This window comes from Streptomyces sp. NPDC006365, from assembly GCF_042870755.1.
GTDB classification, from domain to species: domain Bacteria; phylum Actinomycetota; class Actinomycetes; order Streptomycetales; family Streptomycetaceae; genus Streptomyces; species Streptomyces xiangluensis.
Genome location: NZ_JBIAHS010000022.1, coordinates 1 through 56,742 on the forward strand (window position 1 = coordinate 1; position 56,742 = coordinate 56,742).

Consider the following 56,742-nt stretch of genomic DNA (forward strand, 5'->3'; position numbering starts at 1 on the left):
ACCCCGTCGAACTCATCGGCGGCGTCCGCTTCCCCGCCATCGGCGACCTGCCCTACCTCCTCACCCTCGCGGGCCACGGCTTCTACTGGTTCCGCTTGCGCAAGGACATGGCGTAGAAACAGATGGCGTAGATAGTTGCCTCGCGCCCCGCAAGGACCCCGCCGACGGAGTCCGCGAGGGGCGCGGGGAACTGCGCAAAAGCGCAAAAACGACAGGCGGGGGCGGTTTTCACCGCCCCGCCCTGGGCACGCATCAGTAACACCCCGCCCACCCGCGTGAGCCGGAGCGCCCCGAAGGCGAACCGAAAAAGGGGAAAGGACGCGACGCCATGTCGGAAGCCGTCACCAGCCCCGCCACCACGAGCCCGGGCCTCCTGGCGTCCCTCGATCCACTGTTGCGTGAGTGGCTGCCGAGGCAGCGGTGGTTCGCGGGGAAAGGGCGCCCAGTGAGCGGTTTCTCGCTGGTCGCGGCGGTCGAGCTGCTGCCGTGGAACGCGAAGCTGGGGCTGCTGCATCTGCTCGTACGGGCCCATCAGCCGCTCACCGCCGCGCACGGCGCGCTGCCGCATCCCGGCGACTGCTACCAGCTCCTGATCGGTGTGCGCGAGGCGCTCCCGCCACGGCTGGCGCCCGCGCTGATCGGCCATCCCGAAGAGGGGCCACTGGCCGGGCAGACCGTGTACGAGGCGCTGCACGACCCACGCGCCGCCGATCTGCTCCTCGAGGCGCTGCGGACGAGGACGCAGGTCGGCGCGCTGCGCTTCGAGCGCGACACCCGGCAGGAGCTCCGGGACGATCTGGTGCCACGGGTGGTGACGGCCGAGCAGTCCAACTCGTCCATCGTCTACGGAGATACGTTCATCCTGAAGCTGCTGCGCCGGATACTGCCGGGCGTCAACCCCGATCTGGAGCTGCCGCTGGCGCTGGCCCGCGAGCACTGCCCGCGGGTGCCCGCGCCGGCCGGCTGGATGGTCGGGGACCTGGACGGCGATACGTACGTCCTGGGTGTGCTGCAGCGCTTTGTGCGCGGGGCCACGGACGGCTGGGACCTGGCGCTGCGCGAGCTGGCCAAGGGCGAGGATTTCACCGGGGAAGCGCGGGCGCTGGGGCAGGCCACCGCCGAGGTGCACACGGCGCTGGCCCGTGCGCTGCCGACGGTCACGCTGGGCCACCACCAGATGGACACGCTCGTCGACGGCATGATCGAGCGTCTGGAGGCGGCGGTCCAGGCGGTGCCCGCGCTGCGTCCGTACGCGCCCGGCTTGCGGTCCGCCTTCGACGCGCTCTCCGAGCTGGCGGCGGAGGGCGAGACCTGGACCGCGCAGCGGATACACGGCGATCTGCACCTCGGGCAGTGCCTGCGGGCCCCGGCCGGAGACTGGTCGCTGATCGACTTCGAGGGCGAGCCGTCGAAGCCGCTCGCCGAGCGCCGGCTGCCCCAGCCGACCGCGCGGGACATCGCGGGCATGCTGCGGTCCTTCGACTACGCGGCGCACTCCCTCCCCCACTCTCGGCTTCGCTCGAGCGGGGGGACCCCCATGCCGCTCGTGTCCGACTGGGCCGATCGCTGCCGGTCCGCGTACTGCACGGGATACGCCGAGGTCAGTGGCCGTGACCCGCGCTCCGAGCCGGTACTGCTGCGGGCGTACGAGACGGACAAGGCGATCTACGAGGTCGTGTACGAGGCCCGGCACCGGCCCGACTGGCTGCCCGTACCGCTGACCGCGGTCCACCGACTGGCCGGCGGCCCCGCGGCACCCTGATCCGCCCCACCTCACCCCGCCGAGGAGACCTCACCTGTGACATCCCGCCCGAATCCAGCCGCCCAGCAGCCGAAGAGTGCGAAGGCCAAGGCCATGAACGAGGTACCCAAGCCAGGTGTCGGTCCGGAGTCCCAGCCGGTGGAGGACGCGCGGCCCGCGGGGGCCGCGACAGAGCCGTCCGAGGCGGCGGCAGCGGCGTCGCCCGGTGCAGCGGCCGAGGTGCCGCCCAGTGCCGAAGTGCGCCCCCTGGCCGTACTCGATCGCGGTGACCGGGAGCGCCTCCTGGGCGGGGCGCATCATGATCCGCATTCCGTACTCGGGGCGCATCCGGTGCCGGGCGGTGTGGTCTTCCGGACGCTGCGGCCGTACGCGCGGGCCGTCACCGTGGTCACGGAGGAGCTGCGGGCCGAGCTGCACGACGACGGGGAGGGATACTTCTCCGCCGTGCTGCCGCTGCGGGAGGTGCCGGCGTACCGACTGGTGGTGGAGTACGAGGAGACCGTCCAGGACGTCGAGGACGCGTACCGTTTCCTGCCCGCCATCGGCGACCTTGATCTGCATCTGTTCGGTGAGGGGCGCCATGAGCAGTTGTGGAAGGCGCTCGGTGCGGAGCCGATGGAGCACCAAGGGGTGGCCGGCACCCGCTTCACGGTCTGGGCGCCCAACGCACGCGGGGTGCGGCTGGCCGGCTCGTTCAACTTCTGGGACGGCACCGCTTACCCCATGCGGTCGCTGGGCTCCTCCGGGGTGTGGGAGCTGTTCGTTCCCGGGCTCGGCGAGGGCGAGCTCTACAAGTTCGAGATCACGCGGCCCGACGGTTCCAAGACCATGCGTGCCGATCCGATGGCGCGGCGTACCGAGGAACCGCCCAAGACGTCCTCCATCGTGACCGCATCGCACCACGAGTGGCAGGACGAGGAGTGGCTGTCCCGCCGGGCGGTCAGGCCCGCCCATGAGGCGCCGATGTCGGTGTACGAGGTCCATCTCGCGTCCTGGCGCCCCGGGCTGACGTACCGCCAGCTCGCCGAACAACTCCCCACCTACGTCTCCGACCTGGGCTTCACCCACGTCGAGCTGATGCCGGTCGCCGAGCATCCCTTCGGCGGCTCCTGGGGCTACCAGGTCACCGGCTTCTACGCACCCACCGCCCGCCTCGGCACCCCCGACGACTTCAAGCACCTCGTCGACGCCCTCCACCAGGCCGGCATCGGCGTGATCATGGACTGGGTGCCCGCCCACTTCCCGCGCGACGACTGGGCACTGGCCGAATTCGACGGCCGCCCGCTGTACGAGCACGAGGACCCGCTCCGCGCCGCACACCCCGACTGGGGCACCCTGGAGTTCGACTACGGCCGCCGCGAGGTACGCAACTTCCTGGTCGCCAACGCCGTGTACTGGTGCGAGGAGTTCCACATCGACGGGCTGCGGGTCGATGCCGTGGCATCGATGCTGTACCTCGACTACTCACGCGAACACGGCCAGTGGACGCCCAACGTCCACGGCGGACGCGAGAACCTCGACGCCGTCGCCTTCCTCCAGGAGATGAACGCCACGGTGTACCGGCGTGTGCCGGGCGTCGTCACGATCGCCGAGGAGTCCACGGCCTGGGACGGAGTCACACGCGCCACCGACCACATCGGGCCCGGAGGCTTCGGTGGTCTCGGCTTCGGGCTGAAGTGGAACATGGGCTGGATGCACGATTCGCTCGGCTATGTCTCGAAGGAACCCGTGCACCGGAAGTACCACCACAACGAGATGACGTTCTCGATGGTGTACGCCTACAGCGAGAACTACGTCCTTCCGATCTCGCACGACGAAGTCGTCCACGGCAAGCGGTCGTTGGTGTCGAAGATGCCGGGTGACTGGTGGCAGCAGCGAGCGAATCTCCGGGCATATCTGGGCTTCATGTGGGCGCATCCCGGTAAGCAGCTCCTCTTCATGGGCCAGGAGTTCGCGCAAGGAGCGGAATGGTCGGAGAGTCACGGGCCGGACTGGTGGCTGCTCGATCCGGCCTACGGCGCGGAGGCGGATCACCGGGGTGTACGCGACCTGGTCGGCGACCTGAACTCCGTCTACCGCCGGGCTCCGGCGCTCTGGGAGCGCGATACGGATCCCTCCGGGTTCTCCTGGGTCACCGGCGACGCGGCGGAGGACAACGTCTTCGCGTTCCTGCGCTTCGACGCGGCGGGCTCGCCGCTGCTGGTGGTGTCCCACTTCTCGCCGGTGGTCCGGCACGAATACCGGGTCGGGGTCCCGGCCGACATCCCCGCCTGGCACGAGGTCCTGAACACCGACTCCGCCCAGTACGGCGGCAGCGACGTGACAAGTCCCGACCCGCTCAAGCCGGACGCCCAGGGCTGGCACGGCCGCCCGGCGAGCATTCGGCTCACGTTGCCGCCGCTTTCCACGGTGTGGCTGCGGCCGGCGTAGGGCGGGGTCGAAACCAACCCCTCAATCCCCCTTTCGCGTGCCCCACATCAAATGCCGCAGCGCCGCCAGCAACCCCCTCGCATGATGCCTGGACACGTGCGAGGAATCCGGCGCCCCGTTCGCGGCGGCGCGCGGCGGCGGCCCCTGGCCGAGGACGGGATGGCCCGCGCCGAGTTCGTAGCGGACGGGGAGCAGCCGTAGCCCCCGTACGACCGGCCCCGAGCGCCAGGGCAACTGGTCGGCGGGAAGCGTGAGTTCCACCTTCTTGAAGTGGTCGAAGACTCGGCCCACAGCCGTGGCCACCACCGCGCCCGCCAGTTCGCGGGCAGCGGTGGGGCACTGGTGCGGCCCCGCCCCCCACCCCAGATGCGCCCGCGTACTCACCGTGGAGTCCACGAGGTGGGACCCGATCGCCATCAGATCCTGATGGGCCGCCGCCGCGGACGGCGAGACCACATCGCCCGCCCGGATCCAGAAGTTGCCGAGCCGCACATCACGCGCCGCGAAGCGGAAGCACATGTTGGCGACCGGCGCGTTGGCCAGCGCGGCCCGGTTGACGGTCTCGCCGATCAGGCCGGCCGACAGGCTCCGCCGGACGGTGGCGTTGCCGCGCAGCACCTCCAGCAGCGTGTTGCACACCATGTTGCCGGTGATGTCGTTGAGATACACCGCGTTCATGAACAGCTCCCGGCCCAGCTGCTCGTCGGACAGGGACGGATCGGCGAGGAGCAGGTAGGACGTGAGGTCGTCGCCGGGCACGGCCCGCCGATGCGCGGCCAGTCGTGTCATGGCCGCGAGCGCCCGCCCGGTGGCGGGCCCCGCGTCGGGTCCGCCGTCGAGCATCCGCCACAGGTCCATGACCATCTCGTCGCCGAGTTCGACGGGACAGCCGAACAGCCGGGTCGTGACCATCAGCAGCAGGGGTCTGGTGTACTGCGCGGCCAGGTCCATGAACCCCGCGGTACCGGACTCAGCGGCCAGCATGGCGACGAGCTCGTCCGCGTACGACACGACGGCCGAGCGAAGTTCCCAGCCCTGCGGCGTACGAGCGTCCTGGAACGGATGGAGCGCCGAGTGGTACGTCTGCCGGGCGGCCAGATGCTCCTCGTCGTCCATGAACATCGTCTGCCGGACCTCGTACCCGGCGAGCAGCGGCCAGTCCTGCGGCAGCCGCCCCTCCGCCCGCGCCCGCCAGTACCGGATGTCCCGCCGCCACACGCTCTCCTTGCGGAGCACCTCCAGGACCTCGCGGTAGTCGAGGACCAGCCACACCGGTACACCCATGAGCCCGACCGGCGCCACCGGACCGTACATACGTCGCAGTTGCGCGTACACGCCCGCCGGGTCCGTGTCGAACGCCGACGTCAGCAGTGGCTCGACGCGCAACGACTCGAGCGGGGGCGCCTCGGCCGGAGCCATGGCGAACGGTTGAGGGTCCATGCGAACACGCTTACAGCACCGGACGTGCACAAGCTGTGACCATGACGCCAACTGTTACGACTTGGTGATGGATGCGGGAGATGTCGGGATCCACCCGCAAAGCCGGGCCGCTCAGAAGGCCGCCGCCAGCGCCTGAGGCAGTTCCCCCGTGTGTACGACGCCCAGCGTCTGCGTGGCGCGCGTCAGCGCCACGTACAGATCGCTCGTGCCGTACCGCGACGGCTCCACCACCAGCACCGAGTCGAACTCCAGGCCCTTGGCCTGCCGGGGGTCGAGGAGTACGACGGACCGCGTCAGGTCGGGTTCCTCGCCCGCGGTGACGCCGTCAAGACGTGCGGCCAGCGCCCGGTGCAGATCGCGGGGCGCGATCACCGCCAACCGCCCCTCCTCCGGAGTCAGTTCCGCGACCGCCTTCGCCACGGCTCCCGGCAGGTCGTCGGTGGCCCGCGCCCAGGGCCGTACGCCCGTCGACCGCACCGAACTCGGCGGCTCGAAGCCGGGATCCTCGGCGCGCACCACGGCCGCGGCGACATCCATGACCTCGGACGGAGTGCGGTAGTTGACGGCGAGGCGGGTGTGCTCCCAGCGGTCCTGGACGTACGAGTGGAGGATGCCGGACCAGGAGCCGACGCCCGCCGCGTCGGCCGTCTGTGCCGGATCCCCGACCAGCGTCATCGAACGCGTCGGACTGCGCCGCATCAGCAGCCGCCACGCCATCGGCGACAACTCCTGCGCCTCGTCCACGATGATGTGCCCGAACGCCCAGGTACGGTCGGCCGCGGCACGCTCGGCGGCGCTGCGGTGGTCGTCCTCCTCGTGCCGCTCGGCCATCCGCTCGGCGTCGATGATGTCGTGCGCGGAGAGGACCTCGGCCCCCTCGGGATCGTCCTCCTCCTTGTCCTCGAACTCGTAGGTCCGTGAGGCGTACGAGATGTCCAGCACGCTCTGCGCGTACGCCACTTGCTGCTCGCGTTCCCTCTCGGCCGCGGCCCGCGCCGGCCGGTCGTCCTCGCCGAGGAGTTCGGCGGCCTCGTCGAGGAGGGGGACGTCGGCGGTGGTCCAGGCGCGCGTCACCGGGCGCCGGATGGCGTCGGCGTCCGCCTCGGGGACATAGCCGTCGGGCTCGGCGAGGAAGTCCGAGACGAGCCGCCGCGGGGTGATGCGCGGCCACAACTGGTCGATGGCCGACCAGACTTCGGGATTCTCGGCCAGTTCGTCGCGGATCTGCGTGATGTCGCTGGCGTCGAGCAGGTTCGAGCCGTCGTACGGATCCGTGCCGATCCGCTCGGCGACCATGTCGGTGAGGATGTTGAGGATGTGGCCCTCGAAGATCTCGCGGGCGGCGTTGTGCGGCAGCCGGGCCTCACGGGTGCGCCCACGGGCGACGCGTACCAGATCGTCGTCGAGCAGCAGGATTTCCCGGTCGTGCTCGATGCCGATCACCGGGTCGGGCAGGGCCTCACGGTCTCGCACGACGGCGGCCAGGACGTCCGCCATGTCGGCGCGGCCCTTCACGGCGGCGGCCTCGGGGGTGTCGGTCGCGGTCGCGTGCACGCCGGGGAACAGCTCGCCGACTGTCGCGAGCAGCACGCCCGTCTCGCCGAGTGAGGGCAGGACCTCGCCGATGTAGCCGAGGAACGCCGGGTTCGGGCCCACGATCAGGACGGCCCGCTTGGCGAGCAACTCCCGGTGTTCGTACAGGAGATACGCGGCGCGGTGCAGGGCCACGGCCGTCTTGCCGGTGCCGGGGCCACCCTCCACGACCAGTACGCCACGGTGCGGGGCGCGGATGATGCGGTCCTGCTCGGCCTGGATGGTCCGCACGATGTCGCCCATACGGCCGGTGCGCGCGGAGTTGAGGGCGGCGAGCAGCACGGCGTCGCCGCTGGGGTCCTCATGGCCGGTGCGTTCCTGGTCGCCCAGGTCGAGGATCTCGTCGTGCAGGGCGGTGACGGCGCGGCCCTCGGTGGTGATGTGCCGGCGGCGGCGCAGATCCATGGGCGTATGGCCGGTGGCGAGATAGAACGGGCGGGCGACCGGGGCCCGCCAGTCGATCAGGATCGGGGTGTGCTCGGTGTTGTCGGCGCGGATTCCGATACGGCCGATGTGGTGGGTGGTTCCGTTGGTGAGGTCGATCCGGCCGAAGCAGAGGGAACCGTCCACCGCGTTCAGCGCGGCGAGCAGCCCCGAGCGCTCGGCGACGAGGATGTCCCGCTCCAGTCGGGCCTGCTGCGGCGTGTGGCCCTGCGCGAGCGCGTCCGTCACGGAGACCTCGGTGCCGCCGCGCAGGGCGTCGACGCGCGCGTACAACCCGTCGATGAATTCCTGCTCCCGGCGGAATTCATCGTCCGGAAAATCGCTGTTTGACAATTCCACTCCCGGCCCGATATACTGTGCCTACTGAACTTTTCCGCGACCCAATTTACGTGAAGTCGCGAACCATTAAATATACGCAAAGAAATCCCCCGCAGGCAATTACCTGCGGGGGATTTCTTTGTACGTGAGGTCAGTGACGTCGCGAGGTCAGAGCACGTCGGACAGCTCCTCCAGCAGCCGCCGCTTCGACCTGGCTCCCACCATGGACTTCACCGGCTCGCCGCCCCGGAACACCATGAGCGTGGGCATCGACAGCACCCCGTACGCGTTCGTGATCTCCGGATTCGTGTCCACGTCCAGCTGGACCACCTTGAGCCGGTCGCGCTCCTCGGAGGCGACGGCGCTCAGCACCGGCGCGATCTGCCGGCACGGCGGGCACCAGTCGGCCGTGAACTCCACCAGCACGGGCAGCTCCGCCCCGATCACCTCCTCCTCGAAGTCCGCCTCCGTCACCTCGGCCACGCCCTCTGCCTTGATCACCGCGTCCGCCCTCCCCACTCGCATACGGGTTCCGGGCCGCCCGGAACCTCCGCCCCGGCCGCCAGCTCGTCGCGTGCCGCCTCGGCCTTCGCCAGCTGCTCGCCGACCTGTGCGCGTACGGCCTCCAACTCGCCGATCAGCGCGTCCAGTTCACCGAGCTTGCGCCGGTACACGGCGAGCGACGCAGGGCACGAGTCGCCCTCTGGGTGCCCGGCCCGCAGACACTCCACGAAGGGCCGCGTCTCCTCCAGCTCGAAGCCGAAGTCCTGCAACGTCCTGATCTGCTCCAGCAGCCGCAGATCGTGCTCGTCGTAGGTCCGGTATCCGTTGGAACCGCGTCGCGCGGGCAGCAGTCCCCGCGACTCGTAGTACCGGAGGGTCCGCGTGGTGGTCCCGGCCCGCGCCGCCAGCTCGCCGATTCGCATGCTGCGACGGTAATCCTTGACGCCGACGTCAAGGCAAAGGTCCATGCGACGGCACCGCTCTAGGCCCCGTGGTCGTCCTCGTTCTCCTCGATCAGCCAGTCTTCGTCAGCCGCGTCAACGTCGTCGTCCGGGTGCTTCACGCCCAGAAGCCGGCGGGTCAGGCGGTCGCGGTCCGACAGCAACTCGTCGACCGCTGCCCGGAGGTCGGCCGTTTCCGTGCGGTCCGCCTCGCGTTCGGCGGAGATCAGTACGGCCCGGCGTACCAGCTCCTTGGTGAAGGAGGCCGTCACGCCCTCGGTGCGGGTGACGATCTCCTCGGTGATGTCCTTGCCGAGGTCGAGGCCGGCTCCGTACAGGCCGAGGAGGCGGGCGCGGCCGTCGGCGTCCGGGAGCGGGATCTCGACGGCGAGGTCGACGCGGCCGGGGCGCTGGACGAGGGCCGGTTCGAGGAGGTCGGCCCGGTTGGTGGTGAGGAGGAAGGCCACGTCGGCGTCGTCGCCGAGGCCGTCCATCTCGTTCAGCACCTGGAAGAGCAGGGGCTGTGCGCCGCCGTCGGAGTCGCGGGCCTCGGCGACCAGGTCGACGTCCTCGAGGACCACGAGCGCGGGCTGGAGCATACGGGCGAGCCGGCACGCGGGGCCGATCGCGCCCATGCTCGTACCGGAGAGGATTACGACCGTGAACTCCGGGAGGTGCGAGAGCAAGTAGCGGACGGTGTGGGTCTTGCCGGTACCCGGCGGCCCGTACAGGAGCAGTCCACGGCGCAGATGCTGGCCCGCGGCACGCAGCCGCTCGCGGCGCCGGGCCACCCCGACGACCTGCCGCTCCACCCGCTCCAGAAGACCGGGCGGCAGCACGATCTCCTCGCGCGTCAGCGCCGGCCGGCGGTGGAAGCGGAACGGTCCGAGGCCCTCGTCGAACTCCGAGCCGTCGAAGGAGAGGATCTGCCCGCGGAAGATGTTGTGCTCGAGCATCAGCGCGTCGATGTCGGCGAGCAGCCGGTCCGCGAACGCCTTGTCGGGAGCGAGGACTTCGAGCTCGACCTTGTTGCGCCCGTACTCGTCCGCCGGTCCGCGCAGCAGCAGCGCGAACCGCTCCTCGCCCTCCTGCCCGAGGTAGAACCCGGCCGAGACACAGGCGAGTTCGTCGTCCGGGGAGACCGGCAGATGCGCGTAGTCGACGGCTCCGAGCACGAACCGGTCGTACAGGTTGGCCGATTCGAGGATCTCGCCCAGCGTGAGGTCGCCGCGGCTCTCCGCGCCGGTCATCCCTATCAGCTCGTGCGTCCGCCCCTCGACGGCGAACCAGCGTTCCAGGGCGAGGTGGACATTCGGCAGGTCGTACGGGGGGTACGCGGCCTTGACCACCGGCTGGTCCCGAGGCGCCGTACCCAGATGCGCACGAAGCCGCTCGGTGAGATCACGGCTGCCGTCCCTGCGCCCCGGCCGAGCGACCGCCAGGAGGAACTCGTGGAAGAGACCGCCGACCTCGTCCAACGAGAACGGCTTCCCGTCGGTCTGTGGCGCCCCGTCGGCCGGCGCAGTGCCCCGGCCCACGTAGTCCGCCGACATCTCCTCCGTGCCCGTGACCACCGAGTCGTCCCCCATGCGCACCTCCGTACCGTTCCGTACCACTTACGGCTCCCCAGCCTGGGGCCTGCATGCGGACCGGTCAAAGGCTTTTCGGGCGGCGGGAGTTGGGGGGAGGTGGCAGCAAAGGCTCAGCCCGGCCACCGAGCTGGTGACCGAGCTGAGCAACTGAAACCGGGCGGCTGAGCGACGGGGGATGCGCCCAGCCGCCCGGAGTTCGGGGGTCCCTATGCGTTTTCGGAGGCGCCCCGCGCCCTTGAGGGGCGCGGGGAACTGCGCGACCAGCCACAACCAACCCGCAGCCGCAGAACCGCGCTACCTGCGGAGCACTACGCCTTGGCGAGTTCCTTGTCCTCGCCCTCGCGAGAAGAGGCCGCGCCATCCCCGGCGGGAGCCGCATCGTCGTCAAGAAGCGTCTTCTCGTCGAACGGCAGCTGCCCCGCCAGCACCTGATCGACCCGCTCACGGTCGATCTCCTTCGTCCACGTACCGATGAGCACCGTGGCGACCGCGTTGCCCGCGAAGTTCGTCAGGGCGCGCGCCTCGCTCATGAAGCGGTCGATGCCGACGATCAGACCGATGCCGTCGACCAGCGCGGGCTTGTGCGACTGGAGGCCACCCGCCAGGGTGGCGAGACCCGCACCGGTGACACCCGCCGCACCCTTCGAGGCGACCAGCAGGAACAGCAGCAGCGGAATCTGCTCGCCCACCGACATCGGCGTACCCATGGCATCGGCGATGAAGAGGGACGCCATGGTCATGTAGATCATGGTGCCGTCGAGGTTGAAGGAGTAGCCGGTCGGGACGGTGATGCCGACCACGGGCTTGCTGACGCCCATGTGCTCCATCTTCGCGATGAGCCGCGGCAGCGCGGACTCGGAGGAGGAGGTGGACAGGATCAGCAGGAACTCACGGCCCAGGTACTTGAAGAGCTTGAGGATGTTCAGGCCTGCGACGACCCGCAGCAGCCCGGCGAGCACGATGAAGATGAAGAGGAAGCAGGTGACGTAGAACCCGAGCATCAGCACGGCGAGGCTCTTGAGCGCGTCAAGGCCGGCGGAGCCGGTGACGGCTGCGATGGCACCGAAAGCACCGATCGGGGCGGCCCACATCACCATGGCGAGGATGCGGAAGACGAGGCGCTGGATGTGCTCGACACCGCGCAGGATCGGCTGGCCGGCGTCACCCATCGCCTGGAGTGCGAAGCCGGCGAGCAGGGCAACGAGGAGGGTCTGCAGGACCTCACCGCCGGTGAACGCGGAGACGATCGTGGTCGGGATGATGCCGAGCAGGAACTCCTCGGTGTTCTTGGCCTCGGTGACCTGTGCCTGACCGGTCTCCTTGACCGCGTCGGTGACCGCGAGGCCCGTACCCGGGTCGACGATGTTGCCGACGAGCAGGCCGATACCGAGCGCGACCAGCGACATCACCGTGAAGTAGCCGAGTGCGATGCCACCCACCGCGCCGACCTTCGCGGCCTTCCGTACCGAGCCGATGCCCAGCACGATGGTGCAGAAGATGATCGGCGAGATCATCATCTTGATCAGGTTCACGAAGCCGGTGCCGATGGGCTTCAGCTCGACCGCGAAGTCGGGGGCGACCAGACCGACGGTGATGCCGAGCACCACCGCGATGATCACCGCGATGTAGAGGTAGTGGGTGCGGTCCCGCTTGCCGGCGGGATTGGTAGCTGCCGTTTTGGACGTACTCGTCACGGCTGCCTCCTTGACGTCATCGTCGCATCACCGGCGTGCGGCTCACGTCCGGGGGTTGCGGTGACTATCCCGTGGGCTGTGAGGCCGGTCACCCTTCCGTTCATTTAGTTCACGTGGACGCAACGATGCAGACTGATTTCATGCGTATCCCCCGGCCCCGCAGCCTGGCGGGCCAGCTCTTTGCCATGCAGGCAGTTCTCGTCGCCGTCGTGGTGGCCGGTTGCGCCCTGTTCACCTACGTCAGCGACCGCAGCCAGACCGAGGACGCGGCGGGCCGTCAGGCCAGGGGCGTGGCCAGTTCCGTAGCGGACTCCCCTTCCGTACGGGAGGCCATACGGACCTCCGATCCGTCGGCGCTCCTCCAGCCGTATGCGAACGAGGTGCGGCGCCACGCACAGGTCGACTTCGTCACGATCATGAACACGAAGGCCATCCGCTGGACACACCCCGACAAGAACCAGATCGGCCGGCCCTTCCTCGGGCACACGGAGCGTGCCCTCAGGGGCGAGACGTTCACGGAGGTGTACACGGGCACGCTCGGCCCGTCCGTACGAGCCGTCACGCCGATCTACGACAACGGCCGCATCGTCGGCCTGGTCAGCGCGGGCATCCGGGTCGAGGCCATAAGCGAGCGGGTGCAGGACCAGGTGACGGGGCTGTTCGGCGTCGCGGTGGGCGCGCTGGCGCTGGGCGCCGTCGGTACGTACGTGATCAACGCCCGGCTGCGGCGCTCCACCCACGGGATGAACGCGGGCGAGCTCAGCCGGATGCACGACTATCACCAGGCCGCGCTGCATGCCGTGCGCGAGGGGCTGCTGATGCTGGACGGGCAGTTCAAGGTGGCGTTGATCAACGACGGCGGGCGCGAACTGCTCGGGGTGAACGGCGATGTGGTCGGCCGCTCGGTGGCGGACCTCGGGCTGCCCGCACCGCTGACGGGGGCACTGCTGTCGGCGGAACCGCGCGTGGACGACCTGCATCTCACCTCCTCCCGGGTGCTCGTGGTGAACACCTCGCCGGTGTCGGGCGGCGAACGCCGGGGCACGGTCGTGACCCTGCGCGATGTGACCGAACTCCAGTCCTTGATGGGCGAGTTGGACTCGGAGCGCGGCTTCACACAGGCGCTCCGCTCGCAGGCGCACGAGGCCGCGAACCGCCTTCACACGGTGGTCTCACTGATCGAGCTGGGCCGCGCGGACGAGGCCGTCGACTTCGCCACGGCCGAGCTGGAACTGGCCCAGGCGCTGACGGACCAGGTGGTCGCGGCGGTGAGCGAGCCGGTGCTCGCGGCCTTGCTGCTGGGCAAGGCGGCCCAGGCGAACGAGCGGGGCGTCGAGCTGGTCGTCTCCGGGGACAGCAGCATCGACGACGGCCTGCTCCCGGACTCGCTCCCCGCACGCGACCTGGTGACCGTGCTCGGCAACCTGATCGACAACGCGGTGGACGCGGCCCAGGGTTCGGTCGGCGCCCGCGTCACGGTCACCGCACTCGCCGACGAGTCGGGCCTGGTCCTGCGGGTCAGCGACACCGGGGACGGCGTGGACCCGGCCCACACGGAGGCGGTTTTCGAGCGCGGCTGGTCGACCAAGCCGGCGGGTCCGGGAGGCCGGGGGCTCGGACTGGCGCTCGTACGGCAGGCCGTCAGCCGTCACGACGGGACGCTGACCGTGGCGGATGCCGCAGGCGGCGGGGCGTCGTTCGAGGCGCGGTTGCCGCTGCCGGGGACGGGGCGGGCGACTTCGGAGGAAGCTTCGACGGGGCGGTTTTCGGCCAAGGGGACTAAGGTCCACGCCGAGCCCGAGTCCGAGTTCGAGCCGACTCCGCAGCCCACCCCGCACGGAGGCACCGCATGAGCACGCCCTCCAAGGACATCCGCGTCCTGGTCGTCGAGGACGATCCCGTCGCGGCGGACGCGCATGTCATGTACGTCGGGCGCGTGCCCGGTTTCACGGCGGTGGGCAAGGCGCACACCGGGGCGGAGGCACGGCGGGCGCTGGACCGGATGCCGGTGGATCTGCTGCTCCTCGACCTCCATCTCCCGGACGGCCACGGCCTGCAGCTCGCGCGCTCGCTCCGCGCCGCCGGCTATCACGCGGACGTCATCGCGGTCACCTCCGCGCGGGACCTCACGGTCGTACGGGAGGGGGTCTCTCTGGGCGTCGTGCAGTACGTCCTGAAGCCGTTCACCTTCGCAACCCTGCGGGACCGCCTCGTTCGGTACGCGGAGTTCCACGCGGCGGCCGGCGAGGCCAGCGGCCAGGACGAGGTGGACAGGGCGCTGGCGACCTTGCGCGCACCGGGGCCCGCGGAGCTGCCCAAAGGGCTGAGCGGGCCGACGCTGGAGCGGGTGACCCGGGCGCTGCGGGACTCCGCGGAGGGACTGACCGCGGCGGGGGTGGCGGAGGCGGTCGGGATATCCCGGATCACTGCCCGGCGGTATCTGGAACACCTGGTGGATGCGGGGCGGGCGGGGCGGAATCCTCAGTACGGGCAGGTGGGGAGGCCGGAGTTGCAGTATCGATGGGTGACGGGGCCATAACGGGAACTCCGTGCAAGGTCATTGACCCGAAATAGTCCGCCCTCTTACGTTCACCGGGCAGCAACCAAAACTCGGCCCACAACGACGTCGGCCAGTAGGAGGTCCTGCCCGTGCGCCCCACCGCCGCTCCCCTCCGCACTCGTACCCGAACCCGCCGAACTGCCCCCGCCCGCCTGCTTCTTGCCGGAACGCTCGTCGTCACCGCCGCCGGAGCCGTCACCGCCTGCGGCGGCGGCTCCGGGAGTGATCCGGACACGGTCGAAGTCTCTTTCAAACAGTCCACGGACAACAACATCCGCGTCCTGGACAACTTCCTCGCCGACATCAAGAAGCAGTTCGAGAAGGAGAATCCGGGCAAGAAGGTCAAACTCGTTCCGATCAAGGCCCCGGATTCCGAGTACTACACAAAGGTGCAGCAAATGCTGCGCTCGCCGAAGACCGCGCCCGATCTGGTCTACGAGGACACGTTCCTCATCAACTCGGACATCACGAGTGGGTACTTGAAGCCCCTCGATCCCTACCTGAGCAAGTGGAAGGACTGGAACCAGTTCATCGACACGGCCAAGGCGGCGGCCAAGGCCCAGGACGGGAAGACGTACGGCGTCCCCGATGGCACCGACACCCGGGGCCTCTGGTTCGACAAGGCCATCTTCGAGAAGGCCGGGCTTGAGGAGAACTGGCAGCCCAAGACGTGGGACGACATCCTCGAAGCGGCCCGTACGATCAAGGAAAAGGTCCCCGGTGTCACCCCGTTGAACGTCTATACGGGCAAGCCGGCCGGCGAAGCCGCCACCATGCAGGGCTTCGAAATGCTCCTCTACGGAACGGGCGACGGAGGGTCGGACCCGCTGTACGACGAGGCGTCGAAGAAATGGGTCGCCGGAAGCCAGGGTTTCAAGGACGCCCTCGCCTTCGTGGAAACGGTCTACAAGGAGAAGCTCGGCCCTGACGTCTCCGATGCCCTCGACCCGAACTTCGCGACCCGCGTCCGCGGTGAGCTCCTCCCCGAAGGCAAGCTCGGCATCAACCTCGACGGCTCGTGGCTTCCGCAGGACTGGCTGGAGGGCAGCGGCCATGAATGGCCCGAGTGGTCGCAGAAACTCGGCCTCGCCCATATGCCGACCCAGAACGGTCAGGCCCCCGGCAAGGTGAGTATGTCCGGCGGCTGGACCTGGGCGATCCCGGACAAGGCCGCCAATCCCGACCTGGCCTTCAAGTTCATCGAGACCATGCAGACGAAGGCGAATGCCCAGAAGTGGTACATCGCCAACTCCGGTATCGCGGTACGGAAGGACGTCGCCGACGACCCCGAGTACCAAAAGGCGCAGCCCGGCATCAAGTTCTTCACGGACTTGGTGTCCATTACGCACTACCGTCCCGCCTACCCCGCGTATCCGAAGGTCTCGACGGCGATCCAGGAGGCCATGGAGGGTGTGACGACGGGCGACAGCTCGGTCGAGGAGGCGGCGAGCGGCTACGACGAGGAACTCAAGTCGGCCACGGACAACCAAGTGATCAAGAAGTGAGCGAGAAGCGGGAGTTGAGCGAGAAGTGAGCAGCCGTTCATGACCGCCGCGCCCCCGGCCGGTCCCGGCGTCGTCAAGACCGCGCCAGGACCGACCGCCCCACCGCCCACGCCGAAGAGCCGCTCCCTGCGCCGCACACTCACCCGAGCCCTCCCCGTCTCCCCCGCCCTCGTCCTCCTGGTCCTCTTCCTCGCGGGCCCCATCGCGTACTGCGCCTACATCGCCTTCACGGACCTCCAACTCACCGGCCAGGCCGAGTCGTCCTTCGTCGGCTTCGACAACTTCCGCGAGGCCTTCCAGGACGATGCGTTCCTCAACGCCGTATGGCTGACGCTGGTGTTCACCGTCCTCAGCTCCCTCATCGGCCAGAACACCCTGGGCCTGGCCCTCGCCTCGCTCATGCAGCGCGCGTCAAAGCCCGTTCGCACGCTCACGGGCGGCATCGTGATCACGGCCTGGGTACTGCCGGAAGTCGTAGCAGGCTTCCTCCTGTACGCCTTCTTCCGCCGCGAAGGCACGTTGAACGCCATTCTGGACTGGCTGCATCTCCCGTCCCAGAACTGGCTGTTCACGCTCCCGATCCTGGCCGTCTCCTTCGCCAACGTATGGCGGGGCACGGCTTTCTCGATGCTGGTGTACTCGGCGGCGCTGAATGAGATCCCGAAGGAGATCACGGAAGCCGCGGAGGTCGACGGTGCGGGCGGCTGGCACCGCATGTGGCACATCACGCTCCCGATGATCAGACGTTCCATCGGTACGAACCTGATGCTCAACACGCTCCAGACGCTGTCGGTCTTCGGCCTGATCTGGGTCATGACGAGAGGCGGCCCGGGAAACCGCAGTCAGACCCTCCCCCTCTTCATGTACGAACAGGCCTTCCAGAAAAGCATGATCGGGTACGGGACTGCCGTGGCGCTCTTGCTTCTCGTGGTCGGTTCGCTGTTCTCGGTCGTCTATCTGCGACTGCTGCGGACGGAGGTCTGAGATGCCCGTAGCTCCGACCCTCAAGTCCCGCCGCGCCAACCGCCGTTACGCCGCCGACGCCGGCCTCCTCGTCGTAGCGGCGGCCTTCGTCCTGCCGCTGGCCTGGGTGGTCCTCTCCGCCCTGGACCCGGACGCCAACCTGCAGGTGAAGATCCCCGACGGCGTCACCCTGGACAACTTCGACGCCGTACTCGAACCCGACATCACTTTCACGCCCCTGCTCAACAGCCTGATCCTGTGCGGCGGGGCGACCCTGCTGACGGTCGTCTGCGCGGCTCTGGCGGCCTACCCGCTGTCACGGTTCCGGTCCCGGCTCAACCGGCCGTTCCTGCTGACGATTCTCTTCGCAACGAGTCTGCCGATCACGGCGATCATGGTTCCGGTGTACGCGTTGTTCGTGCAGGTGGACCTGATCGACACCATGCAGGGCACGATCTTCTTCTTCGCGGCTTCTCAACTGCCTTTTGCCATTTGGCTGATGAAGAATTTCATGGACGGGGTGCCGAAGGAGTTGGAGGAGGCGGCCTGGACGGACGGCGCGTCGTCGTTCCAGTCGCTGCTGCGGATCGTGCTGCCGCTGATGGGGCCGGGTGTGGGAGTGGTGACGGTCTTCTCGTTCGTGATGATGTGGGGGAACTTCTTTGTGCCGTTCATGCTGCTGCTGAGTCCGGATCAGATGCCGGCTTCGGTGAGCATCAATGACTTCTTCGGGAATCGGGGGACAGTGGTTTATGGGCAGTTGGCCGCGTTCTCGATTATTTACTCGACGCCGGTGATTTTGTTGTATGTGCTCGTCGCGCGGAGGTTGGGCGGGGGCTTTGCATTGGGTGGGGCGGTCAAGGGGTGAGAATTGGAGGAGGCGGGCCTGGGGTCTGTCGCCTCCGCGCGGACGCGCGCTCGGTCGGCTTCGTCCAGGGCCTCGGCCCGGGTGTAGGGACGACGGCGGACGTCGGGACCGGTCCCGGGCCGGCGGCGCTATCGTCAGCCAGATGACGACCTCAGATGAGATGCACAGACCGCCGACGCCGGTCGTCGGAGCGGCTGTGATCTATGCGTTGATGGCCGCTTTCATTCTGGTCTCTGGTGTGGTCATTGCGATCACAGGCGGCGAGCCGGGTTTCGCGCTACTCAGCCTCGTCGCACTCCTACCGGGCTCGATAGCCCTCGGCCTGTGGCAAGGCAATCGCGGCGCCCGGGTCATGGCGATATTGTTCGGGTTCCTGACCCTTCTGCTCGCAATCGTGATGATCCTTTTGCTTACGGCGCCGCAGTCATCCCGAGCTTGGTTCACCCCCGACCCTGAAATCTGAAGGCGGGCGTTCGCTCCGGGCCGTCCTCTGGGCCGTGTTGAGGGAAATTGGCAGATTTGGGCCAATGACAGCTGAGAAAATCCCAGGTCAGGTCACGAGTGGGCAGTGATCGGGTGGCCCGAATCTGCCAGTTGGTGTTGGTACGGCGCGCGACAGGGGCCCCAAGGCCTCGCCCCATCCCGATACCCCAGCGGTACGCGGATGCGGCGGTGCGGCTGGCCGAATGCCTGGCGGTGTACCTGCGCTGGCGGCGGTCCTTCGACGACTGGATCACCGTTGCCCGGGCCGCCCGGGAGGCCGCCCACCGCGCCGGGAACCGCCTTGGCGAGGGCGATGCGTGGACCAACCTCGGCAACGCCCTCCGGGAGGCGGGCCGGGTGGGGGAGGCGGTCGACGCTCACACCCGCGCCCGCGACCTGCACCGGGCGGCCGGGGACCGCCAGCGCGAGGGCATCGCGTGGACCTGCCTTGGCATTGCCCTGGAGAAGGCGGGCCGGGTGGGGGAGGCGGTCGACGCTCACACCCGCGCCCGCGACCTGCACCAGGCGGCCGGGGACCGCCACCACGAGGGCATCGCGTGGACCTGCCTCGGCATTGCCCTGGAGAAGGCGGGCCCGGCGGAGGAGGCGATTGAGGCGTACGGCAAGGCCCTGGAGATCTTCCGGGAGTTCGAGGACTGGTACCGGGCAGGCCGGACCCTCCGCAACCTGGCCTCCGCCCACGAGTCCGCCGGCCGTCCTTCCGACGCCCGCGCCTGCTGGCTCCAGGCCGCTGACGCCTTCACCCACGCCAACGCCCCCGACCGAGCCACCCAAGCCCGCACCCGGGCCGAAGACCAGGAATAGCGCCCGGCTCGCATCTCATCCCGCCTCACCCCCCACCCCCCACCCCCGCATAGCCCCGAGCCCCCCGCCAAGGCAGAACCGCCCACATCCGAGTCCCGCCCCCAGGCTCCCGTGCCTGCCCGAACCCCCACTCCCCCTCACAAGCCCGCACCACGCACCCCAACACCCGCAACGCCGCCCTCCGCCGCGCATCACAAGCCACCGCCAGCCGAGGATGCGTATGCCGTGGATGCCCGTCGTAGAAGATCACCCGCAACGCCCCCTCCCGGCAACGCAGCGACAGATACACCTCGGCCCCCGACGTGAACCGGCAAGCACACGCGGCCAGTTCACCCACCACCTGCACCGCCGCATCCGTCACGTCCTCCAGCCGATGCAATTGGAGGACCGCCCTGGTCGTCGCCCGAGCGATGCGAGGGCTGGTCAGATCGGCGGGAAGCGTGAGGCTGTAAGCGAGGGTGTCGGGTGACGGTGACGGGGTTGCCACCGTCACGTCGTTGAGGACGGGGCAGACGGAGACGGCTGTTGCGGGCATGCGGAACTCCTGTGAGAACTCGGCGAATTGATGGACCTTGACGCCTCGACCCGACCGGTGGCTTGTCTCCCTGACGCGAGCCCACCCCTCCCAGGGAAGGAGAACCTGGGCAGGCTCGCGATGCACTTCCGACTGCGTCGGGCCGTAAGCGACTCGTCACCGACTGTAGAGCATTAGAGGAGTACGTGTACTACCTCTCATGAACCTCCCGGTGGACCGATCACGCGCCCCGGCGGCAGACTGATCCAGTCAACGGCCGAACAGGAGAGGGCACATGCCGCCCAGGAGCACACCAACGGAGCGCCAACGGCGGCTCGGCGCGGAGTTGCGCAAGATGCGCGTCGCGGCCGGAATGACGACGGAGCACGCGGCCGGCCTGCTGAACGTCCCCCGCACGAACGTCCCCAACATGGAATCGGGCCGCTCCGGCATCAGCCCCGAACGCGTACGCACCCTCGCGAGCAACTACGGCTGCACGGACCGGGATCTCGTCGAAGCCCTCGCCGCCATGGCCGCCGGGCGCGACAAGGGATGGTGGGAGGCCTACCGGGGCCAACTCCGGGACGCCTTCTTGGACATCGCCGAACTGGAGTGGCACGCCAAGCGGCTACGCATCGCCGTCACCGTGCACCTGCCAGGGCTGCTCCAGACCGAGGAACATGCCCGAGCCGTCTTCGAAGCCGTGATCCCGCCTCTGCCCGCGGCCGACGTCGAGACCCGCGTCGCCCACCGGATCGACCGGCAGCAGGTGCTCGACCGGCCGGAGCCCCCAGCCCTCGACGTGATCCTCCACGAGGCCGCCCTCCGTATGGAGTTCGGCGGACCGGCGGTGGCACGGCGACAACTGGAGCACCTGCTGCAGATGTCCGAGCGCGACTCCGTGACCGTGCGGGTCATTCCGTTCAAGGCGGGCGGCTTCCCCGGCGCCGGCCAGTCCGTCGTCTACGCCGAGTCCACAGTTCCCCGCCTCGACACCGTGGAGCTCGACAGCACCCACGGCCCGGAGTTCATCGACTCGGAGACTCAGCTCCGCAAGTACCGGGCCCAACTCGACGCCACCCAAGCTGTCGCGCTCACCCCGAAAACCTCACGCGACTTCATCCGCACCCTCGCCGACGACCTCTAGGAGAACCCGTGCCGGACATCACCTGGGAAGAGCCGTACTGCGGCGAAGGCGCCAACTGCTTCCGCATAGGCACCGATCCCGACAACAACGCCTACATAGCCATCGCCGGCCAAGAAGACCGCTACCTCACCGACACCCGCGAAGCCCTCCGCACCCTCATCCTCGACATCAAGGCCGGAAAGGCCGACCACCTGCTGTAAGGCCTCAACTCACTCCGGCAGCACCCCAGGACGGAACCGCTCCACCCCCACCACATGCCGCACCCGCGTCGGCTCGATCAACAACATCACGCGCTGCTCCCCGGGAAGCAGCCACGGATAGCGATCCTCGCCGATGTACTTCCGCGCCAGGCGGTCCATGGCCCGTTCAGCCACCTCGCCCTCGACGAAACGTGCGACCCGGCCCCGGATCTCCACGCGGTCGTAGGGGTTCTCGGCGTCATGGTGGGACAGCGAAACGTTCGAATTGCGCCGCAGGTTGTCGACCTTCACGCGGCCGATCGACGTGTTGACCATGACGTACTCATCCTCGATGTCCGCCCACATGGGCGAAACCTGCGGTGTGCCATCCGGGCCGACCGTGGCCAGATGCCAGAAGTTCGGCGCCAGGAGCCGCTCGCGAATGTGGCCGTCGATGCTGCTCATACCGGTGCCGCCCCTTCACGCTCGTGCTGCCCGCTCGCGCGGGCACGTACGGCGCCATCCTCGTGGCCGGGACCGAGTTCTCGCCAGATGATCTCCAGCCACCTCGGACACGCATCGGAAGCGATCGGACGGGTATCCGAAACAGTAGAATCCGACAATCCGTAATCCTGGCCGAACAGACCGTAGTCACCGCGGCCCTGCACCCCTACCTTGTGCACGTGCACCAGTCGCCACCCCCTGAGCCCACCCCGCCCTTCAACGCCCCTGTCGCCCGAAGACTCCGCAGCGCGCTCGGCATGGGACCGGAACATGTCGCGTACGGGATGCGGACCTCGTACGGACTGCCCTATGTGACACCCGACCTCGTCGCCGCCTGGGAGAGAGGCGTCGCGGCGCCCGGCAATGCCGAACTCGTCGCACTCGCAGGCGTGTTGTGGTGCTCGCCTGCCGAACTCATCGGCGCGCCACAGACGCTGCGGGAGTTCCGGCTCGCGCGCGGTATACCGGCAGAGGATGTCGCACGGGCCGTCGGACTCGAACTCGCCGTGTACCTACGGATGGAGGAGAACAACGAGTGGCGCGGCAACGAGCGTCAGTCCGCGGCCCTCACCGAGGTGCTCGGCCTCGCGCTGCCGGATCTCGTCACCGTCAGGGGACGCCGCCCGAAGCTCGCCGAGCTGTTGCGCAGCGCGTGCTCCACGCGCTGGCAGGCGTACGTGCGTCCCGTCAGCAAGCTGTTGCCGCTGGACCGGCGGCTCGTGGAGAACGTGCTCGAGTCGCTGTACACGGAGTACCAGCTCCAGATGGCACCCACCCTGAGCTGGGGCAATGGAACAGTCGCCGTCGAAGCGGGCGCGGCCCGGGACTACCTGGACCAGGTCGTCGACCACTTCTGGTCCACCGTCCAGCGCCACGCCCCGTAAAGCCACCGCCCAACGGCCCAACGACCCATGAAGCAGCCGCAGGACCGGCCTAGAACACCGACTCCGCCTCGTCCATCCGGTCCTTCGGCACCGTCTTCAGTTCCGTGACCGCCTCCGCGAGCGGCACCATCTCGATCTCCGTGCCCCGCAGCGCCGTCATCCGCCCGAACTCGCCCCGGTGGGCGGCTTCGACGGCATGCCAGCCGAAGCGGGTGGCGAGCACGCGGTCGTACGCCGTCGGTGTGCCGCCGCGCTGGACGTGGCCGAGAATGACCGGCTTGGCCTCCTTGCCGAGCCGCCGCTCCAGTTCGTACGCGAGTGCCGTGCCGATGCCCTGGAAGCGCTCGTGGCCGAACTGGTCGATCTCGCCGTGGCCGTAGTCCATGGTGCCCTCGGCGGGGTGGGCGCCCTCGGCCACACACAGCACCGCGAACTTCTTTCCGCGGGCGAAGCGCTCCTCGACCATCTTGACCAGGTCGCCGGGGTCGAAGGCACGCTCGGGCAGGCAGATGCCGTGGGCGCCGGCGGCCATGCCGGACTCGAGCGCGATCCAGCCGGCGTGGCGGCCCATGACCTCGACGACCATGACGCGCTGGTGCGACTCGGCGGTGGTCTTGAGGCGGTCCATCGCCTCGGTGGCGACGCCGACCGCGGTGTCGAAGCCGAAGGTGCGGTCGGTGGACGAGATGTCGTTGTCGATCGTCTTCGGTACGCCGACGACCGGCAGGCCTACGTCCGAGAGCATCCGGGCGGCCGTGAGCGTGCCCTCGCCGCCGATCGGGATGAGCGCGTCGATGCCGAACTCGCGCATCTCGTCCTGGGCCCCCTCGCAGGCCTCGCGCAGTCGGTCGCGCTGGAGGCGGGAGGAGCCGAGAATGGTGCCGCCGCGGGCGAGGATGCCGCTGACCGCGTCCAGGTCGAGGGTGCGGTAGCGGCCGTCGAGCAGTCCCGCGTAACCGTCCTCGAAGCCGATCACCTCGTCGCCGTAGTGAGCGACGGCGCGGTGCACGACCGACCGGATCACTGCGTTCAGCCCCGGGCAGTCGCCGCCTGCGGTGAGAACTCCGATACGCATCGTGCTGTTTCTCCTGCTCGCTGCTTGGTACGTAAGGGCTGTCGGTACTTGTGCGCTGTCGTGAGCTGTCGGTACGTGTGAGCCGGTCCGATTGTTTCACGGTGGGCCTGAGCGCCTCTTGACCACCCGGTCCCCGACAGCCATTTCGCGCCCCGATGGGACGGGTGCCCTAACCATGCTCAGAGGTATTGTCAAGAGGGCACGCACGACCCCCACGATAGCGGCTGATTTTGACCAGTGAGGAAACGGAGAGCACACGTGACGCGCAGCGTGTACGTGACCGGGATCGACCGGGGCGACGGGCGCCAGGTCGTCGAGCTGGGAGTGATGGAGCTCCTGACCCGCCAGGTCGACCGGGTGGGGGTGTTCCGCCCGCTGGTCCATGACGATCCCGACCGCCTCTTCGAACTGCTGCGGGCCCGCTACCGGCTCGCACAGGACCCGGCGACGGTCTACGGCATGGACTACCACGAGGCCTCCACGCTCCAGGCCGAGCAGGGCACCGACGAGCTGGTCTCGCAACTGGTGGACCGTTTCCACCGGGTGGCGCGCGACTACGACGTGGTCCTGGTCCTCGGCACCGACTACGCGGACACACAGTTCCCGGACGAGCTGTCCCTCAACGCCCGGCTGGCGAACGAGTTCGGCGCCTCGGTCATCCCCGTCGTGGGCGGCCGCGAGCAGACCGCGGAGTCGGTGCAGGCGGAGGCCCGCAACGCGTTCCGGGCCTACGACCATCTGGGCTGTGACGTCCTCGCGATGGTGGTGAACCGGGTGGCCCCGCCGGCCCGCGCGGAGATCCAGGCGGGCCTCGACTCCCGCCTCCCGGTGCCCTGTTACGTACTGCCGGACGAGCCCGCGCTGGCCGCGCCGACGGTCGCCCAGATCACCCACGCACTCGGCGGCAGGGTCCTGCTCGGCGACGACGCGGGGCTCGCACGCGACGCGCTGAACTTCGTGTTCGGCGGCGCGATGCTGCCGACCTTCCTCGGCGCCCTGACCCCGGGCTGCCTGGTCGTCACCCCCGGAGACCGCGCCGACCTCGTCGTGGGCGCCCTCGCCGCGCACAGCGCCGGCACCCCGCCCATCGCGGGCGTCCTGCTCACCCTGGACGAGCGCCCCAGCGACGACGTCCTCACACTGGCCGCCCGGCTCGCCCCCGGCACCCCGGTCGTCTCGGTGGCCGGCAACAGCTTCCCGACGGCGGCCGAACTCTTCGGCATGGAAGGCAAGTTGAACGCGGGGACGCCCCGCAAGGCGGAGACCGCCCTCGGCCTCTTCGAGCGGTACGTCGACACCGGCGGCCTCCTCAGCCGGGTCTCGGCACCGAGCAGTGACCGCGTCACGCCGATGATGTTCGAGCACCAGCTCCTGGAGCAGGCCCGCTCGGACATGCGTCGCGTCGTGCTGCCCGAGGGCACCGAGGAGCGCGTACTGCACGCCGCCGAGGTGCTGCTGCGGCGTGGCGTCTGCGAGCTGACGCTGCTCGGCCCGGTGGACCAGATCCGCAAGAAGGCCGCGGACCTCGGCATCGACCTCGTCAAGGCACAGCTCATCGACCCGACGACCTCCGAGCTGCGCGAGCGTTTCGCCGAGAAGTACGCCGCGCTGCGCGCGCACAGGGGCGTGTCGGTGGAGCTGGCGTACGACGTGGTCGCGGACGTGAACTACTTCGGCACCCTGATGGTCGAGGAGGGGCTGGCCGACGGCATGGTGTCGGGGTGCGTGCACTCCACCGCGGCGACGATCCGGCCCGCCTTCGAGATCATCAAGACCAGGCCGGACGCGTCGATCGTGTCGTCCGTCTTCTTCATGTGCCTGGCCGACAAGGTCCTGGTGTACGGGGACTGCGCGGTCAATCCCGATCCGAACGCCGAGCAGTTGGCCGACATCGCGGTCCAGTCGGCCGCCACCGCCCGGCGGTTCGGTGTCGAGCCGCGGATCGCGATGCTCTCGTACTCGACCGGGACGTCCGGTTCGGGCGCGGACGTGGACAAGGTGCGCCGGGCCACCGAGCTGGTCCGCGCGAGCCGCGACGATCTGAAGATCGAGGGCCCGATCCAGTACGACGCCGCCGTGGAGCCGTCTGTCGCGGCGACCAAGCTGCCGGGGTCCGAGGTCGCCGGGCAGGCGTCCGTGCTGATCTTCCCGGACCTCAACACCGGCAACAACACGTACAAGGCCGTGCAGCGTTCGGCCGGGGCGATCGCCGTCGGCCCGGTTCTGCAGGGCCTGCGCAAGCCGGTCAACGACCTGTCCCGCGGCGCGCTCGTCGGGGACATCGTGAACACCGTCGCCATCACGGCGATCCAGGCCCAGACCCCCAGCCCGTCGCCCACGACCCCGGCTCCGACCGCGAAGGCTTCCGCCCTGTGACTGGCACCCGCGTCCTCGTCCTCAACTCCGGCTCCTCGTCGGTGAAGTACCAGCTGCTCGACATGCGTGACAGCAGCCGCCTCGCGGTGGGTCTCGTCGAGCGCATCGGCGAGGAGACGTCCCGCCTGAAGCACACCCCCTTGGTGGAACTGGCGAACGGCGGTGGCGCCCGGCAGGAGGGCCGAGCTCGTGAGCTCAGCGGCCCGATCGCCGACCACGAGGCCGCCCTGAAGGCCGTCGCCGAGGAGCTGGGCAAGGACGGACTCGGCCTGGACTCACCCGAGTTGGCGGCGATCGGTCACCGGGTCGTGCACGGCGGCAAGCAGTTCACGGAGCCGACGGTCATCGACGAGCGGGTCCTCGCGGAGATCGAGCGGCTGATCCCGGTGGCGCCGCTGCACAACCCGGCCAACCTGACGGGCATTCGTACGGCACAGGCACTGCGCCCGGACCTCCCGCAGGTGGCCGTCTTCGACACGGCGTTCCACACGACGATGCCGGAGTCCGCGGCCCGCTACGCGATCGACGTCGAGACCGCCGACGAGCACCGCATCCGCCGCTACGGCTTCCACGGCACCTCGCACGCGTACGTCTCGCGCGCTACCGCGAAGCTGCTCGGCAAGGCGCCCGAGGACGTGAACGTCATCGTGCTGCACCTGGGCAACGGAGCGTCGGCCTCGGCTGTCCGGGCGGGCAGGTGCGTGGACACGTCCATGGGGCTGACGCCTTTGGAGGGGCTGGTGATGGGTACGCGGTCCGGAGACCTGGATCCGGCGGTCATCTTTCATTTGGCACGTGTTGGCGGGATGTCCATGGACGAGATCGACACTTTGCTGAACAAGAAGAGCGGCCTGATCGGCCTGTGCGGAGACAACGACATGCGGGAGATCCGTCGCCGCGTCGACGAAGGGGACGAGCGGGCGCGGCTCGCCTTCGACATCTACATCCACCGCCTGCGGAAATACATCGGCGCCTATTACGCGGTGCTCGGCCGGGTGGACGCGATCGCCTTCACGGCGGGGGTCGGTGAGAACGCGGCCCCGGTGCGCGAAGCTGCGGTCGCAGGCCTGGAGGGGCTGGGCCTGGCGGTCGACGCCGAGCGCAACTCCGTACGGTCCGACGAGTCACGGCTGGTCTCGCCGGAGGGGGCGAGGGTCGCGGTGGCCGTCGTACCGACCGACGAGGAACTGGAGATCGCCACCCAGACGTACGCACTTGTGGGCAGCCTCTGAGGCTCCCGGTGGGCGGTTCTGAAGCCCTCAACTGAGCGGCATTCCGCCCCTTTGTATCTTCCACCAGACGGAATATTCCGCAGTGAAACAAACCGTTAGGATCCCCCCATGCGCCGTTCGAAAATCGTCTGCACTCTGGGCCCAGCCGTCGACTCCCATGAGCAGCTTGTGTCGCTCATCGAGGCCGGCATGAACGTGGCCCGCTTCAACTTCAGCCACGGCTCGCACGCCGAGCACCAGGGGCGGTACGACCGTGTCCGGGCCGCCGCCGAGGAGACGGGCCGCGCGATCGGCGTCCTGGCCGACCTCCAGGGCCCGAAGATCCGGCTGGAGACCTTCGCCGAGGGGCCCGTCGAGCTGGAGCGCGGTGACGAGTTCACCATCACCACCGAGGACGTACCGGGCGACAAGTCGATCTGCGGCACGACCTACAAGGGCCTGCCGGGCGACGTCGCCAAGGGCGACCAGGTCCTGATCAACGACGGCAACGTCGAACTGAAGGTCGTCGAGGTCGAAGGCCCCCGTGTCCGCACGGTCGTCATCGAGGGCGGCGTGATCTCCGACCACAAGGGCATCAACCTGCCCGGCACGGCCGTGAACGTGCCCGCGCTGTCCGAGAAGGACGTCGAGGATCTGCGCTTCGCGCTGCGCATGGGCTGCGACCTGGTGGCGCTGTCCTTCGTGCGCGACGCCGACGACGTGAACGACGTACACAAGATCATGGACGAGGAGGGCCGCCGGGTCCCCGTCATCGCCAAGGTGGAGAAGCCGCAGGCGGTGGAGAACATGGACGCCGTCGTGGCGGCCTTCGACGGCGTCATGGTCGCGCGCGGCGACCTGGCCGTCGAGTACCCGCTCGAGAAGGTCCCGATGGTGCAGAAGCGCCTCGTGGAGCTGTGCCGCCGCAACGCCAAGCCGGTGATCGTCGCGACCCAGATGATGGAGTCGATGATCACCAACTCCCGTCCCACGCGCGCCGAGGCGTCCGATGTGGCCAACGCGATCCTGGACGGCGCGGACGCCGTCATGCTGTCCGCGGAGTCGAGTGTGGGCGCGTTCCCGATCGAGACCGTGAAGACGATGTCGAAGATCGTCCAGGCGGCCGAGCAGGAACTGCTCTCCAAGGGCCTGCAACCGCTCGTACCGGGCAAGAAGCCGCGCACGCAAGGCGGTTCGGTGGCCCGTGCCGCGTGTGAGATCGCGGACTTCCTGGGCGCCAAGGGCCTGGTGGCCTTCACTCAGTCCGGCGACACCGCCCGCCGGCTGTCCCGCTATCGCGCGGTCCAGCCGATCCTGGCCTTCACCCCGGACGAGTCCACCAGCAACCAGCTCACGCTGAGCTGGGGCGTCGAGCCTCACGTCGTGCCTCTTGTGCGCAGCACCGACGAAATGGTCGACCTGGTCGACCAGGAGATGGTCAGGCTGAGGCGGTTCAACGACGGCGACACGGTGATCATCACCGCCGGCTCGCCTCCCGGCGTGCCCGGCACCACCAACATGGTCCGGGTGCACCACCTGGGCGGCTGACCCGCTCCGGTCCCCTTCCGACACGCCACTGAGGGCGCCCCCCGCCGCGCGGGGGGCGCCCTCAGTGGGTCCCTCCCAGGCCCCTGAGGCACTAGGGGAGTATGTGTGGTTCCCGGACGACCAGCCCTGTGGGACTACCCGAGCGGCGTGCTGTACTGCTGCAGGCCGGGGACGGTCAGTGTTCCCCCGAACTGGGCGGCCTGCACGACCTTCACCTTGGTGAAGTAGATCAGCGGGATGTTCAGCGGCGGCGGGTGCTTCGGGTCGAACGTGACCGGGATCAGACCGAGCAGGTTGCCGGAGATGCTCTCCGTGTACATGACCGTCTTGCCGTCACGGATGGTGGACGTGGAGCCCTTGGCCGCCTGCACGTGGTGCTTCGCCCCGGCATCCTTGTCGTCGACGGTCTGGTGCAGATCACCGATGTCGGTACCGTCGGAGATCACGTACTTCAGGACCTCCTTGACCGTGCCGTTGGCGGTCTTCACCTTGACGATGCCCTGGTAGTCGGCGCCCTTGAGCAGCAGCGAGCTGGCCTCCAGCTGCCAGGGGTCGTCGGCCAGGGCCGGGATGCCCTGCTCGACGCCGCCCTCGTCGTCCGTGGCGGCCGGGCAGTCCTCCGGGTCCGTGGTGGAGCTCTCGGACGGGCTGGGGGACGGGGACGCGGTGGCCTCGTCGGCTGCCTGCTCCGCCTTCTCCGCGGTGTCCTCTGCGGTCTCCTCGGCCTTCTCGGCCGCGTCGTCCGCCGTGTCCGTGACGTCCTTGGCGGCATCCTCGGCCGTGTCGGTCGCCTTGTCCGCGGCGTCCCCAGCAGCGGCCTCGGCCGTCTCGGCCTCGTCCTCGCTCGCCGACGGGGAGGGAGTGGGCGACGGGCTGGCAGCCGCCTCCCCTTCCTCCTGCTCCTTGTCGTCGGGCGTGAAGAGGTCCTCCAGTGCCTCGCCGAGGCCCAGCGGGTCGAGCGGGTTCTTCGACTCTGACTCCGAGGGGGACGGCGACGGGGTCGGCTCGGCCTCCTCGGCGGGCGCCGTGGGCTCCGAGGGGGACGGCGTCGGCTCGGGCTTGTCGTCGGAACCTGAATCCGACGAAGAGCCGTTGTCCGACGAGCCGTTGTCCGCGGAGCTGTCGCCCGAAGCGTCCTCACCCGAGGAGCCCTGCTCCTCCTTCTCGTCGGACGCGGGGTCGCTCGTCGAGGCTGAGGGCGAGGGCGACGCCGACGCGTCCTTGTCCTCCTCGGTCTCCTCCTCCAGCGCGTCGACGCACTCCTTGTACTCGTCGATCGTCAGGTTCTTCGCCGACGGCTTGTCGTCGGCCCGGGCGAGCGTCGGCGTGAGGCCCATGCCCATGAGGATCGCGGTCGGCATCGACGCGATGGCCACCGCCTTGCCCGCGGGCATCTGCAGCCTCGTCAACAAGGGCTTCTTGGGGGCTGCATGCCGCGGCCCGGTTCTCGCCCGGGGCTCTCCCGCGTCCACGCGGTGGACCTCCTCAGGCACTGTGCCTCCCGTTCGCCCCGTTGCTCGGGCTCGTTCCTGACAGATCGTTCGGCTCGCTCGCCCCGCCCGCCGCCATGGCTTCGGGGGCGCCTCCTTCGTCCGTACGGTCCGTCTTGGCCGGCGTCGCCGTGGGCTCCTCGCCGGGCGCCCAGGACACGGCCATCGCGCCGCCGAACAGCGCGAGCAGGAAGCCGATGAGGAACCCGCCGAGGTTGGACACCGGGATGGACACCAGCGCCAGCAGGATCGCCGCCACGCCGGCGAAGACCCGTACATGCTTCTGGAACCACAGACTGATCCCGAGCACGATCAGCAGCACGCCGATGATCAGGGAACCCGCGCCCGCGGTGGTGGCCATCGCCAGGGTCAGGTGACCTATCTGGAGATTCGCATACGGGAAATACATGATCGGGATCCCGCCGAGCAGGATGAACAGGCCGGCCCAGAACGGCCGGCTGCCCCTCCAGGCGCGGAACCGCAGCCGCTTATCGGTGAACTGGCTGCGCGTGGCTGGAGTCTCGGCGCTCATGGAAAACAGCTCCCTGGAACGGCGTTGCTGTGAGAGGTAAAAGCTGGGGGCGTGGTGTGGGGGGTGGCGAGTGTACGGACCGGGTGGCGTCGGACGGACATCAATCACGACATCCGACGGATCTGCAGACGGACTTCAAAGACGAGAAGGAGGTGCGACGGGTGGGGAAGGGGGACTCCCCCACCCGTCACGGAGTGCCTAGTAGCACTCCTTGACGCCCGCGGACAGCTTCATCGAAAGGCCGCTGAGCTTGAAGGTTCCGGCGGTGGTCGCCCACGCCGTCTGCTCCACGTCCTTGAGCAGGACCTCGTCGGCCTGCTGCGCGAATCCGAACGGGTTCGCCTTGTCACCCTTGGCGATGCCGGGACCCTTGTTGGCGTCTCCGGCGGCCACACCGATGTCGATGTTGCGGAACTCGGCATCGGCCTTCAGGTCGGCGACGTCGATGTACAGGTTCTCCGCCTCGACCGGCGTCTTACCGCCACCGGCCCTGAGGATGAGGCTGACATTGCCGAGCACCGGGATGTTCGGCGTGACGACGGACTGGCACAGGTTCTTGATCGTCGCCTGCTTGAACGCCGAGACCGCGACAGGGTGCGCCGTCTTCTTCCCGTCGAGGGTGTAACCCTCGTCGATGGCGCCGTACTGCGAAAAGCCTGTGCCCTTGAGCTCCTTGGTCGTCACCTTGAACGACTGGCCCGACACGCTGAACGACGCGGCGAGAGCGCTGTTGGCCAGGGCCATGCCTATCGCGGCCGTCGCGGCCACGCTGGGCACCATGACCACCGCGAACCGCTTCCATCTCGTCCCGCCACGCACCTGGGACTCCATATTTCCTCCTTCTCGGACGTACATCTCCGGCCCTGACGGCCCCCGGTCGGCGGCTCAGTCGGGCAGGGATGGGAGAAGTGCTACGTCCTCGGGAAGGAGAGCGCCCGTACTCAGAGGCGCGCAGGGCGCCCCAACACAAGCGATCACCCCCGAGCGACAACCACTGGTCGCGCCTGAACACTTCACGCACAACCTGCCGGACAGGCTCTGCCCGAAAGCAAAGACCCCCCTGTCCAAGGAGTGGCGCCACTGCCGCCGCTCCTACTCGGTGGGGACCCAGGAAGTCCGTTGACCCGATTGGCTGTCGGGACGCGGGAATGGACCGAGCGTCGCCGATCGTGGTGCATTCACGCAGCCTTCCGCAAGGGGGTTCGTTACTGGCTAGTAACGGCCGGATAACCGAACAACGACCCGCCGGTATCGACCGACGACGCAGGGTGCCTCCGAAGTGAGTAACAAAACCGTTGATCTTTGGACGGAATCCGGCAGATCGACGCCCGCCTCTTACTCCAAGTAACAGCGGCCGCGTTTACCAAGATTTGGTAAAACACGGCCGCAGGGTCGCTCAGTCGACAAATCTCTCACTCAGGCAACAGGGGCCCCAGTGGTTGCCCCGGAGGTTTAACCACCGGTCAGAACAGGGCGCGCGCCAGTGCTCTGCGTGCAGCGGTCACTCGCGGATCGTCACTGCCGACCACCTCGAACAGCTCCAGCAGCCGCATACGCGCGGCATCCCGGTCGTCACCGGCTGTACGCGCCACGGTGTCGACAAGCCGCCCGAACGCGTCCTCGACATGACCACCCACCAGATCCAGGTCCGCGGCGGCGATCTGAGCCTGCACGTCAGCCGGCTTCTCGGCGGCGTCCTTGCGCACCTGCTGCGCATCGGCGTTCTGCACGCGCTGGAGCAACTCGGCCTGGGCAAGGCCCAGTTTGGCCTCGGTATTGCCCGGGTCGTCACTCAGCACGTTCTTGTACGCCTGCACCGCACCGCCCAAGTCCCCCGCATCCAGGGCCTGTACGGCGGCTTCGAGCAGCGCGTCGTACGGACCGGCCGGCACCGCAGGAGCCGCATCGACCTCGGCCTCGGCGCCGGGCCCGGCCTCGGCGTCCGGGTCGACCGTGAGGCCGGTCAGACCGAAGCGCTGCTCGGCGACCTGGATGAGCTGGTCCAGGGTGCCCCTGATCTGCGGCTCGGGGGCGGCGCCCTGGAAGAGCGGCAGGGCCTGGCCGGCCACCACCGCGAAGACGGCCGGGATCCCCTGGATCCCGAACTGCTGCATCAGCATCTGATTGGCGTCGACGTCGATCTTGGCGAGGACGAAGCGGCCGTTGTACTCGGCGGCGAGCCGCTCCAGGAGCGGGCTCAGCTGCTTGCACGGCTCGCACCACTCGGCCCAGAAGTCGATGACGACGGGCACCTCGGTGGAGCGCTGCAGGACGTCACGCTCAAAACCCGCCTCGTCTACGTCGATCACAAGGCTGGCCGTGGAGACAGCGCCTCCCCCGCCCTGCTTCGCCGCTTCGGCGCGCGCCTGCTCCGCCTTCGCCTTGGCCTCCTGGGCCGCCTTCACCGCGGCGAGGTCGACGACTCCGCTCATGGACATGTTCCGTGGCTGCATGAGTTCATCTTCCCCCCTCCGCGTGCGTACCGGAAAAGCACGGTGCAAGCCGGGCCTGCCGCGTGGCGTTCGACGCCGGGTCCCCACCCGGCGCCGCGTGGTCGTCGCTGTGGTCGTCGCTCGTACGCAGGCTTTCGCTACGAGCCGTAGCGTAACTGGACCGGGAGCCCCCGCGGAACCAAGTCCCGGTGATCTCCCTCACCTTGCTTCCCCGCACCGAGTCACAGGAACCGCCCGCTATGGTCAACGAATGCACAGCCGCACTTCCGCCCCACATGCCACAGGGGGCCGCCCCCGCAGCGCCACCGCTGACGCGGCGATCCTGGCGGCGACGCGGGCGGCGTTGGTCGAACTCGGCTGGTCCAAACTGACGCTCGGCGATGTGGCGACGCGTGCGGGCGTCGCCAAGACGACCCTCTACCGCCGCTGGGCCGGCAAGAACGAACTGGTCGTCGACGCGGTGGCGGAGCTCTTCGACGAACTGGAAATTCCCGACCGCGGCAACCTCGCGGCGGATGTCGAGGGCGTGGTGCTCCAATTCGCAGCGATCCTGGCGCGCCCGGAGGCGAAGAGCGGCCTGATGGCGGTGGTCGCGGAGTCGGTCCGCGACGACGCACTGCGCGACCGCATCCGGTCGTCGATCGTGGACCGCCAGAAACGCCTGGTCCTGGAGGGCCGGGCCCGGGCCCAGCAACGCGGGGAGCTGCCGGAGGAGAGCGACCCCGAAGCCGCGGCTCGCACCACGGACCTCATCTTCGACGTGATCGCGGGCGCGGTGGTGCACCGGGCCCTGGTGAGCGCAGAGTCCGTCGACACCGACTGGACCCGGAGCTTCACCGTGCTCCTACTGAACGGCCTGACCGCATCGTCAATGGCCTGAGGCCCGCTCCCGAGAGCGGGCAGCCATTCTCCAAGCGCTTCACGCGCCTACATCTGCCGGTCCCCTTGCCAGGTGATGGACGTCAGCACGGCCAGACCGCCATGGGCCAAACCCTGGCACGCATCAGGTCGGCGCACGAAAAGGCGGCGAGGGGAACAGCAAGCCCTCACCGCCCTCAGCGAACGACACCGTCGACGCTAGAACCCCGCCGGTTCCGTATACACCCCCCACTCGTCCCGGAGGGCGTCGCAGATCTCCCCCAGCGTCGCCTCCGCCCGTACCGCCTCCAGCATCGGCTCGATCATGTTCGAGCCGTCCCGCGCGGCGGTAAGCATCGCGTCCAGGGCACCCCGGACGACTGCCTCGTCCCGGCCCGACCGGCGATCGGCGAGCACCCGCACCTGCTCCCGCTCCACCTCGTGACTGACCCGCAGAATCTCCAGGTCACCGGTCACAGAGCCGTGGTGGACGTTCACCCCGACCACCCGCTTGTCCCCCTTCTCCAGGGCCTGCTGGTACTGGAAGGCGGACTCGGCGATCTCCCCGGTGAACCAGCCGTCCTCGATACCCCGCAGAATCCCGGAGGTGATGGGCCCGACGGGGTGCTGCCCGTCCGGGTGGGCCCTGAGCCCCCGCTCCCTGATCTGCTCGAAGATCTTCTCGGCATCCGCCTCGATCCGGTCGGTCAGCTGCTCCACGAACCACGAACCACCCAGCGGGTCCGCCACGTTGGCGACCCCTGTCTCCTCCATCAGTACCTGCTGCGTACGCAGCGCGATCTCGGCCGCCTGCTCGGAGGGCAGCGCCAGCGTCTCGTCCAGCGCGTTGGTGTGCAGCGAGTTGGTCCCGCCCAGCACGGCAGCCAGCGCCTCGACCGCCGTACGCACGACGTTGTTGTACGGCTGCTGCGCCGTCAGCGAGACACCGGCGGTCTGCGTGTGGAATCGCAGCCACTGCGCCTTCTCGGACTTCGCGCCGTACACATCCCGCAGCCACCGCGCCCAAATCCGCCGCGCCGCCCGGAACTTGGCGATCTCCTCGAAGAAATCGAGATGCGCGTCGAAGAAGAAGGAGAGCCCGGGAGCGAACACATCGACGTCCAGGCCGCGCGAGAGCCCCAGCTCGACGTACCCGAACCCGTCGGCGAGGGTGTACGCCAGTTCCTGCGCGGCCGTCGAGCCGGCCTCACGGATGTGGTAGCCGGAGACGGACAGCGGCTTGTATGCGGGGATCTTCGACGCGCAGTGCTCCATCAGGTCGCCGATGAGACGTAGGTGTGGCTCCGGCTGGAAGAGCCACTCCTTCTGCGCGATGTACTCCTTGAAGATGTCCGTCTGGAGCGTGCCGTTCAGCAAGGCCGGGTCGATGCCCTGGCGCTCGGCCGCGACCAGGTACATGCAGAAGACCGGCACGGCGGGCCCGCTGATCGTCATCGACGTCGTGACGTCACCCAGCGGGATGTCCTTGAACAGGACCTCCATGTCCGCGGCGGAGTCGATCGCGACCCCGCAGTGCCCGACCTCACCGAGCGAACGCGGATCGTCGGAGTCGCGCCCCATGAGCGTGGGCATGTCGAAGGCCACGGACAGACCGCCCCCGCCGTTGGCGAGGATCGACTTGTAGCGCTCGTTGGTCTGCTCGGCGTTCCCGAACCCGGCGAACTGCCGGATGGTCCATGTCCGCCCTCGGTAGCCCGTCGCGTAGAGCCCCCGCGTGTAGGGGTACTCGCCCGGCCAGCCGATCCGCTCGAAACCCTCGTACGCGTCTCCGGGCCGTGGCCCGTACACCGGCTCCACAGGATCGCCCGAGAGCGTCGTGAAGTCGGCCTCACGCTTGCGTGAAGCGTCGTATCGGGCCTGCCAGCGTCGGCGACCCTCTTCGATGGCGTCAGCGTCCATACCTTCGAATTTACTAGGACGTCCAAGTAAATGTCGATGGCAGACCGCCATGGACTACTCCATGGCGGTGGTGGCTCCGGCTTTCGTGGTTCAGGCCTTGGCTACGGCGCCCGGGTCGTCCACGACCTTGGCCTCCAGCTCACGCGTGACCTTGCGCTCCACGAAGAACGCGGCCGTCGGAACCGTGCCCGCGAGCAGCACCCACAGCAGCTTGGGCACCGGCCACTTCGCCTTGGAGCCCAGGTCGAAGGCGAACACCAGGTAGACGACGTACAGCCAGCCGTGCGCGATACTGACCACGCGCGTGAAGTCCGCGGCGCCGTCCACGTCGAGCACGTACTTGCCGACCATCCCGAGGGTCAGCAGGACCAGCAGCACACCGGTGACGTAGGCCATGACGCGGTAGCGGGTCAGCACGCTCTTTTTCATGCGCACGAGCGTAACCGGCGGTTTCGTACGATCTTCGGGCGCCCCCGGACCCGAACGCCCCGGTCCTACCCTTCCTCGAAGTCGTGCGCGGCGATGCGCAGAGGCCGCAGCATCGCGAAGATCTCCGCGCACTCCTCCGCGTCGTACACCCCGAGCCCGAAGTCCATCGCCATCAAGTCGCGGGTGGCGGCCTCTACGACCTCGCGGCCCTTGTCGGTGATGGAGGCGAGCGTGCCACGCCCGTCGTTGGGATTGGGCCGCTTGTCCACCAGGCCCGACCTGACCAGCCGGTCAACGGTGTTCGTCACCGACGTGGGGTGCACCATGAGCCGCTCGCCGATCTTCGACATCGGCAGTTCGCCGGCTTTGGAGAAGTTCAGCAGTACGAGTGCCTCGTAGCGCGCGAACGTCAGCCCGTACGGCTTGACGACCGCGTCGACCTCGGCCAGCAGGATCTGGTGCGCACGCATGATCGAGGTGATCGCGGCCATGGACGGCACGGACCCCCAGCGCTGCTTCCAGAGTTCGTCGGCGCGGGCGATGGGATCGAAAGGAAGACTGAGCGGCTTCGGCACGGCAAAGACCCTACCGGCCGGTCATATCGTGGTCAGCCCCGTCTCGCGGATCGGTCCCCGACTCCCGCCGTACGTCCAGTACGCCGCACCTCCAGCACCAGGAGTACGCAGCAGACGGTCCCGAACACACCGACCGAGCCCACCACCGTGCTCACCGACCAGAACTCGGCGGCGGCCCCGGCCAGCGCCATCCCCACGCCCTGGATCGTCATGAGCCCGGCCGTGTGCACGGTCATAGCCCGCCCGCGCAGTTCTTCGGGAACGGCGTCCACGAACCAGCGGTCGAGACCGAGGGTGTACGCGCCCGCCGCCCCGGCGAGGAGCAGCGCGAGCAGGATCCAGCCGAGGCCCGGGTGGAGTGGGAAAAGGAGGAAGGGCAGCAGAGTGCCGCCCGCGAGAGGCAGCACGATCCGGGAGCGGGCCGCGGGTGACAGCGCGGCACCGGCGTAGAGCTCACCGGCGATCGTGCCGATCGGCATCGTGCACATCAGCAGTCCTACGCCGGCCGCGCCGACCCCGATCTCGTCCGCGTAGGCGGCGGCCAGCGCCTCGGGGGCGACGACGAACATCGGAGGTGCCCACAGGAGCAGCAGGAGCGTCCGGATGCGGCGGTCGCGGAGGACGTCGCGGGTGCCGGCGAGCGAGTACCGCACAAGCGATCCGCCTCCGGCGCGCGCGGGCCTGCGTCGTGTTCCGAAGCGTAGAAGGAGCGCCGAGGTCAGGAAGGTGCCCAGGGTGATGGCCAGCGCTCCGCGCGGCGGGACGAAGGTGAGCAGGACGCCGCCGAGTCCGAAGCCCAAGAGCACGGCGCTCTGCGAGACCATCCGCAACAGCGAACGCCCGAGGACGAAAAGGTCGCCGTCCCCGAGGATCTCGGTCAGCGTGGCAATCCGCGTCCCGTTGAACACGGGCGCCACGGCCGCGATGACGCACCGCAGCGCGAGCAGCGCGGCGACCGGCGTCGACGGCATCGCCATCAGCGCCGCGCACCCGGCACACACCAGGTCGCACCCGACGAGCACCCGCCGCGCCGGGAACCGGTCCGCGACCCCGGCAAGCAGCGTCCCGCCCAGCAGGTACGGCAGGAACCCCAGCGCGAAAGCGAGCGCGCTGAGCAGGGGCGATCCGGTCAGCCCGTACACGAGCACGGTCAGCGCGATCTCGCTGATGACGACGCCGAGGAGGGAGAGGGCGTGGGCGGCGAAGACGGCGCGGAACTCTCGTACGGCGAAGGCGGCTCCGTAACCGGCGGTGTCAGGTGGCGCGGGCAGCGTCGTTGGGTCCTTCTGTTGCAGCTCTTCCGGCATGGGCAGCAGGTTGCAAGTGCGGGTGCCGGTCGCCGTAGAGTTTCGGCACAGGCCGAATCTTCGGGGCTGCCGAGTCGTCGAGGGAGGTGCGGGGTTCAGTGCCCTTCCGTCTGCACTTCGGCGAGGACGACCTGCTGCAGTGCCGGTTCTCGGTGTCCCCGCTGTGGGAGACGCAGGAAGCGGTACGCACGCTGAACCGGCCGGAGCGGCACGGCTATCACGCGAGCTGGCTGCGCCGTATCCGTTCGGCTGCCGCCGGGCTCGACCTCACGCCGCTGTGGCTGCTGATGCCGCAGCGTGGGCACACCCCCGACTGGCTGTGTCCGCCGCCGATCGGTCCGGCCGCCCCGTTCGAGGAGGAGATCGCGGCTGTCCGCGCGGTACATCCCCGGGAGGCCCGCGAGGATACGGCACGCGCGCTCGCGGATACTCCGGGAGCCGCCGAATCTCCTCTCGGGCGCGCCTTGTTGAGGGATCCCGTCCGTATGGTCCAGCAACTGGCCGACCTGCTGGAGGCGACCTGGCACACCCTCGTCGAGCCGGACTGGCCGCGGCTGCGTGCCCTGCTGGAAGCCGACGTCGTCTTCCATTCGCGCCGTCTCGCCGAGGTGGGCCTCGGCGGGCTGCTGCCCGAGCTGGACCGGCGGTTCGCCTGGGGGACGGGCACGCTCACGGTCGACCGGAAGGGCGAGCACGTACGTGACCTGGGCGGTCAGGGCCTGGTGTTGATGCCCAGCGTCTTCTCCTGGCCGGACGTGGTGAGCGGCTTCGACCCGCCGTGGCAGCCCACCCTGGTCTACCCGGCGCGCGGCATCGGCGGCCTGTGGGCGTCGCCGACCGACCGCGCCTCCGACGCTCTCGTACGCCTCCTCGGCCGCGGCCGGGCCGGCGTGCTGACCGCGCTCGACGAGCCCGCCACCACAACGGCCCTCGCCCACCGCCTCGGCCTCGCGCCCTCCTCCGTGTCCGCACACCTGTCGACGCTACGGGCCGCGGGCCTGCTCGTCTCGCGGCGGTACGGGCACCAGGTGCTGTACGAGCGCACTCCGCTGGGCATGGCCCTGGCGTCGGGCGGCACGACGAACCAACAGTGAGGGCTGCCCATGGAAACGGAAGGGGAAAAGCAGGCAGCGCCGAGGAGGTGTCGGCACAGCCCGTGCGGTGCGGCGGGATGGATCATCGCGGCGGCTCGGCCTGGCCGCGATGCGACCCCCGTGTCCGCGTCCCTATCCGCACTGTCCGCCTGGCGGTCACCCCAGGTACGGCGTCGTGCTCCTCCAGGAAGTGACGGTGGCGTAGCCGCTGGGAGATGATCGCGGTCACGGCACTCCGGGAGCGGATCGGGGATCTGCACGGCGACCGCCGCCTCGGCGCTCTCGCTGAGCGGATAGTGGCCGGGCAGCTCGACCCGTACCGGGCGGCGGACGAGCTGGTGGCGGGGATCACGGAAAACTGAGGGTCGGCAGGAGGGCTTTCGGCCCCCGGCTGCTCCTACCCGTCCCATCCTGTTCCCGAGGGCTCGAAGACCCCTGTATCGGCGTTGCAGCCTCGCCCTCAAAACGCCGGACAGGCTGAATGCGTCGCTGTTATCTTGACCGCGTGTTCCTCCTCTTGGCATAGGGCCCGCCCCGGCCCGCGATCGGCAGCGTATCGACGCCGCCGTCGCGGCGATCAGGCGTCCCTGTTTGCCCGGGCGCCCGTCTCGGCGCCCCCTCCTTGAGGAACTCTTCGCATGTCTGCGTCTTCAACGCGGCCTTCGTATGCCGCGGTTCTGCGCATGCCCTACGCCAAGCGCACCTTCGCCGCGGCCGTCGTGGGTCGGCTCTCGTACGGGATGGTCTCCCTGGCCGTGATGCTGGCGGTGAGCCGGGCCACTGGGTCCTACGCCGTGGCCGGCACCGTGATGGCGCTCTTCGGCGCCGCCAGTGTGTTTCTGACGCCCCTGCGGGCGGCTCTGGTCGACCGGCACGGCCCGCGCCGGGCGCTGCTGCCCATGGCCGCGCTGTACGCGGGGCTACTCGGTGTGCTGGCGGCGGTGAGCTGGCGGCCGGGTGCCCCGCCCGTGCTGCTGACGGTGGTCGCCGTGGCCGCCGGGGCCTGTACGCCGCCGCTCGGAGCCGCCATGCGTGCCGTATGGGGTGAGCTCACAGGGGACCGGCGGCTGCTGCAGCGCGCGTACAGCCTGGACGGGGTCGCCGAGGAGCTGACGTTCGTGACCGGGCCCCTGCTCGTGGGGTTGGTGGTCGGGTTCGCGCCTCCCGCGGCCGGGGTCGCCGTGAGTGCCGCGTTGGTGGGGGCCGGGACCCTGGGGTTCGCCACGTCTCCGGCCGTGCGGGGCGTGGCCGTGCGGGCCTCCCGTGTACGCCTGCGGATGCGGGGTCGGCACGGGCTGCGGCAACCCGTTGTTGTCGCTGGAGGAGTGGGGCTCGCGCTGGGCGCCGTCGAACTCCTGGTGCTGGCCTTCGCCGAGCAGCGGCATCACGGGGACGGCACCGTCGCCTGGGTGCTCGCCGCACTGTCGGCGGGCAGTGCAGTGGGCGGACTCCTGAACGGCGCTGTCAACTGGCGTGTGTCCGCCCGCGTTCGGCTTCCGCTGCTGGCGGTCGGCCTGGCCCTCGCCCTGGGCGCGGCCGGTTGGGCACCGGGCCTCTTGACACTCTCCGTCGCCATGGCCGTCGCGGGGCTGTTCGTCGCACCGGCGCTGACGACCTCCTACCTGCTCGCGGACGAGGCCGCGCCGCTCGGTTTCCGCACCCAGGCAGGGGCGTGGGTCAACACCGCCGTGAACGCGGGCTCTTCGGCTGGTGCCGCCGCGGTGGGACTGCTGGTCGGACAGCTGCCACTCACCCTGTGCTTCGCCGCGTCAGGCGGCGCCGCACTGGTCGCGGCGCTCGCGTCCTGGCGCGGCAAGGCCTCCCCGGCGGTGCACACCGAGGAGGCTGTGGAAATCGTCCGCTGACGTCAGACGCCGAGTCAGTGGAGTCAGCTGACTCAGCCGTCCGAGCCGTCGTCGTCCGCGTCATCGTCGGCGGAGTCCTGGTCGGCGGACTTGTCCGCCGTGACCTGGGCCGTCTTCAGGTCGACGTTCCACTCGCGCTCCGCACCGCCCGAGGCGCGCGTCTCGGCGTCCCAGGCCTTGGACTTGCCGTCCTCGTCCAGGTCGACCGACGTGACCGTGCCCTCCGCCGCAGCGGCCTTCGCGGCCTCCTCGGCCGAGACGGACGCAACCTTCAGCGCCGCCCGGACCTGGGCGGTGTCGTCGCCGTCCTCGTGCTCGACGTGCGAGCCGAGGACCTTGCCGGTGGCCGGGTCTATCTGGATGCTGTGCCAAGTGCTGCCCTTGGTAAGGACGTCGACGTCCCAGACCACGGGGCCGCCGTCGTCCTCGTCGTCCAGCCCGGCGGAGACCGCGGTGCCCGGCGTGTTGCGGAGGGCGGCCCCGATGGCCTCGGCCGCCGTGACCTTGCCGGACGTGCCCTGTGCGGCGTCGTCTCCGATCCGGCTGCCGCCGTTGTCACGGGCGTCGTCGCGGGCGTCGTCCTTGTCGTTGGCGTGGTCCTTGTCGTTGGCGTCGTCCTTGTCGTCGGCGTCATCGTCACGGTTGTCGCCGGCCGGCCGCACGCTCGACGGCTGCGTCGTCCCCGACCCGTCGTCGCTCGTGACCGCGAGAGCCGTCGCCGTACCGCCTCCGACGAGGGCCGCGGCAGCGATGCCGGCGATGACGATGTTGCGCTTCATGAGGGTTCCTCCCGAGTTGGTCTGTTACGCCGTGTTTCGACGTGAACCAATCTGACGGAAGCACGCTGAAGCGAAGCTGAAGCACCCTGAAGACCACTTCAGGTTCGCCCTGCGAAGCTGGACCCCATGCGCCTGTTGATCGTGGAAGACGAAAAGCGACTGGCCCTGTCCCTCGCCAAGGGCCTGACGGCCGAGGGCTTCGCCGTGGACGTCGTCCATGACGGCCGGGAGGGCCTGCACCAGGCCGGCGAGGGCTCGTACGACCTCGTCATCCTCGACATCATGCTGCCCGGCATGAACGGGTACCGGGTGTGCGCCGCCCTGCGCGCCGCCGGTCACGACGTGCCCATACTCATGCTCACCGCCAAGGACGGCGAGTACGACGAGGCGGAGGGCCTCGACACGGGAGCCGACGACTATCTCACCAAGCCGTTCTCGTACGTCGTCCTGGTGGCCCGCGTGAAGGCGCTGCTCCGTCGGCGCGGATCCGCGGGCGCGTCGCCCGTGCATGTGATCGGTGAGTTCAGGATCGATACCGCCGCGCGGCGCGTTCTCCGGGGCGAGGAGGAAGAGATCGCCCTGACGGCGAAGGAGTTCGCGGTCCTCGAGCAGCTCGTGGTGCGGGCCGGCGAAGTCGTCTCCAAGGCGGAGATCCTTGAGCACGTCTGGGACTTCGCCTACGAGGGCGACCCCAACATCGTCGAGGTGTACATCAGCACCCTGCGCCGCAAGCTCGGCGCCACGCTGATCCGGACCGTACGCGGCGCCGGTTACCGCCTGGAGGCGAGATGAGGCGCGTCCTTGGGTCCGTACGGGCTCGGGCCACGCTCGCGGCGACTCTCGTGGTCGCCGTCGCACTGGTCGCGGCGGGAGCGGCCGTACTGCTGTCCCTGCGCTCCAACCTCATCGACCAGACCGACGCGCAGGCGGACGGCGCGGCCCGGCAGGTCGCCTCGGAACTCGCCGCAGACATCCCGTACGCGAAGGTGGAGACGCCGGACGCGGACGACGACCGGCCGGTGCAGATCGTTGAGAAGGGTGGCCGGCTGGTCGCGGTCAGCGAGGACCTGGAGCAGGTCACCGGTACGGGAGTCGAGGCCGTACGTCCGCAGGGCGGTTCGGGCACTGGCGGTTCCGGCGCGGGCGAGGACGGGGACGACGATCAGGACGAGGACGTTCACGATCCCGCGGTCGGGGAGATCTCCGAGGGCGTCTCGAAAGGGTCGGGCAGCGCCACCGTGGACGGACGCACCGAGGACTACCGGTTCGTCGCGGTCGAGGCGACCACTCCCAAGGGCGTCACGTACACCGTGTACGCGGGAGCCCCCCTGCACACCGAAGAGAGCGCCGTCGACACGGCGTTGACGACCATGCTGATCGGGCTGCCGATACTGCTGCTGACCGTGAGCGGCGTGACCTATCTCGTCACCCGGCGGGCCCTGCGTCCGGTCGAGGGCATCCGCGGCGAGATGGACGCCATCACCCACTCCGAGGACCTCTCGAGGCGCGTCCCCGTACCGGACACGCACGACGAGGTCGCACGCCTCGCGCGTACGACCAATGAGACGCTCGCCGCGCTGGAGACCTCCGTGGAGCGGCAGCGGAGGTTCGTCGCGGACGCCTCGCACGAGCTGCGCAGTCCCATCGCGTCCCTGCGCACCCAGCTCGAAGTGGGCGTCGCGCACCCGGAGTTGCTCGATGTGGAGGGGGCGGTCGAGGACACCGTACGACTGCAACGGCTGGCCGCCGACCTGTTGCTGCTCGCCCGGCTGGACGCCGGAGAGCGGCCCACGGACGCACGGTTCGACCTGGCGGCGTTCGTCCGCGACGAGGCGTCCCAGCGGAACGGTGACCGTATCGCCGTGACCGTCGACGCCGAGCCCGTTCAAGTGGCCGGTTCCCGCGGACAGTTGGCGCGGGTCCTGGGCAACCTGCTGGACAACGCCCAGCGGCACACGCGCTCGTCGGTCACGGTGACCGTGCGGCGCGAGGGCGGGCAGGCGGTGCTGGCGGTCGCCGACGACGGCAAGGGCGTACCCGCCACCGAACGCGAGCGGGTCTTCGAACGCTTCGTACGCCTCGACGAGGCCCGCGCCCGTGACGACGGCGGAGCCGGTCTCGGCCTCGCCATCGCCCGCGACGTCGCCGTACGGCACGGCGGATCACTCACCGTCCACGAGGCGCCGACAGGCGGAGCCCAGTTCGAACTCCGCCTGACGACCAGCTAGCGCTCGGGCGTCATGGTCGCCCCCGCTGCCCCCGCAGATGCCCCGCGATCGGCGTCAGGGACTTGTGGAGCGCTTCCAGTTCCTCGGCCGGGATGAGGTCGATGAAGTGCCGCCGCACAGACGCCACATGATGAGGCGCGACCTTCTTCATCGTGTCCATGCCGTGGTCCGTGAGCACGGCGTACAGCCCACGGCGGTCGGACTCGCAGTTCTCCCGCCGCACCAGGTCCGCGTTCTCCATACGCGTGATCTGGTGCGAGAGGCGGCTCTTGGACTGGAGGGTGGCGGACGCGAGATCGCTCATCCGCATCCGCAGGCCCTCCGACTCCGAGAGGTTCACCAGGATCTCGTAGTCGTTCATTGTCAGGCCGAACGGCTGGAGGTCCCTTTCGAGCTGGTACGTCAACAGTCGGTTGACCTCCAAGTGGGTGCGCCAGGCGCACTGCTCCGCATCGGTCAGCCAGGGCGTGGCCGTCTCGGTCTCCATGAATGGATTCTACCTAAGATGTTGAATGGCGAACTTGTGAGGGTTTTTGTCGTTGTGACGGTGCGCACGCGTTCGATGTCACACTCCGCAGACTACCGCTCACAGCCCGAAGCGACGCTGAAGGTCCCCCAGCTGTCCGGGAAGGCGCGGTGATCCGGACGGCTGCCCACCGGGCGCCCCGCCGCCACCGGGCACGCCCGGCTCGTTCGGAGTCACGCCCATGGCCTGCTCGGCCATCAACGTCTCGCTGGACTGCAACAACACCGTGCCGGCGCCCACGAACTCGAACTGATGCTCCTCTCCGGAGGCCCCGCCCACGCCCGTAAGCGCACGCAGACCGCCCATCAGGCCCGTCATGTACCCGTGGTCGTAGTGATGACACGGCGAGGGGCAGTCGGCCCAGCCGACCAGGGCCTGTGGATCGACCCGGATCGGCGGCTCCATGAACACCACCGGACCGTTCGAGGCGGCCACGAACTTGCCCGTCCCGATGAGCGTCAGAAAGCCCGGCACGATCGACTGCTTGAGCGCGAGAGTTGGCTGAAAAGCTAGGAGGTTGCCTGAGCGAATGGTCAGGTTGCCCTCGTCCAGATCGTACGAATTCACGTCGAAGGCCCGGTCGGCGAGCAGCATCTTGCCCGAGCCGGAGGCCACCACCCAGTCGCTGGCGTGCAACGGCGAATGGAACGACGTACGCACCAGACGGTCGAGGCGGCCGTGCCCGATGCCGTTGAACTCCATCGAGCCGTAGTAGGCGATCATCTTGCCCTTCTGCAGGAACCACTCGCTCCCCTTGAGCTCCACGCAGAAGGTGTAGTTGTTGATGTTGTCGTCGGACGGCAGCGTCATCGGGTCGTGGATCACGGGGCCCGTCCCCGGGTAGGCGGTCACAGCTTCTCCTCCGAGGCCTGGACGAACACCGCGCCGTTGCCGCTCAGCTCCAGCTGGAACGCCTCGCCCGAGCCGCGGCCCACCATGTCGCGCCAGCCGAGCGCGGTCGACAGCTTGTTGCGTACGTCGCCGTGATGCGCCACGTACGCCTGCGGGTCGACGTGGACGGGGCGCTGCGGAGTGATCGGCACCTCGATGATCCCGCCGTGCGCCATGACGGCCACCGCGCCGTGGCCCTTCAGGGTCGTCGTGAACAGCCCCTGACCGGTGACCTGCCCGCGCACCATGCCCATGACCCCGCCCTGCGAGCCCATGAACATCGTGCCCTGCTCCAGCGTCCCGTCGAAGGCCAGCAGCCGGTCCGCCTCCACGTACAAGGTGTCCCCTGTGAGGTTGATCACCTCGATGTGGTGACCGCCGTGCCCGAACAGGACCGTTCCGGAGCCCTCCACGGTCATCAGCGGCGTCGCCTCGTTCGCCACCCGACGACCGATCATCGACATGACCCCGCCCTGGCCGCCCTGCATGTTCGGGGTGAAGGAGACCTCGCCCTTGTACGCCAGCATCGCGCCGCGCTGGCTGAACAGCCGCTGCCCCGGCGCGACCGTGGCCTCGATCATCTTCGAGTTGACCTCACGGAAGGGCATCAGACCTCCCCTCCGATCGTGTTGCGCTCGCTGGGCTGTACGTACACGAGCCCGTCGCCCTCGAAGCGGATCTGGAAGGCCTCGCCGCCGCCCTCGCCCATGAAAGTGCGGAACGTCACACCCGACTGGAACGACTGCCGCAGATTGCCCTGGTGCGCGATGTACGCCCCCGGGTCGACGGTGAGCGGGTACTGCGAGCTGACCCGGAGCACCACCGCCGGCCCGTCGGACATGATCGCGGCCTGGCCGTGGCCCTCGATGGTCGTCGTGAACAGTCCGTTGCCCTGCGAGGCGCCGCGCATCCCCGTGAAGCTCGTGCCCGTGCGCAGCCCGGAGTCCGTCGCGAGCAGATTGCTCGACTCGACGAAGAGCTTGTCGCCCTGGAGGCCGACGAGGTTGATCTCGCTGGCCCGGTCGGCGAACCAGCAGGTCCCGTGCCCCTTCACCTCCATCAGCGTCATCTGCTCGCCGGTGAGGCGCCGGGTCACCATCCCCCGTATCCCCTCCCCACCGCCGCTCAGCTTCTTGAAGTCCATCTGCCCGTCGTACGCCACCATCGAGCCGTTCTTCGCCTTGACGGCGTCGCCGGTCATGTCGACGGCCAGCACCTTGCTGCCCTGGAGTCGGAACATCGCCACGGTGTGAAGGTAGCCGCCGGGCGCGGCCGGTGACAGATCCTGCGGGATGATCCGACCCTGAGCGCACCCTGATCGCACCGCTGGGGGACGTGTGCGGGTCCCGTGGTCGAAAACCTGAACGCGGTTCGGCACCCCACGCCGGTCAGCGTCAGCGTCGGATGCCACAATGGGGGCCGCTTGTGCGTACGTTCACAAAGCGTTTGCCCCTCTGACCCCACCTCTGCCATCGAAGGTGACTCGTGGACATCAAGACCGCCTCCGCCCTCCGCCGCCTCCGTCTGGTCTCCGCCCCCGAGGCGATCTCGTTCCTGCTCCTGCTCGTCTGCTCGGTGCTGAAGCGGACCACGGACTTCAACGCGGTGCCCGTGATGGGCGCGGTCCACGGTGTCCTCTTCATCCTCTACGTGCTGTTCTGGGCCGACGCATGGAACCGTACGAAGTGGTCCGTGAAGACGGCGGCCGTGTACTTCGTCCTCTCCGTCCTCCCGGCCGGCGGCTTCTTCGCCGAGCGCAAGCTCAGGCGCGAGGCCGAGAACGCGGTCATCGCGTCGCGCGCCCGCCAGGAAGGGATCGTCAACGCATGATCGTCGCCTTTTCCGTGACGCCGCTGGGCGTCGGCGACGACGTTGGGGAGTACGTCGCCGACGCCGTACGGGTCGTGCGTGAGTCGGGGTTGCCGAACCGCACCGACGCGATGTTCACGTCCGTCGAGGGCGAGTGGGACGAAGTGATGGACGTCGTCAAGCGCGCCGTCGCCGTGGTCGAGGAACGCGCACCGCGCGTCTCCCTCGTCCTCAAGGCGGACATTCGCCCTGGCGTGACGGACGGCCTGACGTCGAAGGTGGAGACCGTGGAGCGGCACCTGTCCGCCTGAGGGACTCTTGTCCGGCCCACGGACAGATCCGCGCCAAAGAGGTCACTTCCCCGAGCCGGCCACCGGGATCTTGGCCGCCGCCGGATACTGCCCGCCCATGTCGAGCCGGAACGGCGGGTATTCGTCGGTCATCAACGCGGCATAGGCCGTCACGCGGGCAACCCAGCGGGCCAGGCCGAGCAGGAAGTCGAAGAGGTGCCCCGGGTAGCGAGCGGTGAACGCAAGGATGACCACCGCGACCAGGGAGAGGAACGGCATCAGGCCACCGCCCCGCCAGCCCCAGCCCCCGGTGAAGAGCCCGACGACGATGTACTGCGGGATCGCCAGCAGCCACCACTTCACCAGGACCAGACCCCGGGAGAGCCTCTCGGGGTAGACGACGTCGAAATGCGCCGGATAGTCGGGTACGTCCGCGAGAGTGAACGGCGGGTACCGGTCGGTACCGAGGGCCGTGTGGGCGTAATAGGTCACACGCCAGTTCCAGCGCAGTACGCCGACGTTGAAGTCGAAGAGGGATCGCGGGTACCGGGCGGTGAACAGGATGGCGAAGAACGCGACGATGGTCACCAGCAGGAACGCCATCCACAGGAAGCACAGCACGATGTAGTGCGGGATGGCGAGGAGCCACTTCACCAGCCACAGCCATCTGGACAGCCGGGGATCGAGCGTCGCTTCGAGACGGACAGGCGACACGGGGGCAGGGATCACGTGGCGCAGCTCCTTCCGGTCCCCCCGGCCGAGTTGATCACCATCAGGAACTCAGGCTCGCACGCGGTGCGGAAGGCTGCGACTCGTGGCCGCCACCCCGGGTAGGAGCAGCCGGGGCGAAAACCCTGCCCCTGCCCCTCAGCCCTCCGTGATCCCCGCCACCAGCTCGTCCGCCGCCCGGTACGGGTCGAGCTGCCCGGCCACGATCCGCTCAGCGAGAGCGCCCAGGCGGCGGTCGCCGTGCAGATCCCCGATCCGCTCCCGGAGTGCCGTGACCGCGATCGTCTCGACCTCGTGTGCCGCACGGGCGAGGCGGCGTTCGGCGAGGACGCCGTGCTCCTCCATCCAGGCGCGGTGCTTTTCCAGGGCCTCGACGACTTCATCGATGCCCTCCCCCCGCGCGGCGACCGTCTTGACGATCGGAGGGCGCCAGTCGCCGGGGGCGCGGGATTCGCCGAGGCCGAGCATGTGGTTCAGTTCGCGTGCCGTGGCGTCCGCGCCGTCGCGATCGGCCTTGTTCACGACGTATACGTCACCGATCTCCAGGATCCCGGCCTTCGCCGCCTGGATTCCGTCGCCCATCCCGGGGGCCAGGAGCACCACCGACGTATCGGCCTCGGAGGCGATCTCGACCTCCGACTGGCCCACGCCCACCGTCTCGACCAGGATCACGTCGCAGCCCGCCGCGTCCAGTACCCGGATCGCCTGGGGCGCCGCCCAGGCGAGCCCGCCGAGGTGGCCGCGGGTGGCCATGGAGCGAATGTAGACGCCGGAGTCGGAGGCGTGCTCCGACATCCGTACGCGGTCGCCGAGCAGCGCGCCGCCGGAGAAGGGGGAGGACGGGTCGACGGCGAGGACGCCGACCCGCTTGCCCTGCCGCCGGTACGCGGTCACGAGCGCGGACGTGGACGTGGACTTGCCCACGCCCGGCGACCCCGTGAGCCCGACGACATACGCGTTCCCGGCCAGCGGCGCCAGGGCCGCCATGACCTCGCGGAGCTGCTCGGACGCCCCCTCCACCAGGGAGATCAGCCTGGCCACGGCCCGCGGCCGGCCTTCCCTGGCCTGGGCCACCAGTGTGGGGACGTCCTGCATCACAGCTCCGATCTGATCTGTTCTTGCGTCAGTTTGTTCCCGCAGGAGCCAAGAAGACGACTCAGTCCTTGGGTACCCGCACGATCAGCGCGTCACCCTGACCGCCACCGCCACAGAGCGCCGCCGCGCCCACGCCGCCGCCCCGCCGCTTCAGTTCCAGAGCGAGGTGGAGTACGAGACGGGCGCCGGACATGCCGATCGGGTGGCCGAGGGCGATCGCGCCGCCGTTGACATTCACCTTTTCCGTGGACACCCCGAGGTCCTTCATTGACTGGACCGCCACGGCCGCGAAGGCTTCGTTGATCTCGATGAGGTCGAGGTCCGAGACGTCCAGGCCATCCTTCTTGAGGGCGTGCTGGATGGCGTTCGAGGGCTGGGACTGGAGGGAGTTGTCGGGGCCGGCCACATTCCCGTGGGCGCCGATCTCCGCGAGCCACTCGAGGCCCAGCTCCTGCGCCTTGGCCTTGCTCATGACGACGACGGCTGCCGCGCCGTCGGAGATCTGCGAGGCCGAACCGGCCGTGATCGTCCCGTCCTTGGTGAACGCCGGGCGCAGCTTGCCCAGCGACTCGGCGGTCGTCTCGCCGCGGATGCCCTCGTCCTTGCTGAAGACGACGGGGTCGCCCTTGCGCTGCGGAATCTCGACGGGGGTGATCTCGGCGTCGAAGACGCCGTTCTTCTGCGCGGCGGCGGCCCGCTGGTGCGAGAGGGCGGCGATCTCGTCCTGCTCCGGACGGGCGATGCCCAGGCGGGTGTTGTGCTTTTCGGTCGACTCGCCCATGGCGATGTTCTCGAAGGCGTCCGTCAGACCGTCGTACGCCATCGCGTCGAGCATCTCGATCGCGCCGTACTTGAAGCCCTCGCGGGACTTCGGCAGCAGATGCGGCGCGTTCGTCATGGACTCCTGGCCGCCGGCCACGATCACGTCGAACTCACCGGCCCGGATCAGCTGGTCCGCGAGCGCGATGGCGTCCAGGCCCGAGAGACAGACCTTGTTGACGGTGAGCGCCGGGACACTCATCGGAATGCCCGCCTTGACCGCGGCCTGCCGCGCCGGGATCTGCCCCGCCCCGGCCTGCAGAACCTGGCCCATGATCACGTACTGCACCTGGTCGCCACTGATCCCCGCACGGTCCAGGGCGGCCTTGATCGCGAATCCACCGAGGTCGGCTCCCGAGAACGACTTCAGGGAGCCGAGCAGCCGTCCCATCGGGGTGCGGGCTCCCGCGACGATCACGGAGGTGGTGCTGTTCGTTCCAGACATGAGGAGCGATCCCCTTCCAGCTTGCACAGCTGAGGAGTGAACGAGGGTTTACTAAAATGTACTGAGCGGTAGGCCCCCCGTCATCCGGGAGACCGTGTGATCGCGCGCACGTTGCGTAACCGCGTGGGGCGCGCTGCACTAACACCATGCTGACGCGAATCGACCACATCGGGATCGCCTGTTTCGACCTGGACAAGACCGTCGAGTTCTACCGTGCCACGTACGGCTTCGAGGTCTTCCACTCCGAGGTCAACGAAGAGCAGGGCGTACGCGAGGCCATGCTCAAGATCAACGAGACTTCCGACGGCGGCGCTTCCTATCTCCAGCTCCTGGAGCCGACCCGTGAGGACTCCACCGTCGCGAAATGGCTGGCCAAGAACGGCGAGGGCGTGCATCACATCGCCTTCGGCACGGCGGACGTCGACGCGGAGGCGGCCGACATCAAGGACAAGGGCGTACGCGTGCTCTATGAGGAGCCGCGCAGGGGGTCGATGGGGTCGCGCATCACCTTCCTGCACCCCAAGGACTGCCACGGCGTACTGACGGAACTGGTGACTTCCGCGTCCGCCGAGTCCACTGGTGAGGCGGCCGTTGAGTCGACCGGGCACTGAAGTCCGTACTGCATGGTCTGGGGACTTTCCGTCGGCCGCTGTGCCTCGGACCCCGGACCCCCGGCCGGAAAAGCCGGTTGGCCAGGCACCTGGGTCGATCGGGCCCGGTAGGGTGGTTGCGGTCGTCGCTCCGTGAGGGCGGCCGCGGGCCGGGGTCCGGGTTTCGGGGGACGAGCGTCGGGGCAGCAGCCCATGCTCCGCCGTTGATCTGACACCATTCCCCGGGGGCCCCGTTCGGCGGATGGACGGAGCTCGTTTGGAGAGACTTGCGACCAGGGGACGGATGGGACCGCGCAGTGCGGGGCTACGAACGCCAGGAGCGAGAGCCGGCGGCTGACGTCGACCACCTCTCTCGGTTCGAGGCCGAGATGGAACGGCTGAAGACCGAGCGGGAGAAGGCCGTCCAGCACGCCGAGGACCTCGGCTACCAAGTCGAGGTGCTGCGCGCCAAGTTGCACGAGGCGCGCCGCAATCTCGCGTCCCGTCCTGCCTTCGACAGCGCCGACATCGGCTACCAGGCCGAGCAGATGCTGCGTAACGCGCAGATCCAGGCCGACCAGCTGCGCATGGACGCGGAGCGGGAGCTGAGCCAGGCCCGCGCGCAGACGCAGCGGATCCTCCAGGAGCACGCCGAGCAGGCCGCCCGCCTCCAGTCCGAGTTGCACGCCGAGGCGGTGGCCCGGCGGCAGAAACTCGACCAGGAACTGGCCGAGCGCCGGCAGACCGTCGAGTCACACGTCAACGACAACGTCGCCTGGGCCGAGCAGCTGCGCGCCCGCAGTGAGCAGCAGGCCCGCCGGCTCCTGGACGAGTCCCGTGCCGAGGCCGAACAGGCCCTGGCCACCGCCCGCGCCGAGGCCGAACGTATCTCCTCGGAGGCCCGGCAGCGCCTGGAAGCCGACGCCGAGGCCGCCCGTGCGGAGGCCGAGGCGCTGCTGCGCCGGGCCCGTACGGACGCCGAGCGGCTGCTGAACGCCGCGTCCACGCAGGCGCAGGAGGCCACCGACCACGCCGAGCAGCTGCGCAGCTCCACGACGAACGAGTCGGAGTCGGCCCGCCGTCAGGCCACCGAGCTGAGCCGGGCCGCCGAGCAGCGCATGGCGGAGGCCGAGTCCAAGCTGCGCGAGGCTCAGGCCGAGGCCGACAAGGTACTCGCGGAGGCGAAGGAGGCCGCGGCCAAGGCCCTGTCCAGTGCCGAGTCCGCCAACGAGCAGCGCACGCGTACGGCGAAGGAGCAGGTCGCCCGGCTGGTCAGCGAGGCCACCAAGGAGGCGGAGACCACCAAGGCGGACGCCGAGCAGGTCGTCGCCGACGCCCGCCTGGAGGCGGAGAAGATCCTCGCGGAGGCCGCCGAGACGGCCCGTAGCGCGACCGCGGAGGAGACCGCCTCGCAGCTGTCCTCGGCCGCCCGTACTGCCGAGGACGTCCTGAACAAGGCGTCGGAGGACGCCAAGCAGACGACCAAGGCGGCGACCGAGGAGGCCGAGCGGATCCGCCGCGAGGCGGAGGCCGAGGCGGACCGGCTGCGGGCCGAGGCGCACGACATCGCCGAGGAGCTCAAGGGCGCGGCGAAGGACGACACCAAGGAGTACCGCGCCAAGACGGTCGAGCTGCAGGAGGAGGCGCGCCGGCTGCGCGGCGAGGCCGAGAGCCTGCGTGCCGACGCGGTCGGCGAGGGCGAGCGGATCCGCGCCGAGGCCCGGCGTGAGGCCGTCCAGCAGATCGAGGAGGCGGCCAAGACCGCCGAGGAACTGCTCGCCAAGGCGAGGGCCGACGCCGACGAGCTGCGCTCGAACGCGACGACGGAGAGCCAGCGGCTGCGTACGGAGGCCATCGAGCGCGCCACAACGCTGCGCCGCCAGGCCGAGGAAACCCTGCAACGCACCCGCGACGAGGCCGAGCGCAATCGCGCGGAGGCCGTCGAGCTGTCCGAGACCATCAAGGAGGAGGCCGAGCGGGCCGCGCTGGAGCTGCGCGAGGAGACCGAGCGCGCCATCACCGCCCGGCAGGCCGAGGCCGCCGAGGAGCTGACCCGGCTGCGTGCGGATGCCGAGGCGCGCCTGGCCGCCGCCGAGGAGGCCCTGACCGACGCCCGTGCGGAGGCGGAGCGGATCCGCCGCGAGGCCGTCGAGGAGTCGGACCGGCTGCGCGCGGAGTCCGCCGAGCGGCTTCGTGCGATCCAGGCGCAGGCCGAGGCGGAGGCCGAGCGGCTGCGCAATGAGGCCGCCTCCGATGCCTCCGCCTCGCGGGCCGAGGGCGAGGCCATCGCCGTACGACTGCGTTCGGAGGCCTCCGCCGAGGCCGAGCGGATGAAGTCGGAGGCCCAGGACTCGGCGAACCGGGTCCGGGCGGAGGCGCAGGCCGCCGCCGAGCGACTGGCTGCCGAGGGTGCCGAGACGCTGGCCGTCGCTCAGGAGGAGGCCACCCGGCGCCGCCGCGAGGCCGAGCAGATCCTGGGGACCGCGCGCGAGGAGGCCGACCAGGAGCGGGAGCGGGCCCGCGAGCAGAGCGAGGAGCTGCTGGCCTCGGCGCGCAACCGCGTGGAGGAGGCCCAGGCCGAGGCCATGCGGCTGGTCGAGGAGGCCGACCGGCGCGCCACGGAGATGGTGTCGGCCGCCGAGCAGACCGCGCAGCAGGTACGGGACTCCGTGGCCGGGCTGCACGAGCAGGCGCAGGACGAGATCGCGGGCCTGCGCAGCGCCGCCGAGCACGCGGCGGAGCGTACGCGCACGGAGGCGCAGGAAGAGGCGGACCGAGTCCGCGCCGACGCCTACGCGGAGCGGGAGCGGGCCGCCGAGGACGGCAACCGCCTCAAGCGAGAAGCTCGGGAGGAGGCGCAGGCCGCCAAGTCCCTCGCGGAGCGCACGGTTTCGGAGGCGATCGAAGAGTCGGACCGGCTCCGCACGGAGGCCCGGGAGGACGCGAACCGGCTGCGCTCGGACGCGGCGACGCAGGCGGACAACCTCATCAGCGAAGCGCGCTCCGAGGCGGAGCGGCTCAGTTCGGAGACGAACACGGAGGCGGAGCGCCTTCGCGCCGAGTCCGTGGCGAAGGCCGAGAAGCTGATCTCGGACGCGACGAGCGACGCCGAGCGGCTGCGCGCCGAGGCCTCCGAGACGGTCGGCTCCGCGCAGCAGCACGCCGAGCGGGTGCGCTCCGAGGCCCAGCGGCTCAAGGCCGAGACGGAGGCGGAGGCCGAGCGGGTCAGGGCTCAGGCGCGCGAGGAGGCCGACCGCACGCTGGACGAGGCCCGCAAGGAGGCCAACAAGCGGCGTTCCGAGGCGGCCGAGCAGGTCGACAAGCTCATCCGGGAGTCGACGGCCGAGGCGGAGAAGCTGACGTCGGAGGCCCGGCGGTCCGCGCAGAAGACGACGGCGGACGCCGAGACGCAGGCCGACACGATGGTGGGTGCGGCGCGCAACGAAGCGGAGCGGCTGGTCTCCGAGGCGACCGTCGAGGGCAATTCGTATGTGGAGCGTGCTCGTACGGACGCGGACGAGCTGCTGGTCGGCGCGCGCCGGGATGCCACCGCGATCCGGGAGCGCGCGGAGGACCTGCGCGACCGGATCACCGGCGAGATCGAGGAGCTGCACGAGCGGGCCCGCCGTGAGTCCGCTGAGGCGATGCGGTCGGCCGGCGAGCGGTGCGACGCGCTGGTGCAGGCCGCCGAGGACCAGCTGAAGGAGGCGGAGGCGAAGGCCAAGGACATGGTCTCGGAGGCCAACTCCGAGGCGGGGAAGGTCCGTATCGCCGCCGTACGCAAGGCCGAGGGGCTTCTCAAGGAGGCCGAGCAGAAGAAGTCCGCGCTCATCGCCGAGGCGGAGCAGATCCGCTCCGACGCCGAGCGCGATGCGAAGCGCATGGTGGAGGAGGGCAAGCGCGAGCTCGAGGTGCTGGTCCGCCGCCGCGAGGACATCAACGCGGAGATCTCCCGTGTCCAGGACGTCCTTGAGGCGTTGGAGTCCTTCGAGGCCCCGGCGAGCGGCAAGGACTCGGGCGTCAAGGCGGGCGCAGCGGCCGGTGCGACCCGTTCGGGTGGCAAGTCCTCTGAAAGCTAGCCAAAAGCCCCGGTTTCGCACTCACACAGCGCCTGTGACACCGTGTCCTGGCAGCGCTCCGCACCGTTAGCCAACAAAAAGGGCGTCATTCTCCATACCAAGTCTGACTTCTGCTCGATGACGCGCCGCCTTGACCCCTAGGATTCCACCTATCACCTCACCGGTCTCATTCGACAGGAACCCCATGAGCGACACTTCCCCCTACGGCTTCGAGCTTGTGCGGCGTGGATACGACCGCGCTCAGGTGGACGAACGCATCTCGAAGCTCGTCTCCGACCGTGACAGCGCTCTGGCCCGCATCACCGCCCTGGAAAAGCGCATCGAGGAACTCCACCTCGAGACGCAGAACGCCCAGGCCCAGGTGAACGACGCCGAGCCGTCGTACGCGGGTCTCGGCGCGCGCGTCGAGAAGATCCTCCGCCTCGCCGAGGAGGAGGCGAAGGATCTGCGCGAGGAGGCCCGTCGCGCGGCCGAGCAGCACCGCGAGCTCGCCGAGTCCGCCGCCCAACAGGTGCGCAACGACGCCGAGGCGTTCTCTGCCGACCGCAAGGCCAAGGCAGAGGACGAGGGCGTCCGGATCGTCGAGAAGGCCAAGAGCGACGCCTCGCAACTGCGTGCCGAGGCCCAGAAGGACGCGGCGTCCAAGCGCGAGGAGGCGGACGCCCTCTTCGAGGAGACCCGCGCCAAGGCCGCACAGGCCGCCGCGGACTTCGAGACGAACCTCGCCAAGCGCCGCGAGCAGTCCGAGCGCGACCTGGCCTCGCGCCAGGCCAAGGCCGAGAAGCGCCTCGCGGAGATCGAGCACCGCGCGGAGCAGCTGCGCCTGGAGGCGGAGAAGCTGCGCACGGACGCGGAGCGCCGGGCCCGTCAGACGGTCGAGACGGCTCAGCGACAGGCCGAGGACATCGTGGCCGACGCGAACGCCAAGGCGGACCGGATCCGGTCGGAATCCGAGCGCGAGCTTGCGGCTCTCACGAACCGCCGCGACTCGATCAACGCTCAGCTGACGAACGTTCGCGAGATGCTGGCGACGCTCACCGGTGCGGCGGTCGCTGCCGCGGGAACGCCGGAGCAGGACGA

The 56,742-nt window shown here is 69.4% G+C and carries 50 protein-coding genes and 1 pseudogene (1 of these 51 only partly in view); 27 read left to right on the forward strand and 24 right to left on the reverse strand.

All coding sequences use genetic code 11. The annotated features are described in order from the left end of the window. The 3 genes from ACFYO0_RS39040 to glgB form a co-directional block, all read left to right on the forward strand. Positions 1–116 (forward strand): alpha-glucosidase C-terminal domain-containing protein (locus ACFYO0_RS39040; RefSeq protein WP_344395138.1); only part of this gene is annotated, 116 nt, incomplete at its 5' end. A 212-nt stretch (positions 117–328) separates the two neighbouring features. Further along, positions 329–1,762, forward strand: coding sequence for a maltokinase (locus tag ACFYO0_RS39045; protein ID WP_388686009.1), 1,434 nt, complete (start codon positions 329–331; stop codon positions 1,760–1,762). Between the two features lie 36 nt (positions 1,763–1,798). Next, positions 1,799–4,192, forward strand: a complete 2,394-nt coding sequence (gene glgB / locus ACFYO0_RS39050) for a 1,4-alpha-glucan branching enzyme (RefSeq protein ID WP_388686012.1) — start codon at positions 1,799–1,801, stop codon at positions 4,190–4,192. A gap of 21 nt (positions 4,193–4,213) precedes the next feature. Here the strand turns inward: glgB and ACFYO0_RS39055 are convergent, their stop codons facing one another. From ACFYO0_RS39055 to ACFYO0_RS39080, 6 genes are all read right to left on the reverse strand, one after another. Continuing rightward, positions 4,214–5,632: a cytochrome gene (locus ACFYO0_RS39055; RefSeq protein WP_388686015.1), complete on the reverse strand. Its 1,419-nt coding sequence runs from the start codon at positions 5,630–5,632 to the stop codon at positions 4,214–4,216. 111 nt (positions 5,633–5,743) lie between these two features. Continuing rightward, complete coding sequence (locus tag ACFYO0_RS39060; RefSeq protein ID WP_388686017.1) at positions 5,744–8,008, reverse strand: HelD family protein; 2,265 nt, start codon at positions 8,006–8,008, stop codon at positions 5,744–5,746. 147 nt (positions 8,009–8,155) lie between these two features. Continuing rightward, entirely contained in the window at positions 8,156–8,488 is a 333-nt protein-coding gene (gene trxA / locus ACFYO0_RS39065; RefSeq protein ID WP_388686020.1) for a thioredoxin, read from the reverse strand. Then, entirely contained in the window at positions 8,485–8,913 is a 429-nt protein-coding gene (locus ACFYO0_RS39070) for a MerR family transcriptional regulator (RefSeq protein WP_388686021.1), read from the reverse strand. Before ACFYO0_RS39070 ends, trxA begins: the two co-directional genes overlap by 4 nt. Positions 8,914–8,972: 59 nt before the next feature. Further along, positions 8,973–10,520 (reverse strand): AAA family ATPase, encoded by a 1,548-nt coding sequence (locus ACFYO0_RS39075; RefSeq protein WP_388686023.1) that lies wholly within the window; start codon positions 10,518–10,520, stop codon positions 8,973–8,975. Positions 10,521–10,831: 311 nt separating this feature from the next. Then, positions 10,832–12,217: a cation:dicarboxylate symporter family transporter gene (locus tag ACFYO0_RS39080; RefSeq protein ID WP_388686026.1), complete on the reverse strand. Its 1,386-nt coding sequence runs from the start codon at positions 12,215–12,217 to the stop codon at positions 10,832–10,834. Between the two features lie 140 nt (positions 12,218–12,357). On the opposite strand from ACFYO0_RS39080, the gene ACFYO0_RS39085 reads away from it, so the two are divergent. From ACFYO0_RS39085 to ACFYO0_RS39125, 9 genes are all read left to right on the forward strand, one after another. Then, positions 12,358–14,070: an ATP-binding protein gene (locus ACFYO0_RS39085; protein WP_388686028.1), complete on the forward strand. Its 1,713-nt coding sequence runs from the start codon at positions 12,358–12,360 to the stop codon at positions 14,068–14,070. Further along, complete coding sequence (locus ACFYO0_RS39090; RefSeq protein WP_388686031.1) at positions 14,067–14,756, forward strand: response regulator; 690 nt, start codon at positions 14,067–14,069, stop codon at positions 14,754–14,756. Before ACFYO0_RS39085 ends, ACFYO0_RS39090 begins: the two co-directional genes overlap by 4 nt. Before the next feature lie 104 nt (positions 14,757–14,860). Beyond that, a complete protein-coding gene (locus tag ACFYO0_RS39095) occupies positions 14,861–16,282 on the forward strand; it encodes an extracellular solute-binding protein (RefSeq protein WP_388686217.1) in 1,422 nt (473 codons plus the stop codon). A gap of 39 nt (positions 16,283–16,321) precedes the next feature. Then, positions 16,322–17,266 (forward strand): carbohydrate ABC transporter permease, encoded by a 945-nt coding sequence (locus ACFYO0_RS39100; RefSeq protein ID WP_388686033.1) that lies wholly within the window; start codon positions 16,322–16,324, stop codon positions 17,264–17,266. A 1-nt stretch (position 17,267) separates the two neighbouring features. Continuing rightward, the gene (locus ACFYO0_RS39105) at positions 17,268–18,113 is read left to right on the forward strand and encodes a carbohydrate ABC transporter permease (RefSeq protein WP_388686035.1); all 846 of its coding nucleotides are present in this window, start codon (positions 17,268–17,270) and stop codon (positions 18,111–18,113) included. A gap of 142 nt (positions 18,114–18,255) precedes the next feature. Next, positions 18,256–18,576 (forward strand): hypothetical protein, encoded by a 321-nt coding sequence (locus ACFYO0_RS39110; RefSeq protein ID WP_388686037.1) that lies wholly within the window; start codon positions 18,256–18,258, stop codon positions 18,574–18,576. 209 nt (positions 18,577–18,785) lie between these two features. Further along, entirely contained in the window at positions 18,786–19,421 is a 636-nt protein-coding gene (locus ACFYO0_RS39115) for a tetratricopeptide repeat protein (RefSeq protein ID WP_388686040.1), read from the forward strand. 809 nt (positions 19,422–20,230) lie between these two features. After that, a complete protein-coding gene (locus ACFYO0_RS39120) occupies positions 20,231–21,082 on the forward strand; it encodes a helix-turn-helix domain-containing protein (RefSeq protein ID WP_388686042.1) in 852 nt (283 codons plus the stop codon). Positions 21,083–21,090: 8 nt separating this feature from the next. Further along, complete coding sequence (locus ACFYO0_RS39125; protein ID WP_388686045.1) at positions 21,091–21,282, forward strand: hypothetical protein; 192 nt, start codon at positions 21,091–21,093, stop codon at positions 21,280–21,282. 9 nt (positions 21,283–21,291) lie between these two features. Here ACFYO0_RS39125 and ACFYO0_RS39130 read toward each other — a convergent pair whose 3' ends face one another. Beyond that, positions 21,292–21,726, reverse strand: coding sequence for a PPOX class F420-dependent oxidoreductase (locus tag ACFYO0_RS39130; RefSeq protein ID WP_388686046.1), 435 nt, complete (start codon positions 21,724–21,726; stop codon positions 21,292–21,294). Positions 21,727–22,022: 296 nt separating this feature from the next. Between ACFYO0_RS39130 and ACFYO0_RS39135 the strand changes: the two genes are divergently transcribed. Continuing rightward, positions 22,023–22,649 (forward strand): helix-turn-helix domain-containing protein, encoded by a 627-nt coding sequence (locus ACFYO0_RS39135; protein ID WP_388686048.1) that lies wholly within the window; start codon positions 22,023–22,025, stop codon positions 22,647–22,649. A 49-nt stretch (positions 22,650–22,698) separates the two neighbouring features. Here the strand turns inward: ACFYO0_RS39135 and ACFYO0_RS39140 are convergent, their stop codons facing one another. Further along, complete coding sequence (locus tag ACFYO0_RS39140) at positions 22,699–23,724, reverse strand: ATP-dependent 6-phosphofructokinase (protein ID WP_388686050.1); 1,026 nt, start codon at positions 23,722–23,724, stop codon at positions 22,699–22,701. Between the two features lie 258 nt (positions 23,725–23,982). Here ACFYO0_RS39140 and pta point away from each other — a divergent pair, with 258 nt between their 5' ends. The 3 genes from pta to pyk all read left to right on the forward strand — a co-directional run bounded on the left by pta (position 23,983) and on the right by pyk (position 28,859). Further along, a complete protein-coding gene (pta, locus tag ACFYO0_RS39145) occupies positions 23,983–26,100 on the forward strand; it encodes a phosphate acetyltransferase (protein WP_388686053.1) in 2,118 nt (705 codons plus the stop codon). Beyond that, positions 26,097–27,332 carry an acetate kinase gene (locus tag ACFYO0_RS39150; RefSeq protein ID WP_388686055.1) on the forward strand — a complete coding sequence of 412 codons (1,236 nt, stop codon included), beginning with the start codon at positions 26,097–26,099 and terminating at the stop codon, positions 27,330–27,332. The genes pta and ACFYO0_RS39150 overlap by 4 nt, the downstream gene beginning before the upstream one ends. Before the next feature lie 108 nt (positions 27,333–27,440). Next, positions 27,441–28,859, forward strand: a complete 1,419-nt coding sequence (pyk, locus tag ACFYO0_RS39155) for a pyruvate kinase (protein WP_388686058.1) — start codon at positions 27,441–27,443, stop codon at positions 28,857–28,859. Positions 28,860–28,993: 134 nt separating this feature from the next. On the opposite strand, the gene ACFYO0_RS39160 is transcribed toward pyk, so the two are convergent. From ACFYO0_RS39160 to ACFYO0_RS39175, 4 genes are all read right to left on the reverse strand, one after another. Beyond that, a complete protein-coding gene (locus tag ACFYO0_RS39160; protein WP_388686219.1) occupies positions 28,994–30,253 on the reverse strand; it encodes a hypothetical protein in 1,260 nt (419 codons plus the stop codon). Positions 30,254–30,344: 91 nt separating this feature from the next. Beyond that, complete coding sequence (locus ACFYO0_RS39165; protein ID WP_388686060.1) at positions 30,345–30,881, reverse strand: DUF6114 domain-containing protein; 537 nt, start codon at positions 30,879–30,881, stop codon at positions 30,345–30,347. 198 nt (positions 30,882–31,079) lie between these two features. After that, positions 31,080–31,712 carry a DUF6230 family protein gene (locus tag ACFYO0_RS39170; RefSeq protein ID WP_388686062.1) on the reverse strand — a complete coding sequence of 211 codons (633 nt, stop codon included), beginning with the start codon at positions 31,710–31,712 and terminating at the stop codon, positions 31,080–31,082. A 632-nt stretch (positions 31,713–32,344) separates the two neighbouring features. Continuing rightward, positions 32,345–33,334 (reverse strand): tetratricopeptide repeat protein, encoded by a 990-nt coding sequence (locus tag ACFYO0_RS39175; RefSeq protein ID WP_388686064.1) that lies wholly within the window; start codon positions 33,332–33,334, stop codon positions 32,345–32,347. 250 nt (positions 33,335–33,584) lie between these two features. Here ACFYO0_RS39175 and ACFYO0_RS39180 point away from each other — a divergent pair, with 250 nt between their 5' ends. Beyond that, entirely contained in the window at positions 33,585–34,214 is a 630-nt protein-coding gene (locus tag ACFYO0_RS39180; protein ID WP_388686066.1) for a TetR/AcrR family transcriptional regulator, read from the forward strand. Positions 34,215–34,411: 197 nt separating this feature from the next. Here the strand turns inward: ACFYO0_RS39180 and ACFYO0_RS39185 are convergent, their stop codons facing one another. From ACFYO0_RS39185 to ACFYO0_RS39200, 4 genes are all read right to left on the reverse strand, one after another. Further along, positions 34,412–36,112, reverse strand: coding sequence for a methylmalonyl-CoA mutase (locus ACFYO0_RS39185; protein WP_388686069.1), 1,701 nt, complete (start codon positions 36,110–36,112; stop codon positions 34,412–34,414). A 90-nt stretch (positions 36,113–36,202) separates the two neighbouring features. Beyond that, complete coding sequence (locus tag ACFYO0_RS39190) at positions 36,203–36,541, reverse strand: DUF3817 domain-containing protein (protein ID WP_388686071.1); 339 nt, start codon at positions 36,539–36,541, stop codon at positions 36,203–36,205. A 65-nt stretch (positions 36,542–36,606) separates the two neighbouring features. Further along, positions 36,607–37,116, reverse strand: a complete 510-nt coding sequence (locus ACFYO0_RS39195) for a MarR family transcriptional regulator (protein ID WP_344388660.1) — start codon at positions 37,114–37,116, stop codon at positions 36,607–36,609. Positions 37,117–37,148: 32 nt separating this feature from the next. Continuing rightward, positions 37,149–38,423, reverse strand: a complete 1,275-nt coding sequence (locus ACFYO0_RS39200; protein WP_388686074.1) for an MFS transporter — start codon at positions 38,421–38,423, stop codon at positions 37,149–37,151. Between the two features lie 98 nt (positions 38,424–38,521). On the opposite strand from ACFYO0_RS39200, the gene ACFYO0_RS39205 reads away from it, so the two are divergent. From ACFYO0_RS39205 to ACFYO0_RS39215, 3 genes and pseudogenes are all read left to right on the forward strand, one after another. After that, entirely contained in the window at positions 38,522–39,517 is a 996-nt protein-coding gene (locus ACFYO0_RS39205) for a DUF5937 family protein (RefSeq protein ID WP_388686076.1), read from the forward strand. Positions 39,518–39,729: 212 nt separating this feature from the next. Further along, positions 39,730–39,879 (forward strand): annotated as a pseudogene (locus ACFYO0_RS39210) (methylmalonyl Co-A mutase-associated GTPase MeaB); the annotation flags it as partial. Positions 39,880–40,155: 276 nt separating this feature from the next. Then, positions 40,156–41,382, forward strand: a complete 1,227-nt coding sequence (locus tag ACFYO0_RS39215; protein ID WP_388686079.1) for an MFS transporter — start codon at positions 40,156–40,158, stop codon at positions 41,380–41,382. Positions 41,383–41,414: 32 nt separating this feature from the next. Here the strand turns inward: ACFYO0_RS39215 and ACFYO0_RS39220 are convergent, their stop codons facing one another. Then, positions 41,415–42,161: a PepSY domain-containing protein gene (locus tag ACFYO0_RS39220; RefSeq protein ID WP_388686082.1), complete on the reverse strand. Its 747-nt coding sequence runs from the start codon at positions 42,159–42,161 to the stop codon at positions 41,415–41,417. Between the two features lie 126 nt (positions 42,162–42,287). Between ACFYO0_RS39220 and ACFYO0_RS39225 the strand changes: the two genes are divergently transcribed. Continuing rightward, positions 42,288–42,953 (forward strand): response regulator transcription factor, encoded by a 666-nt coding sequence (locus ACFYO0_RS39225; RefSeq protein WP_388686084.1) that lies wholly within the window; start codon positions 42,288–42,290, stop codon positions 42,951–42,953. Continuing rightward, positions 42,950–44,389, forward strand: a complete 1,440-nt coding sequence (locus tag ACFYO0_RS39230; protein WP_388686087.1) for a sensor histidine kinase — start codon at positions 42,950–42,952, stop codon at positions 44,387–44,389. The genes ACFYO0_RS39225 and ACFYO0_RS39230 overlap by 4 nt, the downstream gene beginning before the upstream one ends. A gap of 10 nt (positions 44,390–44,399) precedes the next feature. On the opposite strand, the gene ACFYO0_RS39235 is transcribed toward ACFYO0_RS39230, so the two are convergent. The 4 genes from ACFYO0_RS39235 to ACFYO0_RS39250 all read right to left on the reverse strand — a co-directional run bounded on the left by ACFYO0_RS39235 (position 44,400) and on the right by ACFYO0_RS39250 (position 47,046). After that, positions 44,400–44,876 (reverse strand): MarR family winged helix-turn-helix transcriptional regulator, encoded by a 477-nt coding sequence (locus tag ACFYO0_RS39235; protein WP_388686089.1) that lies wholly within the window; start codon positions 44,874–44,876, stop codon positions 44,400–44,402. A gap of 99 nt (positions 44,877–44,975) precedes the next feature. Continuing rightward, positions 44,976–45,767, reverse strand: coding sequence for an AIM24 family protein (locus ACFYO0_RS39240; protein WP_388686092.1), 792 nt, complete (start codon positions 45,765–45,767; stop codon positions 44,976–44,978). After that, complete coding sequence (locus tag ACFYO0_RS39245; RefSeq protein WP_386354086.1) at positions 45,764–46,414, reverse strand: AIM24 family protein; 651 nt, start codon at positions 46,412–46,414, stop codon at positions 45,764–45,766. Before ACFYO0_RS39245 ends, ACFYO0_RS39240 begins: the two co-directional genes overlap by 4 nt. Next, positions 46,414–47,046 (reverse strand): AIM24 family protein, encoded by a 633-nt coding sequence (locus ACFYO0_RS39250; RefSeq protein ID WP_386354102.1) that lies wholly within the window; start codon positions 47,044–47,046, stop codon positions 46,414–46,416. The genes ACFYO0_RS39245 and ACFYO0_RS39250 overlap by 1 nt, the downstream gene beginning before the upstream one ends. A 245-nt stretch (positions 47,047–47,291) precedes the next feature. Here ACFYO0_RS39250 and ACFYO0_RS39255 point away from each other — a divergent pair, with 245 nt between their 5' ends. Both ACFYO0_RS39255 and ACFYO0_RS39260 read left to right on the forward strand, forming a co-directional pair. Then, the gene (locus tag ACFYO0_RS39255) at positions 47,292–47,636 is read left to right on the forward strand and encodes a DUF3817 domain-containing protein (RefSeq protein ID WP_388686094.1); all 345 of its coding nucleotides are present in this window, start codon (positions 47,292–47,294) and stop codon (positions 47,634–47,636) included. Beyond that, positions 47,633–47,926, forward strand: a complete 294-nt coding sequence (locus ACFYO0_RS39260) for an MTH1187 family thiamine-binding protein (protein WP_165340631.1) — start codon at positions 47,633–47,635, stop codon at positions 47,924–47,926. Before ACFYO0_RS39255 ends, ACFYO0_RS39260 begins: the two co-directional genes overlap by 4 nt. 42 nt (positions 47,927–47,968) lie before the next feature. Here ACFYO0_RS39260 and ACFYO0_RS39265 read toward each other — a convergent pair whose 3' ends face one another. The 3 genes from ACFYO0_RS39265 to ACFYO0_RS39275 form a co-directional block, all read right to left on the reverse strand. Beyond that, complete coding sequence (locus tag ACFYO0_RS39265) at positions 47,969–48,634, reverse strand: DUF4389 domain-containing protein (protein ID WP_388686097.1); 666 nt, start codon at positions 48,632–48,634, stop codon at positions 47,969–47,971. Between the two features lie 138 nt (positions 48,635–48,772). Then, positions 48,773–49,729: a methylmalonyl Co-A mutase-associated GTPase MeaB gene (gene meaB, locus ACFYO0_RS39270; RefSeq protein ID WP_388686099.1), complete on the reverse strand. Its 957-nt coding sequence runs from the start codon at positions 49,727–49,729 to the stop codon at positions 48,773–48,775. A gap of 61 nt (positions 49,730–49,790) precedes the next feature. Further along, positions 49,791–50,993, reverse strand: coding sequence for an acetyl-CoA C-acetyltransferase (locus ACFYO0_RS39275; protein ID WP_388686102.1), 1,203 nt, complete (start codon positions 50,991–50,993; stop codon positions 49,791–49,793). Between the two features lie 146 nt (positions 50,994–51,139). Between ACFYO0_RS39275 and mce the strand changes: the two genes are divergently transcribed. The 3 genes from mce to ACFYO0_RS39290 all read left to right on the forward strand — a co-directional run. Continuing rightward, a complete protein-coding gene (gene mce / locus ACFYO0_RS39280; protein WP_386354074.1) occupies positions 51,140–51,604 on the forward strand; it encodes a methylmalonyl-CoA epimerase in 465 nt (154 codons plus the stop codon). Between the two features lie 296 nt (positions 51,605–51,900). Then, positions 51,901–55,662, forward strand: coding sequence for a polarized growth protein Scy (scy, locus tag ACFYO0_RS39285; RefSeq protein WP_388686105.1), 3,762 nt, complete (start codon positions 51,901–51,903; stop codon positions 55,660–55,662). 184 nt (positions 55,663–55,846) lie between these two features. After that, positions 55,847–56,742 carry the 5' portion of a cellulose-binding protein gene (locus tag ACFYO0_RS39290; protein WP_165340636.1) on the forward strand. It continues 40 nt past the right edge of the window, so 896 of the gene's 936 nt are visible here — the first part of the coding sequence; its start codon is at positions 55,847–55,849; its stop codon lies beyond the right edge, outside the window.

Bases quoted from the DNA above. Each gene is read 5' to 3' on its own strand.
- ACFYO0_RS39045 (WP_388686009.1), top strand. From the start codon at position 329: ATGTCGGAAGCCGTCACCAGCCCCGCCACCACGAGCCCGGGCCTCCTG.
- ACFYO0_RS39055 (WP_388686015.1), bottom strand. From the start codon at position 5,632: ATGGACCCTCAACCGTTCGCCATGGCTCCGGCCGAGGCGCCCCCGCTC.
- ACFYO0_RS39070 (WP_388686021.1), bottom strand. From the start codon at position 8,913: ATGCGAATCGGCGAGCTGGCGGCGCGGGCCGGGACCACCACGCGGACC.
- ACFYO0_RS39075 (WP_388686023.1), bottom strand. From the start codon at position 10,520: ATGGGGGACGACTCGGTGGTCACGGGCACGGAGGAGATGTCGGCGGAC.
- ACFYO0_RS39085 (WP_388686028.1), top strand. From the start codon at position 12,358: ATGCGTATCCCCCGGCCCCGCAGCCTGGCGGGCCAGCTCTTTGCCATG.
- ACFYO0_RS39090 (WP_388686031.1), top strand. From the start codon at position 14,067: ATGAGCACGCCCTCCAAGGACATCCGCGTCCTGGTCGTCGAGGACGAT.
- ACFYO0_RS39100 (WP_388686033.1), top strand. From the start codon at position 16,322: ATGACCGCCGCGCCCCCGGCCGGTCCCGGCGTCGTCAAGACCGCGCCA.
- ACFYO0_RS39105 (WP_388686035.1), top strand. From the start codon at position 17,268: ATGCCCGTAGCTCCGACCCTCAAGTCCCGCCGCGCCAACCGCCGTTAC.
- ACFYO0_RS39110 (WP_388686037.1), top strand. From the start codon at position 18,256: ATGACGACCTCAGATGAGATGCACAGACCGCCGACGCCGGTCGTCGGA.
- ACFYO0_RS39120 (WP_388686042.1), top strand. From the start codon at position 20,231: ATGCCGCCCAGGAGCACACCAACGGAGCGCCAACGGCGGCTCGGCGCG.
- ACFYO0_RS39130 (WP_388686046.1), bottom strand. From the start codon at position 21,726: ATGAGCAGCATCGACGGCCACATTCGCGAGCGGCTCCTGGCGCCGAAC.
- ACFYO0_RS39135 (WP_388686048.1), top strand. From the start codon at position 22,023: ATGGGACCGGAACATGTCGCGTACGGGATGCGGACCTCGTACGGACTG.
- ACFYO0_RS39140 (WP_388686050.1), bottom strand. From the start codon at position 23,724: ATGCGTATCGGAGTTCTCACCGCAGGCGGCGACTGCCCGGGGCTGAAC.
- pyk (WP_388686058.1), top strand. From the start codon at position 27,441: ATGCGCCGTTCGAAAATCGTCTGCACTCTGGGCCCAGCCGTCGACTCC.
- ACFYO0_RS39160 (WP_388686219.1), bottom strand. From the start codon at position 30,253: ATGCCCGCGGGCAAGGCGGTGGCCATCGCGTCGATGCCGACCGCGATC.
- ACFYO0_RS39165 (WP_388686060.1), bottom strand. From the start codon at position 30,881: ATGAGCGCCGAGACTCCAGCCACGCGCAGCCAGTTCACCGATAAGCGG.
- ACFYO0_RS39170 (WP_388686062.1), bottom strand. From the start codon at position 31,712: ATGGAGTCCCAGGTGCGTGGCGGGACGAGATGGAAGCGGTTCGCGGTG.
- ACFYO0_RS39175 (WP_388686064.1), bottom strand. From the start codon at position 33,334: ATGCAGCCACGGAACATGTCCATGAGCGGAGTCGTCGACCTCGCCGCG.
- ACFYO0_RS39180 (WP_388686066.1), top strand. From the start codon at position 33,585: ATGCACAGCCGCACTTCCGCCCCACATGCCACAGGGGGCCGCCCCCGC.
- ACFYO0_RS39185 (WP_388686069.1), bottom strand. From the start codon at position 36,112: ATGGACGCTGACGCCATCGAAGAGGGTCGCCGACGCTGGCAGGCCCGA.
- ACFYO0_RS39190 (WP_388686071.1), bottom strand. From the start codon at position 36,541: ATGAAAAAGAGCGTGCTGACCCGCTACCGCGTCATGGCCTACGTCACC.
- ACFYO0_RS39200 (WP_388686074.1), bottom strand. From the start codon at position 38,423: ATGCCGGAAGAGCTGCAACAGAAGGACCCAACGACGCTGCCCGCGCCA.
- ACFYO0_RS39215 (WP_388686079.1), top strand. From the start codon at position 40,156: ATGTCTGCGTCTTCAACGCGGCCTTCGTATGCCGCGGTTCTGCGCATG.
- ACFYO0_RS39220 (WP_388686082.1), bottom strand. From the start codon at position 42,161: ATGAAGCGCAACATCGTCATCGCCGGCATCGCTGCCGCGGCCCTCGTC.
- ACFYO0_RS39225 (WP_388686084.1), top strand. From the start codon at position 42,288: ATGCGCCTGTTGATCGTGGAAGACGAAAAGCGACTGGCCCTGTCCCTC.
- ACFYO0_RS39230 (WP_388686087.1), top strand. From the start codon at position 42,950: ATGAGGCGCGTCCTTGGGTCCGTACGGGCTCGGGCCACGCTCGCGGCG.
- ACFYO0_RS39235 (WP_388686089.1), bottom strand. From the start codon at position 44,876: ATGGAGACCGAGACGGCCACGCCCTGGCTGACCGATGCGGAGCAGTGC.
- ACFYO0_RS39245 (WP_386354086.1), bottom strand. From the start codon at position 46,414: ATGCCCTTCCGTGAGGTCAACTCGAAGATGATCGAGGCCACGGTCGCG.
- ACFYO0_RS39250 (WP_386354102.1), bottom strand. From the start codon at position 47,046: ATGTTCCGACTCCAGGGCAGCAAGGTGCTGGCCGTCGACATGACCGGC.
- ACFYO0_RS39260 (WP_165340631.1), top strand. From the start codon at position 47,633: ATGATCGTCGCCTTTTCCGTGACGCCGCTGGGCGTCGGCGACGACGTT.
- meaB (WP_388686099.1), bottom strand. From the start codon at position 49,729: ATGCAGGACGTCCCCACACTGGTGGCCCAGGCCAGGGAAGGCCGGCCG.
- ACFYO0_RS39275 (WP_388686102.1), bottom strand. From the start codon at position 50,993: ATGTCTGGAACGAACAGCACCACCTCCGTGATCGTCGCGGGAGCCCGC.
- mce (WP_386354074.1), top strand. From the start codon at position 51,140: ATGCTGACGCGAATCGACCACATCGGGATCGCCTGTTTCGACCTGGAC.